The organism is Streptomyces sp. NPDC090442 (assembly GCF_044769405.1).
Taxonomy (GTDB): Bacteria; Actinomycetota; Actinomycetes; order Streptomycetales; family Streptomycetaceae; genus Streptomyces.
The window spans coordinates 1-54,968 of record NZ_JBIVXW010000014.1 but is presented as its reverse complement, the minus strand read 5'-3'; the positions used below and the strand labels follow the sequence as shown (position 1 = coordinate 54,968).

Sequence of the window (54,968 nt, the reverse complement as noted above, 5' to 3'; positions counted from 1 at the left end):
TGGCCCACAAGTTCGGGATGTCCACCGAGCTGCTGCAGATCGCCGACGGCAAGATCACCTCGTACGACGGGGTGCTCAGCACCACCGTCGCCGAGGCGCTGGACGGCAAGGAGCTGTGGGCCACCGCGCAGTGCCGGCCGCATCCGACCGAGCCGCTGGACGAGACCGGTCAGGGCGACGCGTTCGTCGGCCTCGCCTTCTGCGCGATCCGCTGTGTCGCCGATGTGGACATCGAGTTGGGCACGGTGCGGGTGGTGGAGATGACCGTGGCCCAGGACGTGGGACGGGTGCTCAACCCGCGCCAGTTGCGCGCCCGGATCGAGGCCGGGGTGACCCAGGGCCTGGGGGCCGCGCTGATGGAGAACCTCCGCACCACCCGCGGCCAGGTCCGCCATCCCGATCTGACCGGCTACGCGTTGCCGACCTCACTGGACGCCCCGGACATTCGGATCGCCAAGCTGGTCGAGGAGCGCGACGTGGTCGCCCCGTTCGGCGCCAAGGCGGTCAGCGCGGTGCCGGTGGTGACCTCGCCGGCCGCGGTGGCGTCGGCGGTCCGCGCCGCGACCGGCCGGCCGATCGGCCGCCTGCCGATCCGACCGCAGGCGGCGGTGGCGCAGCCGGTGCAACTGCCGCAGTGACGCGGTGGCGTTGCGGCCTGCCCTTGATGCCCGTTGACGCCGTCGCGCCGAGGTCGCGCGGCGGCGGTGCGTCGACGGCGGTTTTCCGCCACCTGCCGAGGGGCCGGTTCGCCGGCCCGCTCGGCAGGTGGCGTTCCACGTACCGAAACGGCGCGCTCCATTTCACGACGTCCACGGGGCGGGTGGAGCCGAGCTGCGAACCACCTCTTCCGCAATGACGGTTCGGCGGCAACTGGCAGTGGTGCAGCGGGAGTTGGGCGCCTCGCCGTTGCGGAGCGGCGTCCGCCCTGCCGCCAACGCGGCCGCGGCGGACCGCAGTTCCGCCGGAAACCTGACGCGATCTGCATAAAGGAATACCGGGTGAACCCCCATGGAAAAGCAGGTGAAGGTAGCGTCTGTCCCTTGAGAACTCAACAGGGGGATGGTGAAGAAGACGGAGTTCACCGCTCCAGATAGCCGGGGCGTCGTCGGTGCCGGGTCGGCACGGCGGCAGGCCCTTCGCGTTCCCGCCCGCGGCGGTCCCGGATGCGTCCAGGGGCCGCCGCGGGCCGTTTGACCGGAGCCGACCGCGCGCCTGCGCGGTCGGCTCTCCTCATGCCACCGCGGCGCCGGGTCTCTTCCCTTTGTTCAAGGAGGAATTGATGCTCACTGACACCGATGGACTGTTCGAAGCCCTGCGGGCCCTGGAGTTACCGCGCGGCGAGTACGTGGTGTGCGGCTCCGCCGCGCTCTACGTGCGGGGGTTACGGCCGCGGATGGGCGATCTCGACGTCCTGGCACGGGGCGCGGCCTGGCGGAGAGCCCTGACCATAGGCACCCCGCAGCCCACCGTGTCCGGCTACGGCCGGCGGGTCCTGCACCCCACGGCCGCGATCGAGATCGTGGACCGTTGGACGCCGGGCTGGTCCACCGACCGCCTGATCGAGGAGGCCGATCGCATCGACGGCATCCCCTTCATGCGCCTGGGCGACGTCTGGCGCTGGAAGAACGAGGCCCGCCGCCCGAAGGACCTGCCCGACATCGCCGCCATCAACCGCCTCCACCGAGCCTGGACCGGCCCGCCGGCCACGTGCGGCTGACGCCCCGGCCCGCTGATGGATGCGGTGCAGGCGAGCCCTGGGGTAACTCGGGTGTGGGGGTGTTTCTTTGGAGGCCGTGGCGGGATTCGAACCCACGTAACTCGCTTTGCAGGCGAGTCCCTGAACCACTCGGGCACACGGCCGGTGTGCGGTGCGTTCCCGACTCTAGGCCGGTGGGTGGGGGGTGGGGCAAGGGGTGCGGATGGGTCGCCATGAGGCTGCAACACGTGGTTCACGAACGGGCGGTGGCCGTCGGCCGGGGCGAGGGGCGACCCGCGGCGTAAGACCGACGACCTAGGTGATCCCCGTCTCCGGACAGGGGCGCAGTGGTGTTATGGCCCTTACGCTGGCCCGATGACCGCTGACCCTTCGAGCCCCGCAGACGCGGCCGCCGCGACCGCGACGGGCAGCACCGCCGCACCCGCCACCGACCACCGGAACCAGGAACCGACGCCGTGCGGTGGGGGTGTTCTCGGTCGGGATCACCGGGCGTTGACGCTCGGGATCGTCTCCGTCGTCTCGTTGATCGCCTTCGAGGCCAGCGCGGTGAACACCGCGATGCCGGTGGCCGCCCGCGCCCTCGACGGGATCGGGCTGTACGCGTTCGCCTTCTCGGCGTTCTTCACGGCCAGCCTGTTCGCGATGGCGCTCGCCGGGGTGTGGAGCGACCGGCGGGGGCCGCTGGCGCCGTTGTTCAGCGGGATCGCCGCGTTCGGCGTGGGGCTGCTGGTCGCGGGCGGGGCGCAGAGCATGGGCATGTTCGTCGCCGGGCGCGGCGTCCAGGGGCTGGGCGGCGGCCTGGCGGTGGTGTCGCTGTACGTGGTGGTCGGCCGGGGCTATCCCGAGCGGCTGCGGCCGTCGGTCATGGCGTCGTTCTCGGCGGCCTGGGTGGTGCCGGTGATCGTCGGGCCGCTGGTCGCCGGGACGATCACCGAACAGGTCGGCTGGCGCTGGGTGTTCCTGTCCATACCGGTGCTGATACTCCTGCCGCTCGCGGTGATGCTGCCGGCGCTGCGGAAGCTGCCGCGGACCGTGCCGGGACCGGACGGCGGCTTCGGGCGGATCCTCGGCAGCCGCCGCTGCCTGCTGGCGCTGGCGGTCGCGGTGGGTGCGTCGCTGTTGCAGTACGCCGGCCAGCACATCGGCTGGTTCGCGCTGCTGCCGGCCGCCGCCGGGCTGGCGCTGCTGGCCCCGGCCATCGTGCGGCTGCTGCCGCCCGGCACGTTCCGGGCCGGCCGCGGGCTGCCGGCCGTGGTGCTGATGCGGGGGCTGGCGGCCGGCGCGCTGGTCGCCGCGGAGAGCTTCATCCCGTTGCTGCTGGTCACCCAGCGCGGACTGTCCGCGACCCTGGCCGGGCTCTCGCTCACCGGCGGCGGACTGACCTGGGCACTCGGCTCCTACGCCCAGAGCCGCCCCGGTCTGGAGCGGCACCGGGAGCGGCTGATGGGGCTGGGCATGGCCCTGTTGGCGACGGCGATCGTGCTGGTGCCGCTGGTGCTGATCGACGGGGTGCCGGTCTGGATCGTGGCCGCGGCGTGGACGATCGGCGGGTTCGGGATGGGGCTGAACATCTCCAGCGGCGGCGTGCTGCTGCTGAAGCTGTCCCGCCCGGAGGAGGCCGGCAGCAACTCCTCGTCGCTCCAGATGTCCGACGCGTTGGGCAACGTGACCTTCGTCGGCGTCAGCGGGGTGCTCTTCGTGGCCTTCGGCGGCGGCTCGACGGCCGCGGCCGGTGCGGCGTCGACCGCCTCCGCGGGCGCCGGCGCGGTGAGTCACCCCGCGGCGTTCCTGGCGGTCTTCGCGGCGATGGCGGTGGTCGCGGCGAGCGGCGCGGCGGTCGCCACCCGGCTGCGGCCGAAGGCGGGTTAGGGCCCCTTCCTCCCTACGCGCTCCCCGGACGCGACGCCCGGATGTGACCTCCCTCCCACCCCCGGGCGGGAGCGGGCGTTCCGCGGTGGGCGGCCAGCGGGGCACCGGTAGGCTGACGCGGTTGCCGATCGCCGACCTCAGCCGACGGAGACCGTGACTACCAGCAGCGCCACCAACAGCCATCACCTGTCCCCGGCCTTCCCGGGGCGGGCCCCTTGGGGTACCGCGAACAAGCTGCGTGCCTGGCAGCAGGCGGCCATGGACCGGTACGTCCAGACCCAGCCCAGGGACTTCCTCGCCGTGGCCACCCCCGGCGCCGGGAAGACCACCTTCGCGCTCACCCTCGCCTCGTGGCTGCTGCACCATCACGTCGTGCAGCAGGTGACCGTGGTCGCGCCGACCGAGCACCTCAAGAAGCAGTGGGCGGAGGCCGCGGCCCGGATCGGGATCAAGCTCGATCCGGAGTACAGCGCCGGCCCGTTGGGCCGCGAGTACCACGGCATCGCGATCACCTACGCCGGCGTCGGCGTCCGCCCGATGTTGCACCGCAACCGCATCGAGCAGCGCAAGACGCTGGTCATCCTGGACGAGATCCACCACGCCGGCGACTCCAAGTCGTGGGGCGAGGCGTGCCTGGAGGCGTTCGAGCCGGCGACCCGGCGGCTGGCGCTGACCGGCACCCCGTTCCGCTCCGACACCAACCCGATCCCGTTCGTGTCGTACGAGGAGGGCAACGACGGCATCCGCCGGTCGTCCGCCGACTACACCTACGGCTACGGCAACGCGCTGTCCGACGGCGTCGTCCGGCCGGTGATATTCCTCTCCTACAGCGGCAACATGCGCTGGCGCACCAAGGCCGGCGACGAGATCGCGGCGCGGCTGGGCGAGCCGATGACCAAGGACGCGGTCTCCCAGGCGTGGCGCACCGCGCTGGACCCGCGCGGCGAGTGGATGCCGAACGTGCTGCGGGCCGCCGACCGCCGGCTGACCGAGGTCCGCAAGGCCATCCCCGACGCCGGCGCGCTGGTCATCGCCTCCGACCAGGAGCAGGCCCGGGCGTACGCCAAGCTGATCCGGGAGATCACCGGCGAGGGCGCGACCCTGGTGCTCTCCGACGACACCGGCGCCTCGCAGCGGATCGACGACTTCGCGCACTCCGACGACCGCTGGATGGTCGCGGTCCGGATGGTGTCCGAGGGCGTCGACGTCCCCCGGCTCGCGGTCGGCGTCTACGCGACCACGATCTCCACCCCGCTGTTCTTCGCGCAGGCGGTCGGCCGCTTCGTGCGGTCCCGCAAGCGTGGCGAGACCGCGTCCGTCTTCCTGCCCACCGTCCCGATGCTGCTCGGCTTCGCCAACGAGATGGAGGTCGAGCGCGACCACGTCCTGGACAAGCCGAAGAAGGACGGCGAGGAGGACCCGTACGCCGAGTCCGAGAAGGAGATGGACGAGGCGAACAAGGAGCAGGACGAGGACACCGGGGAGCAGGAGCAGTTCTCGTTCGAGGCGCTGGAGTCGGAGGCGGTCTTCGACCGCGTGCTCTACGACGGCGCCGAGTTCGGCATGCAGGCGCACGCCGGCAGCGAGGAGGAGCAGGACTACCTGGGCATTCCGGGGCTGTTGGAGCCCGACCAGGTCCAACTGCTGCTGCAGAAGCGGCAGGCCCGGCAGATCGCGCACAGCCGGAAGAAGCCGGACAGCGAGGCGGACCTGCTGGAGATCCCCGCCGAGCGGCGGCCGGTGGTCACGCACAAGGAGCTGCTGGAGCTCCGCAAGCAGCTCAACACGCTGGTCGGCGCGTACGTCCACCAGAGCGGCAAGCCGCACGGGGTGATCCACACCGAGCTGCGCCGGGTGTGCGGTGGCCCGCCGAGCGCGGAGGCGACCGCGGGGCAGCTCAACGAGCGGATCAGCAAGGTCCGCGAGTGGGCCACGCGGATGCGCTGAGGGCGGCGCCCGGGGGCGCATCGTCCGGCCGCGCCGGGGAGTTCTCGTGAGGATTCCGTAGGGAGTCGGTGCGCTGACCCGTCATGGGGCGCGCCGCGGACCGCGCGGTCGGGGCGTGCGCGCGGGGCGCACCGGCGCGCTCACAGTAGTGACGGGAGGAACGACGGTGCGGACGAGTGCGGATATTCCGGGCGGCAGAGCCCGGATTCTGGACGCGGTCTTCCGCTGACCGGAGCAGCTCGCTACTGTCCCGCTCACGCACACGCCCCGTGGCAGCGCCGCCGCGGAGCGCAGCCGGTGCAAAGCGGCCGGCGGCCCATGGGCGCTGTTCCGGGACGAGCAGCGCTCCCTGTACGGACGCCGCCAACTCACTTCAGGAGGGGGCGTCGTGACCGCGGAGACCTCCCAGACGCTCGACCGGGGACTGCGCGTCCTCAAACTTCTCGCCGACACCGACCACGGGCTGACCGTGACCGAGCTCTCGCACAAGCTCGGCGTCAACCGCACGGTGGTCTACCGCCTGTTGGCCACGCTGGAGCAGCACGCCCTGGTGCGCCGGGACGCCGGCGGGCGGGCCCGGGTGGGTCTCGGCGTGCTGCGCCTGGGTCGTCAGGTCCACCCGCTGGTCCGGGAGGCCGCGCTGCCCGCGCTGCGTTCGCTCGCCGAGGACGTCGGCGCCACCGCCCACCTCACCCTGGTCGACGGCACCGAGGCGCTGGCGGTCGCGGTCGTCGAGCCGACCTGGACCGACTACCACGTCGCCTACCGCGCCGGCTTCCGCCACCCGCTGGACCGCGGCGCCGCCGGCCGGGCCATACTCAAGGCCCGCCAGGGCCGCCTGCACGACGCCGGACTCGCCCTGACGCACGGGGAGTTGGAGGCCGGCGCTAGCGGCGCCGCGGCCCCGCTGCTGGGGGTCAGCGGCATAGAGGGCAGCGTCGGCGTGGTGATGCTGACGGACAGCGTCGCGGAGCGGATCGGGCCGCGGGTGGTGGACGCGGCCCGGGAGGTCGCCGAGGCGCTGCGCTGACGGGCACCGGCCCGGCACGCGGGGCGCGGATTCCGTGTGGTGACCCTGTGGCACTGCCGTGTGGCACCGGCGCCGCACGGGGCGGACGGGGCGGGGGTCAATTAGGGTGGCGGGGTGTCTTCCCGCGCCCGTGCCCTGCTGGCCTGCACCGTCCTCGTCCTCGCCCTCCTCGTCACCGCGGCGGTGGCCCCGCTGCCGTACTCGGTCGCGTATCCGGGCGTCACGGCCAACGTCCTCGGCGACGACAAGGGCAAGCCGGTGATCACCGTCTCCGGAGCCCCCACCCGCGACACCAGCGGGCAGCTCCGGATGACCTCGATCACCGCCACCGGGCCGGCCGCCTCCATCCACCTGCCGGACGTGGTCCGGGCCTGGTTCCGCACCGACGAGGCGGTGATGCCGCGCGACTCGGTCTACCCGGTGGGCAACAACACCGAGGAGATCGCCGAGCACAACGCGGAGCAGATGAAGCAGTCGCAGGACAGCGCCACCCAGGCCGCCCTGAACCGGCTCGGGAAGTCCCCCAAGGACGTCAAGGTGACCCTGAGCCTGGCCGACATCGGCGGGCCCAGCGCCGGCCTGATGTTCGCGCTGGGCATCGTCGACAAGCTGAACGGCGACGGCGCCGGGCACGACCTGACCGGCGGCCGGACCGTCGCGGGCACCGGCACCATCGACGCCGACGGCGCGGTCGGCGCGGTCGGCGGGGTGGCCCTGAAGACCCAGGCCGCGCACCGCGACGGTGCGACGGTCTTCCTCGTCCCCCGCCAGGAGTGCACCGACGCGCGCGCCGAGCTCCCCAAGGGGATGCGGCTGATCCCCGTCACCACCCTGGGCGGCGCGGTGGACGCCCTCAAGGCCCTCAACTCCGGTGGCGACGTGCCCAGTTGCGGCACCGGCTGAGGCAAGGGCGGCCAGGGCGGGTGGGGGCGCGGCCCAGAGGGCCGCGGTGGCCTCCCGGTTGGCGTGGCGGAAGCCGTCGTCGTCGAGGCAGAAGACCGTGACCTTCACCTTTCGGCCCCTGCCGAAGGTGCCCCAGCGCGTCTTGAGCCTCGCCTGGGCGGCGCGGTCGGCGGAGTCGCAGACCCGCTTGTCGACCGTGAGCGTGCCGACCCCGCGCGCGGCCGCCTTCGAGGCGGTGATCTCCTCGGCGTCGGCGACCCGTTGGTGGACGTCGGGCCGTCCCTAGGGCGCTCCTTCCTCCACGGAGATCCGTCAGAAGCGCCCTAGCCCCCGCCCTCCTTGATGAACCCCTCCTTCACCAGCCACGCCTTGGCGACCTGGTGCGGGTCCTGGCCCTCGACGTCCACCTTGGCGTTGAGCTTCTGGGCGACGGTGTTGTCCAGCGCGGCCGTCACCGGGGCGAGCACCTCGGCGATCTGCGGATGCCTGCGCAGCGCCGCGGCGTTGATCTCCGGCGCCGCGTTGTAGTTGGGGAAGAAGTGCCGGTCGTCCTTGAGCACGGTCAGCCTCATCGCCTTGACCCGGCCGTCGGTGGTGAACGCCTCGCCGAAGGTGCAGGCCGTCCCCTGCGCCACCTCGGTGTAGACCACGCCGCCGGTCATCCGCCGGATGTTGCCGGGCGGGATGTTCATCCCGTACGCCTTCGCCATCCCGGGCAGGCCGTCGTTGCGGGTGGCGAACTCGTTGTCCACGCACAGGGTGACCGCGCCCGGGTTCCGCTTCAGCAGCGCGGCGACGTCGGAGAGGGTGTGCACCCCGTACTTCTTCTCGTTGGCGGCGTTCAGCGCCAGCGCGTAGGTGTTGTTCAGCCGGGACGGCGGCAGCCAGACGATGCCGTTGCGCAGGTCGGCGTCGCGTACGGCCTCCCACTGCCGCTGCGGGTCCGGGATCGGCTTGACGTGCCCGAGGTGGGTGATCCAGCCGGTGCCGGTGTACTCGTACATCCCGTCCGCGGTGCCGGTGCGGACCGCCTCGCGGGCGCCGATGGTGCCCTGGATGTTGGTCTTGTCGATGACCGTGGCGCCGGCCGCCTTGAAGACCAGCCCCATGATCTGCCCCAGGATGATGTTCTCGGTGAACTCCTTCGAGGTGACGGTGAGTTCGGCGCCCTTCAGGGGCAGCCCCCGGCCCACCGTCCCCGGGCTGACGTCGTCCGACATCGGACTTCCGCTGACCAGCCCGCAGCCCCCCAGCAGCGCCCCGACCCCCAGCAGCGCGACGGCCCCCCAGAGCCTCGAACGGAGCCTGCGCCCCCTCACGTCTCCACCTCCAAACCACGCGGCCGCAACAGCAGTTCGGCCAGCGACGCCAGCCACTCGACCAGCAGCGCCAGCGCCACCGTCAGCACCGACCCCAGGACCAGCACCGGCATCCGCTGGGTGATGATCCCCGCCGAGATCAGGTCGCCCAGCCCGCCGCCCCCGCCGAACGTGGCGAGCGTCGCGGTGCCCACGTTCAGCACCAGCGCGGTGCGCACCCCGGCCAGGATCAGCGGGACCGCCAGCGGCAGTTCGACCTTGGCGAGCACACCCAGCGGCGACATCCCGATGCCGCGGGCCGCCTCGGTCAGCGTCGGGTCGATGCCGCGCAGCCCGGCGATGGTGTTGGCCAGCACCGGCAGCACCGCGTAGATCACCATGCCGACGATCGCCGAACCGGCCCCGATGCCCAGCCAGATGACCAGCAGCACCAGCAGGCCCAGCGCCGGCACCGCCTGCCCGAGGTTGGCCAGCGCCATCGCCGGCGGGGCGGCCCGGCGCAGCCGCGGCCGGGTCAGCGCGATGCCCAGCGGGATCGCGATCACCAGCACCAACGCCGTCGAGACGGCGGTCAGTTGCAGGTGCTGGCGCAGCGCCAACCACACCTTGCCGTGGTCGATGGCCTGGTGGGCGATCGAGTCCAGCCGGGCGCCGCGGAACCACAGCCAGGTGGTCAGCAGCGCCGCGGTCAGGAAGGCCGGCATGAACGTCCACTTCCGCCAGCCGATCCGGCGACCGCCGGGCCCGGCGGCACCGCTCGGCGTCGCCCCGGACGCCAACTCCCGTTCGGCGGCCGCCGCGTCGCCCGGCAGCGGCGCCCCCCGGGGGCCCTCCGGCGGCCCACTGCGGCCCCCGCCGGCCGGGGACGCCCCCGGGCTCACGCCCGGCCCCCGGGGCCGCCCTCGGGCCCGCCCGGGCCGTTCAGGCCCTCCTGGGCGCGCTGGGTCCGGTGGGCGCGCAACGCCCGCAACTGGTGCTGGTGTTCCAGCGCCTCCAGCCGGTCCGCCTCCAGCAGTTCGTGGACGTTGTTCATCAGCGTCTCCACGTCGACGACACCGGTGTACTCGCCGCGCCGCCCGGTGACCGCGACCCGGCCCGCGCTGTCGGTCAGCACCGCCTCCAGTGCGTCGCGCAGCGTCGCGTCCCGGGTGACGGTGTCGGTGACCAGCGTCCCGGCCCGGGCCAGCGACTGCTTGGCCAGGGAGAGGTCCCCGCGGCGCAGCCACTTGTACGGGCGGCGGTGGCGGTCCAGCAGCAGCACCTCGTTGGTGCCGCCGTCCCGCAGCAGATCGAAGATCGACTGGAGCGGGTCGTCGAGCTGCGCGGTGGGGAAGTCGACCACCCCCACGTCCCGCACCCGGGTCAGGTTCAGCCGCTTCAGGGCCGCCCCGGCGCCCACGAAGCCGGAGACGAAGTCGTCCGCCGGGTTGGTGAGGATGGCCTCGGGGGTGTCGAACTGGGCGATGTGCGAGCGCTCGCGGAGCACCGCTATCCGGTCGCCCAGCTTGATCGCCTCGTCGAAGTCGTGGGTGACGAAGACGATCGTCTTGTGCAGCTCGTGCTGGAGCCGGATCAGCTCGTCCTGGAGGTGGTCGCGGGTGATCGGGTCCACGGCGCCGAACGGCTCGTCCATCAGCAGCACCGGCGGGTCGGCGGCGAGCGCCCGGGCCACCCCGACCCGCTGCTGCTGGCCGCCGGAGAGCTGGCGCGGATAGCGGTGCCGGAACTCGCCCGGGTCCAGGCCCACCAGGTCGAGCATCTCCTCGACCCGCTCCCTGGTCCGGGCCGCCGACCAGCCGGTCATCCTCGGCACCAGCGCGATGTTCTGCGCCACGGTCATGTGCGGGAAGAGCCCGGACGCCTGGATGGCATAGCCGACCTTGCGGCGCAGCCGGACCGGGTCGATGTCCGTGACGTCCTCGTCGCCGATGCGTATCCGCCCCGAGGTCGGCTCGATCAGCCGGTTGATCATCTTCAGCGTGGTGGACTTGCCGCAGCCGGACGGCCCGACGAAGACCACCGTCTCGCCGGCCCCGATCTCCATGCTGACGTCCTCGACCGCCGGGGCGGGGCTGCCCGGGTAGACCTTCGTGAGGTTCTCCAACCGGATCGCGGCGCCCGTCGAGGCGGGCGGGCGCGCCCCCTTGGCGCCGCGGTCGCTCCCGTAGGACTCAGGCACGGATCCCCCTGGATATCGTCAGTCGTCCGATCAGGACGTAGCCGGCGTCGAAGAGCAGGGCCAGGACGACGATCCCGAGCGTTCCGGAGAGCACCTGGTTCAGCGCGTTGGCGCTGCCCAGCGAGGCGATCCCGCGGAAGATCTCGTTGCCGAGGCCGGGGCCCGAGGCGAAGGCGGCGATGGCCGCGATGCCCATCAGCATCTGGGTCGCGACGCGGATGCCGGTGAGGATCGGCGGCCAGGCCAGCGGGAGTTCGACCTTGAAGAGCCGGGCGGCCCGCGACATCCCGATCCCCTTGGCCGCGTCCACCAGCGCCGGATCCACCCCGCGCAGCCCCACGATGGCGTTGCGGACCACCGGCAGCAGCCCGTACAGGGTCAGCGCCACGACGGTCGGCGCGACGCCGAGGCCGACGAGCGGGATCAGCAGGCCGATCAGGGCCAGGGACGGGATGGTCAGGATCGTCGCGGTGGTCGTCGTGGCCAGCGCGCCGGCCCATTCGCTGCGGTACGTGGCCACGCCGAGCGCGACGCCCAGCACCGTCGCGATCACCATGCACTGGAACACGGCGCTGGCATGTTGGTACGTGTCGGTCAACAACTGGACGTGCCGGCTGCCGACGTACTCCCAGAAGCTCACTCTCGCCTCCTCGGTCCCTCGCTCGCCCCGGACCCGCCCCCGTCGGCGGAGTGCCGCCCGCTGCTTTCCGGTCACCCGCCCGCGGCTTGTTTCACCAACGGGATGATCCGCAGCGGAACCGGATTTTCCATGACGATGGCCGTGGATGCCCGCACGATGCCATCAAAGCCCACGACCCGGTCGATCACCCGTTGGAGATCGGCGTTCGAACGTGCCACGAGCCTGCAGAGCATGTCCCCGTGTCCGGTCGTTGTATGCAGCTCCAGCACCTCCGGAACGCCCGCCAAATGGGCCCGCACGTCGCTGCCTTGGCCCTGTTTGATCTCCAGGGTCGCGAACGCGGTCACCGGATACCCCAGCGCCGCGGGGTCCACGTCCGGCCCGAAACCCCTGATCACGCCATTCGACTGAAGCCGGTCGAGGCGCGCCTGCACCGTTCCGCGGGCCACCCCGAGCCGGCGCGACGCCTCCAGGACGCCGATCCGCGGCTCGCGGGCGAGCAGTTCCAGCAGCGCCCCGTCCAAATGATCGATCGCCACGGCCGAAACCTCCGATTTCGATGGTCATCCTGTACAGAACGCCCGACAGAACTCGCGCACCGCTATACACAATGCCCAGGAGATGCGCGAACTATTGCGCACCTTGTGGATCGGCGGGACTCTGCCGCCATGGCAGACACCACGATGCACACCCAGCCCACCACCCCGGCCACGGCCCGGCAGGCGGACCCCTTCCCGGTCAAGGGGATGGACGCGGTCGTCTTCGCCGTCGGCAACGCCAAGCAGGCGGCGCACTACTACGCCACCGCCTTCGGCATGAAGCGCGTCGCCTACCAGGGACCGGAGACCGGCAACCGCGAGACGGCCTCCTACGTCCTGGAATCCGGCGGCGCCCGGTTCGTCTTCACCTCCGTGGTCAAGCCGACCACCGACTGGGGTCGCTTCCTGGCCGAGCACGTGGCCGCGCACGGCGACGGCGTGATCGACCTGGCCGTCGAGGTGCCGGACGTCCGCGCGGCATACGCCTACGCCGTCGAGCACGGCGCGACCGGCCTGGAGGAGCCCTACGAGTCCAAGGACGAGCACGGCACGGTCGTCCGGGCCGCCATCGCCACCTACGGACAGACCCGGCACACCCTTGTGGAGCGCTCCGACTACGACGGCCCCTACCTCCCCGGCTTCGTCGCCTCCAAGCCGCTCGTCGCCGCTCCGACGAAACGTTTCTTCCAGGCCATCGACCACTGCGTCGGCAACGTCGAACTCGGCAAGATGGACGAGTGGGTGGCCTTTTACAACAAGGTCATGGGCTTCACCAACATGAAGGAGTTCGTCGGCGACGACATCGCCACCGAGTACTCGGCGCTGATGTCCAAGGTCGTCGCGGACGGCACCAAGAAGGTGAAGTTCCCGCTCAACGAGCCGGCGATCGCCAAGAAGAAGTCCCAGATCGACGAGTACCTGGAGTTCTACGGCGGACCCGGCGTCCAGCACATCGCGCTGGCCACCAACGACATCGTCGCCTCGGTCCGTCAGATGCGGGCCGCCGGAGTGGAGTTCCTCAACGTTCCCGACGCCTACTACGACACCCTCGGCGAGTGGGTCGGCGAGACCCGCGTCCCGCTCGACGAGCTGCGCGAGCTGAAGATCCTCGCCGACCGGGACGAGGACGGCTACCTGCTCCAGATCTTCACCAAGCCGGTCCAGGACCGCCCGACCGTCTTCTTCGAGATGATCGAGCGGCACGGCTCCCTCGGCTTCGGCAAGGGCAACTTCAAGGCCCTCTTCGAGGCCATCGAGCGCGAACAGGACCGCCGCGGCAACCTCTGACGGCCGCCGCTGCTCCGACAGCGGCACCGCCTGAAGTCGTCTCTTCCGTGGGCCGAACACGATCTTCCGTGCACGGCCCACGGATGCGACGCTACGGACATGGACCTCATCGAACGCCTGCGCGCCGGGCTCCCCGAGGACGCGCTGCTCACCGACCCCGACGTCACCGACTCCTACGCCCGGGACAACGCCAACTTCTGCGCCGCCGGGACCCCCGCCGCGGTCGTCCTGCCGCGCACCGTCGAGCAGGTCCAGCACGTGATGCGGACCGCCACCGCACTGCGCGTGCCGGTCGTCCCGCAGGGCGCCCGCACCGGCGTCTCCGGCGCCGCCAACGCCACCGAGGGCTGCATCGTCCTCTCCCTGGTCAAGATGGACCGCATCCTGGAGATCGACCCCGTCGACCGGATCGCGGTCGTCGAGCCGGGCGTGATCAACGCCGTCCTCTCCCGCGCGGTCAACGAGCACGGCCTCTACTACCCGCCGGACCCGTCCAGTTGGGAGTCGTGCACCATCGGCGGCAACATCGGCACCGCCGCCGGCGGCCTGTGTTGCGTGAAGTACGGCGTCACCGCCGAGTACGTGCTCGGCCTGGAGGTCGTCCTGGCCGACGGCCGGCTGATCAAGACCGGGCGGCGCACGGCCAAGGGCGTGGCCGGCTACGACCTCACCCGTCTCTTCGTCGGCTCCGAGGGCAGCCTCGGCGTCGTGGTCCGCGCCACCCTGGCGCTGAAGCCCGAGCCGCCCCAACAGCTCGCCATGGTGGCCGAGTTCGGGTCGGTGACGGAGGCCGGCGACGCGGTCTGCCGGATCATGGCCGAGGGGCACACCCCCTCCCTCCTGGAGCTCATGGACCGCACCAGCATCCGCGCGGTCAACGCGATGGCCCAGATGGGCCTGCCGGAGACCACCGAGGTGCTGCTGCTGGCCGCCTTCGACACCCCCGACCCGGCCGCCGACCTCGCCGCGGTCGGCGCGCTGTGCGAGGCGGCCGGCGCCACCCAGGTGGTCCCCGCCGACGACGCGGCCGAGTCCGAACTCCTCCTCCAGGCACGCCGGTTGACCTTCCCGGCCCTGGAGAAGCTCAAGCCCGCGATGCTCATCGACGACGTCTGCGTGCCCCGCTCGCAGCTCGCCGCGATGCTTGCGGGGGCCGCCGCCATCGCCGAGGAGCACGACCTGACCATCGGCGTCTGCGCGCACGCCGGCGACGGCAACACCCACCCGCTGGTCTGCTTCGACCCCGCCGACCCCGACGAGGAGCGCCGCGCCCGCGAGGCGTTCGACGCCATCATGGCCCTCGGCCTCCGGCTGGGCGGCACCATCACCGGCGAACACGGCGTCGGCGTCCTGAAGAAGGACTGGCTCGCCCGCGAACTCGGCCCGGACGGCGTCGAGTTGCACCGCGGCATCAAGGCGGTCTTCGACCCGTTGGGAATCCTCAACCCGGGAAAGTTGTTCTAGGCCCCGAGGGGGCGCCGGCCCCTGTCGTGCCCATGGCTTCGACCCCCTAGGGGATCCGCCCGGGGGCGGGAACGACTACGGCCGGCGCCGCCGTTCGTCCCCGCCCTCGGGGGCCGCGCCGGGATCGTCGTCCGGTGCGGGCAGCCGGGCCCCGCGGCTCGTGGCCACCCGGTAGGTGGCGGTCAGCGAGTTCTTCAAGTCCACGGTCAGGAGCTGTAGTTCGCCAGGGGTCCAGCGCCGCTCGGTCAGGATCTGTTCCGCCTCCTCGATGAGCGCGGCGGCGGCGCCGAGCTGCTCGGCCTCCATCCGGTCGGCCAGCCGGGAGACGTACCCGGTCCCGTCGCCGGGGAGCAGGTAGCACGGGTTCCCGTCCGGGGTCGTCCACGGCAGCAGCCGCGGCGTGTCGTCGGCACGATCCGTCATGCGGCGACCTCCATTCCGCGGACGCGCGCCCCTTCCGCTCGATGCCGCCCGACGGCCGGAAGCAAGAGCCGCAGCAGCGGCAGAAGAAGGCTCGCGATACGGTGCGTCATGTCGTCAACTCCCTTGAAGTTGGTGGCCACGCCCCCGGACCGGTCGCACGGTCGCGGGGGTCTTGTGCGAGCAGCGGATCGCGCCACCCTCGACCCGTTACGTTGGGTGTGTACAGCGTCGCTCTGCGGAGTCCCGGGGTGCAATGCCCGGCGCGTGCCACTCGCCTACTGTCACGAAGGGGGAAGCGTGAGTCGACGCAATGCCACGGGGGGAACGGCCGCCACCAATGCCGCGGTGTTCGGGGAGGTGTTGAGGCACTACCGGGAGGCGGCGGGGCTGACCCAGCAGGAACTGGCGGGGAAGATCCCCTGCGACCGGTCACACGTGGCTCGCGTCGAGGCGGGCACCCGCGTACCGCACGGCACCTTCGCCAAGAAGTGCGACGAACTCCTCGCCACGGGTGGGGTCTTGCTGAAGATGTGGGGGAAGATCAACTGGTATCCGGAGGTGGCGCATCCCGACTGGTTCAGGCGCCGGGCGGACATGGACGCGGTGGCGGTCGCCCTGCGCGAGTACCAGTCCCAGGTCATGCCGGGTCTGTTGCAGACCGAGGACTACGCATGGGCGCTGTTCTCCGACATCGCGAGTGGCGAGGACGCGGCGGAACGCGTCAGGGCGAGGATGAGCCGACAACAACGCTTCCTTGCCGCTGACGGCCCGCTGTATATCGCGGTGTTGGACGAGAGCTGTCTGCGCAATGTGGTGGGGAGCGCGGCCGTCATGCGTGACCAGTGCGCACACCTACTGACAGTGGGGCAGCGCCCCAATATCCGGATCCAGGTCGCTCCGGCCGCCCGCGCCGGACTCGTCCGACCCAAGACGTCGATGTCGTTGATCACGCTGCCCGACGGGGGTGAGTGGGTCTACTCGGAATCGCTGAACAGTGGCCATTTCAACGACGATCCGGCCGTCTACGCGCGCCACAGCCAGACCTATGATGTGCTCAGGGCGGACGTGTTGTCGGCCCGTGAGTCTGCCGCTGTGATCAGCGAGGCGATGGAGAGGTACGGGCAGCATGGACAAGTACCGGCTGAGCGCGGCGACCTGGGTCAAGAGCAGCTACAGCGACCGCGACGGCGGCAACTGCATCGAGGTAGCCCCCGGTTTCCCCGGCGTGGTCCCCGTGCGTGACAGCAAGGTTCCGCAGGGCTCGGTGCTGGTCTTCCCGGCGGACGGCTGGTCGTCCTTCCTCTTCGCCGTGAAGAGCGGGGAGTTGGCCGCCTGAGCCCGGGGCGTGGCCGGTCCGGGCGGGCCGTCCCGGCCATCGCTGACCGTACCCCCGGGCCGGGCGGCCTACGCTTCCGGCATGGACACCACATTTACCGCTCTGGCCGTGTTCGTGCTGGCCGTTGCCGTGCTCGCGACCTCCTTCGACCGTCGGACCAAGCCGTTGGAGCGGCGGTTGGCGCGGCTGGAGAAGAAGGTGGACCTTCTGATGGCGCACCTGGAGGTGGCGGAGCCGGCGGAGCCGTGGTTGGCCGAGGTGGACGCGTTGCTCGCGGAGGGGAAGACGATCCACGCGATCAAGGTGTACCGGGAGGGGACCGGCGCGGGGCTGGCCGAGGCCAAGGAAGCGGTCGAGCGCCGGATGCGGTGAGCCCGCGGGGGGCCCACGATGGCCGGGAGGGCCCGGGACGTGGCCCGGCCCATCCATGCGCAGGGAGCGAGCGCCGATGTCAGCGAACGAAGCGACCCGAGCGGGTGCGGAGAACGGAGCGACCTCCGGCGGCACGGCCGCGGAGGACCGGTACCAGGACCTCTACGACGTCATCGTGCTGGGCGGCGGGCCGACCGGCGAGAACCTCGCCGACCGGGTGCACGCCGCCGGGCTGAGCGCGGTGCTGGTGGAGCACGAACTCGTGGGCGGGGAGTGCTCGTACTGGGCGTGCATGCCCAGCAAGGCGCTGCTGCGGCCGGTGGTGGCGCGGTCCGAGGCGCGCCGGGTGCCGGGGGTGTCGGACGCGGTCGACGGGCCGCTGGACGCCCCGGCCGTGCTCGCCCACCGTGACGCGTTCGCCTCGTACTGGAAGGACGACGGGCAGGTCCGCTGGCTGGACGGGGCCGGCATCGACCTGGTGCGCGGCCGGGGACGGCTCGCCGGGCCGCGCAAGGTGGTCGTCGACGGCGGGCGGACGCTGCACGCGCGGCACGCGGTCGCGGTGTGCACCGGCAGCCGCCCGGTGCTGCCGGACGTGCCCGGGCTGGTCGAGGCGAAGCCGTGGACGAGTCGCGACGCCACCAGCTCCGGGAGCGTGCCGGGCCGGCTGGTGATCGTCGGCGGTGGCGTGGTGGGCGTCGAAATGGCCACCGCCTGGCGGGCGTTGGGGGCCTCGGTGACGCTCCTGGTGCGCGGGGACGGGCTGTTGCCCCGCATGGAACCGTTCGCGGGCCACCTGGTCGCGGAGTCGCTCGCCGAGGCGGGGGTGCTCCTGCGGACCGGGGTGGAGGTGCGCGAGGTGCGCCGGGAGGCGCCGGGCGGGCCGGTCACCGTGCTGCTGGACGGCGCGGCGGACGGGGAGATCGTCGCCGACGAGTTGTTGATCGCCACGGGGCGGGCGCCGCGTACGGAGGACCTGGGGTTGGAGACCGTCGGCCTGACGCCGGGCGGTTGGCTGGAGGTGGACGACAGCCTGCGGGTGACCGGCGTGCCCGGTGGCTGGCTCTACGGCGCCGGCGACGTCAACCACCGTGCCCTCCTCACCCATCAGGGCAAGTACCAGGCCCGGATCGCCGGCGCCGCGATCGCCGCCCGGGCCCGCGGGGTCCCGCTGTTGGAGACCGACCGTTGGGGCGCGCACACCGCCAGCGCGGACCGGCACGCCGTACCGCAGGTCGTCTTCACCGACCCCGAGGCCGCCGCGGTCGGCCTGACCGCGGCCGAGGCGGAGCGCGCCGGCCACCGGGTCCGGGTCGTCGACCACGACCTGGGCGCGGTGGCCGGGGCGTCGCTGTACGCCGACGGCTACCGCGGCCGGGCCCGGATGGTCGTCGACCTGGACCGGGAGGTGCTGCTGGGCGCCACCTTCGTCGGCCCCGGGGTCGGCGAACTGCTGCACGCGGCGACCGTCGCGGTCGCCGGTGAGGTGCCCGTGGAACGCCTCTGGCACGCGGTGCCCGCCTACCCGACGATCAGCGAGGTGTGGCTGCGGCTGCTGGAGGCGTACCGCGACGAGGGGGCATAACTCCCCGGCGCGGCGGGCGTTCGGTGGGAAGGGACGGGAGGCCACCGCTCACGCCCCCGGTTCGGGTGATTCGTCCGACGGCCAGGTGCCGCCCGGACCGGCGTCGTCCCGGGAGGTCAGGGCGAGCAGCGCGTTCAGCCCTTTGTCGATGCCTAGGTGGGTGCTCTCCGAGCCCGGCGGGACGATCCGCAGGGTGCGCTCCAACCAGGCCGACACCGCGGCGGCCGGCGCCTCCAACAGGGCGTCCCCGTCGGGCGAGGTGAGCGCCATGCAGACCAGGCTGCGGCCGTTCAGCTTCGTCGGCCAGACCCGGACGTCGCCCTCGCCCGACGGTCGGAAGACGCCCTCGACGAGCAACTCCCGGGCGAACGTCCAGTGAACGGGGCAGTCCGACCCGACGTGGAAGGCGATGTGGACGGCATAGGGGTCGTCGGTCCGGTACGTCAGTCGCGCCGGCACCGGGATGGAGCGCTCCGGCGACAGCACCAGGCCCAGCTCCAACTCTCGTTCCACCACTGTGTTCATTGCTTTCCGCCTCTCTCCGGCTTCCTCGCGCGGGTCCGTGTGCGGGCCCGCGCAAGGAGAGAGCGACCGGCGGCCGGACTCTTACACGACTTCGGAGAAATTCTTTTCCGCGTCCATCTCCCGCGTCGGCGGCGGCTGTCGGGGCAGGGGAAGAACACGGTTACGACGCGGGGCCCGATGGATATGGACGCCGCGTTGCGGCAGACTGCCCCCGACATTCACCAGGCCGAGAACAGATACGGGACTTCGGACATGAGCTCCCCCACCGCAGGATCCGCCGGCGGCAGCCCCACGCCAGGCTTCTACCCGGACCCGTCCATCCCCGGCTACATCCGCTACTGGAACGGCGCCGCATGGGTCCCGGGCACCAGCCGTCCGGCCCCTGCCGAGGGCGAGCCGATGCCGGCGCCGCCGCCCGGCGTGGCCCCGGTGACCCGCGCGCCGGCCGCCGTCGAGGAGACCGGCCCGGTCTTCCTGGACGACGCGGCGGCGACCGGGCCCGGTGCCGTGACGCCGGCCGGGTCCGCTCCCGAGGCCGCCGGCACCGGCCAGGAGGGGGCGCCCTCCTGGCACGCCGACGCCTCCCGGCAGACCGGCTTCGGCGAGGACGGCCGGGTCTCCTGGGGCCCGTCCGGGCAGGCCCCCGCGGGCACCCAGGCCGGCGGCCCCGGGCTCCCGCCGCAGCGCGCCGCGGAGCCCGAGGAGGCCGCGGGCGCCGGCGCGGCCGCGCTCCCCGCGGACGTCCCGACCGACGGGACGGTCGCGTTCCGCACCGGCACCCCGGCGGCCGGCCGCGGCTCCGGCGACCAGGGGACCACCGCGTTCCGCGCCGTCCGGCCCGGCCAGGCGCCCGCCGCGGACCAGGGGACCACGGCCTTCCGCGCGGTCCGCCCGGAGGCCGCCGAGGGCCCCCGGCCCGCCGTCAAGAACGAGACGATGGCCTTCCGGCTCCCGTCGGCGGGCAAGCCGCCCCAGGCCGGCGGCGCGCCGCAGTCCCTGCCGTCCACCGGGGCGCCGGCCCCGCAGAGCCCCCAGGCGCCCCGGCCGCCGGCCGCCCAGCAGCCCCCGGCCGCCCAGCAGCCGCCGGCCGCCCCGGCGCCCGCGCCCGGCCTGCCGCCGCAGGGCGGCCCCGCCGGCGACGACGGCGTCATCCCCTGGAAGCCGCCGACCGCCGACGTCTTCTTCGCCGCCGCGCAGGCCGCGCAGGGCCATCCGGCCGCGCTGGGGCGGCGGTTGGCGGCCCGGCTGATCGACACCCTGGTGCTGGCCGTGGTCGCCCTCGCGGTGGCGCTGCCGCTGTGGTCCACGGTCACCGACCACCTCGACGCCAAGGTCGAGGCGGCCAGGCAGTCCGGCCACCAGGTGACGGTCTATCTGGTCGACGGCACCACCGCCCCCGTCTTCCTGACGATCCTGGCCGTCGTCCTGGTCGGCGGCGGCCTCTACGAGGTGCTGCCGACCCTCAAGTGGGGCCGCACGCTCGGCAAGAAGCTGTGCGGCGTGCGGGTGTTGGACATCGAGAGCCACGACACCCCGGAGCCGATGCAGGCCGTCAAGCGCTGGCTGGTCTACGGCGTGCTCGGCGTCGCGGTGGTCGGCGTGGTCAACGCCCTGTGGTGCCTGGTCGACAAGCCCTGGCGGCAGTGCTGGCACGACAAGGTGGCCCGCACCTTCGTCGCCGCCGACCGGGCGTCCGACTGACCGTCACCCCCGCGTTCCCGGGCCGTCACCCGCCCTGACGGCCCGGGTACCCCGATCGGACGCCGGCGGATGCGACGCCCGGCCGCAGGCGGTCGACTCGGGCCATGAGCACCGACCAGCCCCGCCCCGGCCCCGGCGAACCGCCGGAGAACGACCCGTTCCAGAAGCAGCCGCCCGAGCCCGGCGCGGGCGGAGCCCCGCACGACTCCCCGCGCAACGGCTCCCCGTACGGCGCCGGCCCGGGTGAGGGCGCCGGCCCCCCGCCACCGGGCGGCCCCCCACCCCCGGGAGGCCCGCCGCCCCCGCCGCCCCCGGGCGCCGGCCCCCCACCGTCCTACGGGGGTGGCCCCTACGGCGGCCCCTCGGCGGGCGGTCCCTACGGCGCGGGGGAGTACGGGGCCGATCCCCTGGCGGGGATGCCGCCGTTGGCCCACCGCGGCAAGCGCCTGTTGGCCCGGATCATCGACGCGATCCTCATCGGCGTCCCGGTCACCCTGATCATGAACGCGATCGTCGGCTGGGTGGACTACTTCAGCACCAGCAACGTGGAGACCGGCAAGCAGGCGACGGTCTCCGGCGTGACGATGCTGGTCTACCTGATCTACGAGGGGCTGATGCTGACCGCCCGCGGCCAGACGGTCGGCAAGATGGCGATGCGGATCCGGGTCGCGATGCTCGCCGACGGCGCCACCCCGACGCCGGTGGCCGGGTGGACCCGGGCCGCGGTCTACACCCTGCCGGAGATCATCCCCTGCTGCGGCTTCATCTTCTGGCTGATCAACGTCTTGTGGTGCACCTGGGACAAGCCGTACCAGCAGTGCCTGCACGACAAGGCGGCCCGGACCGTGGTGGTGGCCACGGGCTGAGGGTGAGGGTCCGTCGGGGGCTCAGCGGGTGCGCCCGCCGACCCGGGCGCCGGTCCGCTGGCGCGGCAGCCGTTCGCCCGCGGTCGGCACGGCCCGCAGCGGGGCCCGGCCGCGGGCCGGGGCGCCCGCGCCGCCCCGGCGCACCACCCGCGACATTCCCGGCATCGGCACCGTCATCGCGACCAGCAGTCCCAGCCCGAGGCCGGCCAGTGCGATGACCGCGACCCCGATCCCGGTCTGCGTCTGCGAGAGCAGCAGCATCGCGAGGGTGGAGAGGAAGACGGTGGCCGAACCGTAGACGAGCTGGGTGGTGGTCGGACGAGGCATGGCGGATTCCGTCCTCGAAAAGGGGCGACAGAAGGGTGGTTGTGGGCGTCGGGCGAGCGACGGTGTGCCAACGGGCGAGCCTACGGTTCCTTGTGCCCGAGCGGAACGGCAGGTAAGCGTGGCCTAATCCACCGGCCCGGAGCACGGGGGCGCACGGGACGGTGGCGGAGCGGGGCGCCGGAACGCCCGGCGCGGCGTCCGGCCTGTTGGCGGCGGGGGCGCATGCCCGTCGGGCATATCCCTCCGGGGTGACCCGCCGCCCGGAACGTCATCCGGAACCTGTGCGTCCGCTGTCCGTTAGCTGTGAAACGCGAGCCGGATAACGTACTTGGGCGCTCACGTACACGTCAAGATCTGTCTTTTCCCCGATCCATCCGGTCAAATGCCCTCCATAGTTGACCAGTTGATGGGGAGGGCTTTACCACGTGAGACGCCACCGAAGACTCTACGGAACGGCCGTCCTGGCCACCGCGCTCGCCGCGACCGGGGCGGCCGTTCTCGCTCCCGGGACGGCCGCGGCCGACGCCCCGCCGGCCGCCGCGGCCGCCGTCCGCCACGACCCGGCCCCCGAACGGGCCGACGCCCACGACCTCAAGGGCCCCTTCAGCGAACGCCGGACGGCGCAGCGCACCGAGGCGCTCCGGCAGGTCATCTCCGGCGACGCGCAGGCCAGCGAGCGCGGCGGCTCCAAGGTCGTCAAGCTGGGCAAGGGCAAGTACGTCGAGCTCGCCCGGCAGAAGACCGACAAGATCTTCACGATCCTGGTGGACTTCGGCGACAAGGTCGACGACACCACGACGTACGACCCGGACGGCGACGGCCCGTTGCCCCCGGTGAAGAAGTACGGCGGCACCCCCGGCCCGGCGCACAACCAGATCGCCAGGCCGGACCGGAAGAAGGACAACAGCACCGCCTGGCAGGCGGACTTCAACCGGCAGCACTACCAGGACCTCTACTTCTCGCACGACAAGAAGAAGGAGTCGCTGGCGAAGTACTACGAGCGGCAGTCCTCGGGCCGCTACTCCGTGGACGGCCAGGTCTCCGACTGGGTCCGCGTCCCGTGGAACGAGGCCCGCTACGGCTCCAACTACTGCGGCTCCACCAACTGCCCCAACGCCTGGGACCTGATCCGCGACGCGGTCAACCAGTGGGTCACCGACCAGAAGGCCAAGGGCCGCACCGACGCCCAGATCAAGGCCGACCTCGCCCAGTACGACCAGTGGGACCGCAACGACTACAACCACAACGGGAACTTCAACGAACCCGACGGCTACATAGACCACTTCCAGATCGTGCACGCCGGCGAGGACGAGTCGGCCGGCGGCGGCGCCCAGGGCACCGACGCGATCTGGGCGCACCGCTGGTACGCGTACGGCACCGACGCCGGCAGGACCGGGCCCGCGGACAACAAGGCCGGCGGCACCCAGATCGGCGACACCGGGTTCTGGGTCGGCGACTACACCATGCAGCCCGAGAACGGCGGACTCGGCGTCTTCGCCCACGAGTTCGGCCATGACCTCGGCCTGCCGGACGAGTACGACACCACCGGCAAGGGCGAATCCTCGGTGGACTTCTGGTCGTTGATGTCGGCCGGCTCCTGGCTCGGCCGCGGCAAGGACGCCATCGGCGACCTCCCCGGCGACCTCGGCGCCTGGGACAAGCTCCAGCTCGGCTGGCTCAACTACGCCACCGCCAAGGCCGCGACGCCCTCTCGGCACACCCTGGGCGTCGCCGAGTACAACACCAAGAACAAGCAGGCCCTGGTCGTCGAGCTGCCCGCGAAGAAGGTCACCACCGAGATCGTCAAGCCGGCCGAGGGCGCCGCGCAGTGGTGGAGCGGCATGGGCGACAACCTCGCCAACACCCTTACCAGGACGGTCGATCTGACCGGCAGGTCCACCGCCGCGCTCACCCTCAAGGGCTGGTGGGACATCGAGAAGGACTACGACTTCCTCTACACCGAGGTCTCCACCGACGGTGGCGCCACCTGGACCTCGCTGGACGGCACCGCGGGCGGCGCGCCGCTGCCCCGGGACGCCTCCGGCAAGCCGGCGCTGACCGGCACCGTCGCCTCCCACCAGGACCTCTCCTTCCCGCTGGACGCCTACGCCGGCAAGAAGATCGGCCTGCGCTTCCGCTACCAGACCGACGGCGGAGTGGCGCAGAAGGGCTTCACCGCGGACGCCCTCACCCTCACCGCCGACGGTGCCCCGCTGTTCACCGACGGCGCCGAGGCCGGCGACAACGGCTGGACCGCCGACGGCTTCTCCCGGATCGGCGCGTCCTTCACCAAGGACTACCCGCAGTACTACCTCGCCGAGAACCGCCAGTACGTCTCCTACGACCGGACCCTCAAGTCCGGCCCGTACAACTTCGGTTGGAAGAGCACCCGCCCGTCCTGGGTCGAGCACTTCCCGTACCAGAACGGCGTGCTGATCTGGCTCTGGGACACCTCGCAGCGGGACAACAACGTCGGCGTGCACCCCGGGGTCGGCCGTATCCTCCCGGTCGACGCCCACCCGCGGGCCGAGCGCTGGGCCGACGGCTCGCTGATGCGCAACCGCTTCCAGTCCTACGACTCGACCTTCACCCACGCCCGGACCGACGCCCTCACCCTGCACAAGGACGGCGCCACGGTGAAGATCGCCGCCAAGCCCGGGGTGCCGGTCTTCGACGACCGCCACGGCTCCTACGTCGACCCGGCGAACCCGACCGGTGGGGTGCGTGTTCCTGACACCAACACCAAGATCACGGTCGGCAAGGAGGCCAAGGACGGCGCCTCGGTGATCCTCACGGTCGGCCCTGCCCACAAGTAGAAAGTAAAACCCGCAGGTCAGCGTCTTATCGGCCGCCGCCCCCTAGCGGGCGGCGGCCGATAGGCGTTTAGATGCGTCTTACAGTTCCTTGTTGACGCCGAGTCTCACGGGGGAGATATGACGATGACCAGAGGTGGCTTCGCGCGGCTTCCCGGCGGAAGCGTGGTGGTCGCCCTCTCGCTGCCCAGGCCGGGCCAGGGGCCGCTCTGCAGCCCGTACGACGGCGGCCGCCGCATCCGCGTCCTGGTGCACGCGGTGAACCGTTCGCGCGCCCTGACCAGGCTGCGCAACCTCGGCCTGCGCGCCGTCTACCTGCGCGGCAACACCGAGCCGCCGACGCCCGACGAGATCACCGCGGTGCTCCACCACCCCGACGGCCTGGTCTGGCGCGAGGCCCCGGACGACGACACCGAGTCGTGGCACCCCATACGCACCCTCCTCCGTCCCCAGAAGCCCGCCCCGACGGCCACCCGGCCGCACCCCGACCGGCCCCCGATGGGCTGGTCAGCGCCCAAGTCCAGCCCGTCCGGGGTGTGAGGACGGGCCGCCCGTTCCGGCCCGTCCGACGCTTGAGGACGAGCCGGCGGCCGGGGGTGCGTCAGCCGCCGACGACCACCGGCTTGCCGCTCAGCTCCGCCCCCGCCTCCCGGAGCTCCGCCAGCGTCCGCTCCGTCGTCTCCGGGGCCACCCCCGCCGTCAGGTCCAGCAGGACCCGGGTGCGCAGCCCCTCGGCGAGCGCGTCCAGGGCGGTGGCGCGCACGCAGTGGTCCGTGGCCAGCCCGACCACGTCGACGTCGGTCACGCCCCGCGCGCGCAGCCACTCCGCCAGCGGGACGCCGTTCTCGTCGGTGCCCTCGAAGCCGCTGTACGCGGCGGTGTGGGCGCCCTTGGAGAACACCGCGTCCACCGCGCCGGAGGCGATCGCCGGCGCGAAGTTCGGGTGGAAGCCGCTGCCCTCGGTGCCCGCCACGCAGTGCGCGGGCCAGGACGTGCGGTAGTCGGGGTGGTCGGAGAAGTGGTCACCCGGGTCGATGTGGTGGTCGCGGGTGGCCACGACGTGGCGGTAGCCGCTGCCGGCCGCGGCGCCGACCAGGTCGGTGATGGCGGCCGCGACGTCCGCGCCGCCCGCCACCGCGAGGCTGCCGCCCTCGCAGAAGTCGTTCTGGACGTCGACGACGATCAGTGCCCGGTGCATGGTGCGTGCCTTCCGGCTGGGTGGGTGAGGGGCGCGGGATGTGGTGTGACCGAGGGTAGCCACTGTGGGCGCGCGGGGGGAGGGGCGGACGGACGCGGTTCGCGCGCCCGTCCGCCGAGGGCGCCGGACGGGTCCGATCAGACGAACTCGGTGGGCAGCACCGGCTCCCCGCGGGAGAGCTGCGTCGCCGACAGCGGCAGCCCGGCGCGGGCCGCGATGTGCCGGCTGCGCGCCGCGTCCAGCGGCTCCCGGGCCACCACCGTGCCGCCGGTGACCAGCGGCACCTGGAGCAGCCGGTCGGTCAACTCGGCCGGCACCGGCCCGGTACCGACCACCTCGGCCTCCGCCACCCCGTGCTCGTCCGGCCGCCGCGCCGCCCATTTCCGGCCGCCGGTCGAGGACTTGGCGCCCATCGACTTCTTCGCCACCGACCGCAGCGGCGCGCCCGGCTCGTCGCTGTCCGCCCGCGCGACCAGCTTGTAGACCATCGAACAGGTCGGGTGCCCGCTGCCGGTCACCAGTTGGGTGCCGACCCCGTACGCGTCCACCGGCGCGGCGGCCAGCGAGGCGATGGCGTACTCGTCGAGGTCGCTGGTGACCACGATCTTGGTCTTGGTGGCGCCCAGTTCGTCCAGTTGCTGCCGCACCCGGTGCGCGATCAGCAGCAGGTCGCCGGAGTCGATCCGCACCGCGCCGAGGCCGGGCCCGGCCACGTCCACGGCGGTCCGCACCGCCTCGGTGACGTCGAAGGTGTCCACCAGCAGCGTCGTCCCGCTGCCCAACGTGTCGACCTGGGCGGTGAAGGCGTCCCGCTCGCTGTCGTGCAGCAGCGTGAAGGCGTGCGCGCTGGTGCCGACGGTGGGGATGTTGTAGCGGAAGCCGGCCGCCAGGTCGGAGGTGACGTGGAAGCCGCCGACGTACGCGGCGCGGGCCGCGGCCACCGCCGAGAGCTCGTGGGTGCGCCGGGCGCCCATCTCCATCAGCGGCCGGTCGCCGGCGGCCACCGCCATCCGGGACGCGGCCGCGGCCACCGCCGAGTCGTGGTTGAGGATCGACAGGATCACCGTCTCCAGCACCACCGCCTCGGCGAAGGTGCCCTCGACGCGCATGATCGGCGAGCCGGGGAAGTAGACCTCGCCCTCCGGGTAGCCCCAGATGTCGCCGCGGAAGCGGTAGTCGGCCAGCCAGTCCAGGGTCGGTCCGTCGAGGATCCCGCGCTCCCGCAGGAAGCCCAGGATGGTGTCGTCGAAGCGGAAGTTCTCCACGGCGTCCAGGACCCGGCCGGTGCCCGCCACCACGCCGTAGCGCCGCCCCTCCGGCAGCCGCCGGGTGAAGACCTCGAAGACCGACCGCCGGTCCGCGGTGCCGGCCCGCAACGCGGCCTGCAGCATGGTGAGTTCGTACTGGTCGGTGAAGAGTGCCGTCGACGGCACGGCCACCGGCAGCCCCAGGTCTGCTGTGTTCATAGGGGAGATGCTACCCCCCGTACTCGTCACTTTGACGATAGTGGTCCCGGGGGCCGCACCGTGCCCCGGGCGGCACGATGGTGCGGGGCGCCTTGGGGTCGTTTGTGCGTCCCCCGCCCCTGGGTGGCAGCATGGGCCCTGTGAGCGCCCACCCGTCACCCATGAGCACACTGCGGCCACATCACGGCCGCCTCAGCGTCCCGGTCGAGATCGAGCGTCCGGAGACCGACGAGGCCCCGTTCGAGGTGCCCGAGCCCGACGTCCCGTGGGTCACGGTCGTTCACAACGACCCCGTGAACCTCATGAGCTATGTCTCCTACGTCTTCCAGACGTACTTCGGTTACTCCAAGGACAAGGCGCACCGGCTGATGCTCGACGTCCACCACAAAGGCCGCGCGGTGGTCTCCAGCGGCTCCCGCGAGGAAATGGAGCGCGACGTGCAGGCGATGCACGGCTACGGCCTGTGGGCGACCCTCCAGCAGGACCGCGCATGACCGGCCAGTTCGAACCGCTGCCCGGGGGTGGCGCCGCCGCCCCGCTCGACGAGGTCGAGATCTCCATCCTGCGCAGCCTGGCCGTGCAGTTGCTGGAGTTGATCGGTCCGGGCACCGAGCCCGAGGCCGGCGGCGAACAGGACATGCTGGCCGCGCTCTTCGCCGAGGGCCCCAGCGAGCCGCCGTCCGACCCGGTGCTCGCCCGCCTCTTCCCCGACGCCTACGGCGGCCCGGACCGGGTGCCGGACGACGATGTCCGCGCCGCCTCCGCCGAGTTCCGCCGCTACACCGAGAACGACCTGCGGGCCCGCAAGCGCGAGGACGCGCTGGCGCTGGTCCGGGCGCTGGACGCGCTGTCGGCCGAGAACGGCGGCGCGGTGCTGCGGCTCAAGCCCGACGAGTGCCGGCAGTGGCTGGGCGCGCTCAACGACCTCCGGCTGGCCATCGGCACGCGCCTGGAGGTCACCGACGAGGACGACGGCGGGGAGTTGCTGCGGTTGCCGGACAGCGATCCGCGCAAGCCGATGGTGCTCGCCTACTTCTGGCTGGGCGGGCTCCAGGAGACGCTCGTCGAGGCGTTGATGGGCTGAGAGCGGGGCCGCGGGCGGCGCCGGCGCGCAACGGGGCGCACCAGCCGGCCGGTTACTCTCCGTTCGCTCAGCGGAGGCTCAAATCCGGATAACGATCGCATCAATACGACCGCGCGCTGTGTTGAGGATTTCGCGCTTTGTCCTGATTTCTCTGTGGAATGCCTCACCTGATCTCTGGTCGATCTCCGGCAGGTCGTGATAAAAGTTCTCGACCTGCCGTGAGTGACGCCACCCCTGTCGCTGCGGGAGCGCTGAGCCGACCGACCGTCGGCGTGCAGGAACTCCATCCGGGGGGATCGGGACCCGATCCGGACAGAACCGGGTCGGAATGGAGAAAGGCGCACCACTCATGACCTCTGTGCAGGTCGACAAGCATCGCGACGGCAACGAGGCGGCTGGAGGGGCTCCCGAAGAGGGCTACCAGCGGGGTCTTGGCAATCGCCAGATCCAGATGATCGCCATTGGTGGCGCCATCGGTACCGGACTGTTCCTCGGAGCAGGCAAGGCCATTTCCAAGGCCGGACCGAGCATCATCCTGACGTACGCCATCGTCGGTCTGGTCATCTTCCTCATCATGCGGGCCCTGGGCGAACTGCTCATGTACCGGCCTGTCTCCGGCTCGTTCTCCGAGTACGGCCGGGAATTCCTCGGCCCGTTCATCGGCTTCGTCACGGGCTGGACGTACTGGCTCTTCTGGGTCGTCACCGGCATCACGGAAGTGACCGCCGCGGCCACCTATGTCCAGTATTGGAACAAGGGAATACCGCAATGGGTTTCCGCACTGGTCTTCACCGTCGCACTGTTCGGGATCAACCTGATCTCGGTGAAGATCTTCGGCGAACTGGAATTCTGGTTCTCGATGGTCAAGGTCACCGCGATCATCGGCATGATCCTGATCGGCCTCGGCGTCATCACGCTCGGCTTCTCCAAGGCCGGTGACACCGCCTCGTTCACCCTGCTCTGGTCGGACGGCGGGTTCTTCCCCAAGGGCATCGGCGGCACGTTGATGACCCTTCAGATCGTGATGTTCGCCTTCCTCGCCGTCGAACTCGTCGGCGTCACCGCGGGCGAGGCGACCAACCCGAAGAAGGTGCTCCCCAAGGCCATCAACACCGTGCCGTGGCGGATCGGCCTCTTCTACATCGGCGCGCTCATCATCATCCTGTCCGTCGTGAGCTGGACGTACTTCAAGCCGGGCGTGAGCCCGTTCGTCGCCGCGTTCCAGAAGATCGGGCTGCCGGCCGGCGCGGGCATCGTCAACTTCGTCGTGCTCACCGCGGCGCTCTCCTCGGCCAACTCCGGGATGTACTCCACCGGTCGGATGCTGCGCGACCTCGCGCTCAACGGCCAGGGCCCGAAGTTCTTCACCAAGCTCAGCAAGAACGGCTTGCCCACGTGGGGCACCGGCATCTCCGTGGCACTGATGCTGGTCGGCGTCTACATCAACTACCAGTGGCCGGGCGACGCGTTCAACTACGTCGTCTCCTTCGCCACCATCTCCGGCATGTGGGCCTGGATCGTCATCCTCCTGTCGCACCTGCGCTACCGGGCCAAGGCGAACCGCGGCGAGCTGCCGCAGTCCGAATTCAAGGCCCCCGGCGCCCCGTTCACCTCGATCTTCGCGCTCGCCTTCATCGGCATGGTGATCGTGATGATGGGCGTCGACCCGGACACCCGGATCTCGCTCTACGCGGCCCCCGTCTGGGCGGTCATGCTGGCCGTCGGCTACCTCGCGATCAAGCGCCGGGACGCCGCACTGCTGGCCCGGACGCCCGCCGAACCGGCCGAGAAGGGCTGACGGCCGGGAGCACCACAGCCGGCCGAAAGCACCACCTGTCCAGCATGCGGGCCCGCACGTACCACCTGTCGGTACGCGCGGGCCCGGCTGTCTGTCCGCCCGCCACCACCCTCAACCGCGTGCTTCGCACGTCCCTCCTATCCTGGGCCGCATGCTGACCCTCACCAAGGCCCTCCACGACCAGATCGTCGCGCACGCCCGCCAGGACCACCCCGACGAGGCCTGCGGTGTGGTCGCGGGCCCGGCCGGCAGCGGCCGCCCCGAGCGGTTCGTCCCGATGCTCAACGCGGCCCGCTCGCCCACGTTCTACGAGTTCGACTCCGCCGATCTGCTCAAGCTCTACCGCGAGATGGACGACCGGGACGAGGAGCCGGTCATCATCTACCACTCGCACACCGCCACCGAGGCGTACCCCTCGCGCACCGACCTCTCCTACGCCAACGAGCCCGGTGCCCACTACGTCCTGGTCTCCACCGCCGACGCCGACGACGCCGGCCCCTTCCAGTTCCGCTCGTTCCGCATCGTGGACGGCGAGGTCACCGAGGAAGAGGTCCGGATAGTGGAGAGCTACGCCTGACGCGTGGCCGACCTCATGCCGGGGTCGAGCGACGGCCGTGACCTGGGGGTTCGCCCCCGATCACGGCGGGCGCCGGGGACCGGGCCCGATCCGCGTCCCACCTGGCGTGCGGCGAACGTCCGCATCATGGGACGAGGTTCCAGAACCCGGACCGGGAATCGATACGATGACCGCATGGTTGACCATGTCGTGTGCGGAACGAGCGGGCCGAGGACGGGTGTGCGCACGCACGCCCCGCTCGCCACGCGCCGCGCCGCGTCCGGCCTCCTGGGCGCCTTCGGCAGCGGAGTCGCCCGGCTGCACATCGACCTGTGCCGCCTCTCCAGCGCCATCTGTCCGCGCTGCGCCGCGTAACCGCCGCCCGCCGCCCCGGCACCGTGCCGCATCCGCCCGCACGGGCCCGCGCCGCCCGGTACGCCCCGCCGCCGTGTCCCGCCACGGCACCGCACGCAGCACCGCACCCGCCCCCGCATCGTCGAACTCCGACAGGAGCACTCCCATGGCCATCGAGGTCCGCATCCCGACCATCCTGCGCAGCTACACCGACGGCCAGAAGGCCGTCGAGGGCAGCGGTGTCACCCTCGACGCACTCTTCAAGGACCTGGACGGCCGGCACGCCGGCATCCGCGAGCGCCTGGTCGACGACGGCGGCGAGCTGCGCCGCTTCGTGAACGTCTACCTCAACGACGAGGACGTGCGCTTCCTCGACGGCATCGGCACCGAACTCGCCGACGGCGACAGCGTGACGATCCTGCCGGCCGTCGCCGGGGGCTCGGGTGCGATGTCCGGTTCCGTCGGGCGGGTCTGAGGTGCGGTACGACTCCCCGCTGGCGGCGGTCGGGAACACCCCGCTCGTCCGTCTGCCGCGCCTGTCGCCCTCCGAGGACGTCCGCGTCTGGGCGAAGTTGGAGGACCGCAACCCCACGGGCTCCGTCAAGGACCGGCCCGCGCTGCACATGATCGAGCAGGCGGAGAAGGACGGTCGGCTCACCCCCGGCTGCACGATCCTGGAGCCCACCAGCGGCAACACCGGCATCTCGCTCGCCATGGCGGCCAAGCTCAAGGGCTACCGCATCGTCTGCGTGATGCCGGAGAACACCTCCGCCGAGCGGCGGGAGTTGCTCGCGATGTGGGGCGCGGAGATCATCTCCTCGCCCGCGGCGGGCGGTTCCAACACCGCCGTGAAGGTCGCCAAGGAGCTCGCCGCCGAGCACCCGGACTGGGTGATGCTCTATCAGTACGGCAACCCGGACAACGCCGGTGCCCACTACGCCACCACCGGCCCCGAGATCCTCGCCGACCTGCCCTCGGTCACCCACTTCGTGGCCGGCCTGGGCACCACCGGCACGCTGATGGGCGTCGGCCGCTATCTGCGCGAGCACGTCCCCGGCGTGCAGATCGTCGCCGCCGAACCGCGCTACGACGACGTCGTCTACGGCCTGCGCAACCTCGACGAGGGCTTCATCCCCGAGCTCTACGACGCGTCCGTCCTCACCACCCGCTTCTCCGTCGGCTCCGAGGACGCGGTCCGCCGCACCCGTGAACTCCTCGCGACGGAAGGCATCTTCGCCGGCATCTCCACCGGCGCGGCACTGCACGCCGCCCTCGGCGTGGCCCGCAAGGCGGTCCGGGCGGGCGAGAGCGCCGACATCGTCTTCGTCGTCGCCGACGGCGGCTGGAAGTACCTCTCCACCGGCGTCTACACCGCCGAGTCCACCGAGGCGGCCATCGCGACGCTGCACGGGCAGCTCTGGGCGTAGGCCCCACGCACCCGGAGGGGGTGGCTCGCGGCGACCGCCGGAGCCACCCCCTCGTGCATCCGCCGCGCGCGGCCGCGGGGGGTCTTCGGGGCGGAACTTCCGCCCACCGGAAGCGCGGTGCGGCCCGCGGCCCCACCCCCACCCGGACTGGTGATTCCGCCCACAGCTCGCCCCACCTACGGCGCCGCGCGCCCCTGTGAGCCGTACGCTCATGGGCACCGCACCGACCGCCAAGGACCCGGCAGCAGCCCCGCACCGCACCGCGTCGGGACCGTTTTCGGCACCGCCGGCCGCCACCCTCACCGGCCTCGCCGGGTGGGGGTGCCCCCAGCCCATGGAGGTTCACGCCCGTATGAAGCTCACCGTCGTCGGATGCTCGGGGTCGTTCCCCTCCATGGAATCGGCCTGTTCGAGCTACCTCTTGGAGGCCGACGGCTTCAGGCTGCTCCTCGACATGGGCAACGGCGCCCTCGGCGAGTTGCAGCGCCACTGCGGTCTCTACGACCTGGACGCCGTGCTGCTGTCGCACCTGCACGCCGACCACTGCATCGACATGTGCGGCTACTTCGTCGTCCGCTACTACCGCCCGGACGGCGGCCGTTGCGCGCCGATGCCGGTCTACGGACCGGCCGACACCGAGCGCCGACTGACCGCCGCGCACGACGACCTCCCGCACGAGAAGGCGATGAGCGAGGTCTTCGACTTCCGGACGCTGACCCCGGGCACCACGACCATCGGCCCGTTCACCGTGCGCACGGAGCGGGTCAGCCATCCCGTCGAGGCGTACGGCTTCCGGATCGAGCACGGCGGCCGCACCCTGACGTACTCCGGCGACACCGGCCCCTGCGCGGCGCTCGCCACGCTGGCCGAGGGCGCCGACCTGTTCCTGTGCGAGGCGTCCTTCACCCACGGCAAGGAGGACATCCCGGACCTCCACCTCAACGGCCGGGAGGCCGGCGAGCACGCCCGGCGGGCCGGCGCGTCCCGGCTGGTGCTGACCCACATCCCGCCGTGGACCGACCCCGACATCAGCGTCCGCGACGCCCAGAAGGTCTACGACGGGCCGGTCGAGGTGGCCAAGGCCGGCGCGGTCTACGAGATCTGAGCCCGCCCCGCCGCGGCGGGACGGCAACGGGGGACGGCAACGACAAGGGCCCCGGAACCGCGCGGTGCGGTTCCGGGGCCCTGTGCGCGTGGCCGCGGGGGCTACGCCTTGGTCAGGTCCTCGACCTCTCCCTCGGGTTCACGGCCCGGGGTGGGGAGGTTGAACTTGGCGATGGCGAAGCGGAACAGCAGGTAGTAGATGGCCGCGAACGCCAGGCCGATCGGGATGATCAGCCACGGCTCGGTGGCCAGCTTCCAGTTCAGCAGGTAGTCGATGGCACCGGCGGAGAAGGTGAAGCCGTCGTGGACGCCGAGCGCCCAGGTGACGGCCATCGACACGGCGGTCAGCACGGCGTGGATCACGTACAGCACCGGGGCGATGAACATGAACGAGAACTCGATCGGCTCGGTGATGCCGCAGACGAACGAGGTCAGGCCGAGCGAGATCATCATGCCCAGGACGGCCTTGCGGCGCTCGGGGCGGGCGGCGTGCGCGATGGCCAGCGCGGCGGCCGGCAGGCCGAACATCATGATCGGGAAGAAGCCGGACATGAACTGGCCGGCGGTCGGGTCGCCGGCGAAGAAGCGGCCGATGTCGCCGTGCGCGACCTTACCGGCGGCGTCGGTGTAGTCACCGAGCTGGAACCACGAGACGGTGTTGACGAACTGGTGCATGCCGATCGGCAGCAGGCCGCGGTTGATCAGGCCGAAGAGGCCGGCGCCGATCGCACCCAGGCCGGTCATCCACTCGCCGAAGGCGGAGATGGCGTCGCCGACCGGCTCCCATATCAGCAGGAAGAGGACGCCGACCGCGGTGCCGACGAAGGCCATGATGATCGGGACCAGTCGGCGGCCGTTGAAGAAGCCCAGCCAGTCCACCAGCTTCTTGCGGTGGTAGCGCTGCCACAGGGTCGCGGCGAGCAGGCCCATGACGATGCCGCCCAGGACCCCGGGGTTGTTGACGACGGGCTCGACCCACTTGCCGTTCTCGATGTGTCCCTCGGTGACCGGGAACGCCTTGAGGACGTTGCTGTAGACCAGGAAGCCCACCAGGGCGGCGAGCGCCGTGGAGCCGTCGGCCTTCTTCGCGAAGCCGATGGCCACGCCGATGCAGAACAGCAGCGGCAGGTTGTCGAAGACCGCGCCGCCGGCGGCGGCGAACACCTTGCTGACGGCGGTCCAGTGCAGGCCCTTGTCGCCGAAGACGTCCGGCTGGCCGAGGCGGTTGAGGATGCCGGCTGCGGGCAGGACGGCGATCGGCAGCTGGAGGCTGCGGCCGATCTTCTGCAGGCCCTGCAACAGGCCGGATCCCCGCTTCTTTGCGGGGGCCGCCTTCGTGGCGGTGGCCGAACTCATCGGATTCCTCCTGGAGGACGCGGGCCCTGGGAGAGAAGGGGGAGACGGCCCGCCGTTGGTCTACACCTTGGTCTAAACCACCTGGTGGTTTAGACCATTCTTAGCACGTAGCGGGGGAGTAAAGGAATCCATTCTTCCAAGTGGTATGGACCACATGACCATCGGCCCCCGGGGGCGCGAACCCGGGGGCCGGCGAAGGCGGGGAAAAAGGGCGGGCGGCGCGGGTAATCCCGGCCGCCCGCACGCTATTTGGGGCTCCCCGTCACTATTTGACGTTCTCCCGTTCCATGGCGTCACCGACCTCGGCCGGCTCCCGTCCCGGCGTCGCCAGATCGAAATGCGTGATGACGAAACGGAAGAGGAGGTAGTAGACGACGGCGAAACACAGGCCGATCGGAATGATCAGCCACGGTTTCGTCGCCAGGCCCCAGTTGATGACGTAGTCGATCAGGCCCGCGGAGAAACTGAAGCTGTCGTGCACCCCCAGCGCCCAGGTGACCGCCAGTGACGTCCCCGTCAGCACCGCGTGAATCCCGTACAGCACCGGGGCGATGAACATGAACGAATACTCCACCGGCTCGGTCACCCCGGTCACGAACGAGGTCAGCCCGACCGAGAGCATCATTCCGGCGACTTCCTTGCGGCGGTGCGGGCGGGCGCAGTGCGCGATCGCCAACGCCGCGGCCGGCAGCGCGAACATCATGATCGGGAAGAATCCGGTGGTGAACTGACCGGCCGTCGGATCGCCGGCCATGAAGCGGTTGATGTCGCCGTGCACCACCGTGCCGTCGGGCGTGGTGAAACTCCCGAACTGGAACCAGACGAAGGTGTTCAGGAACTGGTGCACCCCGATCACCAACAGCGCGCGGTTGGCCGCCCCGAAAATCCCCGAGCCCCACGCGCCCAGCTCCGTCAGCCAGTGACTGAAGGAGGTCAGCGCGTCGCCCACCGGCGGCCACACCCACAGGCAGAGCGCCGCGAACGCCAGCCCCACGAAGGCCATCACGATCGGCACCAGCCGCCGCCCGTTGAAGAAGCCCAGCCAGTCCACCAGCTTCACCCGGTGCAGCCGCTGCCAACACCACGCGGAGAGAAAGCCCATGACGATGCCGCCGAAAACCCCCGGATTCTGGAACGTCGCCGGCGTCGCCTTCCCCGCGGCATCGACGCACACCCCGCTCCACAACCCCGCCTGCGTATAGCTCTGCCCCGCCGGGCAGTGCACCGGGAATTGGTGCAGCACCGCGTAATAGACGAGGAATCCGGCGATCGCCGCCAGCGCCGTCGAGCCGTCCGACTTCTTCGCCATCCCGATGGCCACGCCGATGCTGAAGAGCAGCGGCAGCCCCAACCCGGAATCCAGCAGCGCCCCGCCCGCGCCCGCGAAGACCTTGGCGACGTGTTCCCAGCCGAGCCCCTTGGCCCCGAACACGTCCGGCTGGCCGAGCCGGTTGAGGATGCCCGCCGCCGGCAGCACCGCGATCGGCAACTGGAGGCTGCGGCCCATCTTCTGCAGGCCCTGGAACAGCGCCTGTGCCCGCTTCCGGACCGGTTGCGCCGGCCCCTTCCCCGCCGCCTCCGAAGCCATCCGCACCCTCCGCCCGCCTGAGGCGCCGGCCCGGGGACGCCCCGCCCGCCGCGTGCCGCATACTGTGGTGTAGACCAGTTGTCGGAGTGCGTTCCGGACGCCTCCTTTGGTGATCGCCATCCTTCGCCAGGTAACGGACGAACGCCCATAGAAGTGGGCTGAACGTGCGTTACCGTGTGAAAACCGAGCGGCAGAACCGCCGACGGCCGAGACAAGCAGGAGTGGACATGGCCAGCAAGGCTGAGAAGATCGTCGCCGGGCTCGGCGGGCTCGACAACATCGAAGAGGTCGAGGGCTGCATCACCCGCCTCCGCACCGAGGTCAACGACGCCTCCCTCGTCGACGAGGCCGCCCTCAAGGCCGCCGGCGCCCACGGCGTCGTGAAGATGGGCACCGCGATCCAGGTCGTCATCGGCACCGACGCGGACCCGATCGCCGCCGAGATCGAAGACATGATGTGAGCCACCGTTCGTGAACCGCGCCGGGGCCCGACCCCGACGCGCGGTCGAACGCAAAGGGCCTCGTCCCGGCCGCCCCCGGCGCCGGAACGAGGCCCTCGGCGCAGCCGATAGGGTCTGAACCATGTCTCGTATCGACGGCCGTACCCCTGAACAGCTCCGCCCCGTCACCATCGAACGCGGCTGGAGCAAGCACGCCGAGGGGTCCGTACTGGTCTCCTTCGGCGACACCAAAGTCTTCTGCACCGCCTCCGTCACCGAAGGCGTGCCGCGCTGGCGCAAGGGCACCGGCGAGGGCTGGGTCACCGCCGAGTACGCCATGCTGCCCCGCTCCACCAACACCCGTGGCGACCGGGAGTCCGTCCGCGGCAAGATCGGCGGCCGCACCCACGAGATCTCCCGCCTCATCGGTCGCTCGCTGCGCGCCGTCATCGACTTCAAGGCCCTCGGCGAGAACACCGTCGTCCTGGACTGCGACGTCCTCCAGGCCGACGGCGGCACCCGCACCGCCGCCATCACCGGCGCCTACGTCGCCCTCGCCGACGCGATCGGCTGGGCCCAGGGCAAGAAGCTGATCAAGCACGGCCGCCGCCCGCTGACCGGCACCGTCAGCGCGGTCAGCGTCGGCATCGTCGACGGCGTCCCGCTGTTGGACCTCTGCTACGAGGAGGACGTGCGCGCCGAGACCGACATGAACGTCGTCTGCACCGGCGACGGCCGCTTCGTCGAGGTCCAAGGCACCGCCGAGGCCGCGCCGTTCGACCGCGACGAGCTCAACTCCCTGCTGGACCTGGCCGTTTCGGGCTGCACCGCGCTCGACGCCGCCCAGCAGGAGGCGCTGGCCCGCACCCTCTGACCCGGGCCGCCGCCGGGTGCGGGATGCGGGGCCCGCCCCGGCGCCCCGCACCCGCCCGCTGGCTGATCTTCGCCCCCGCCCCCGCCGGCCGGTCAACCCCCTTGTCCCGTACGGCGTTTCCTCCCTTGCCGAGCCCGCGGCGCGCCGCCGCCGCACCCGGCTCGCGTGCGCACCCCCCGTACGCCCCAAGGGAAGGAACGTCCATGGCCCGTCCCCACCGCCGCCTCAGCCCGCGCCGCCCCGCCGCCCAGGCGCTCACCGTGGCGGCCGTCCTGGCCCTCGCGACGCCGGCGCTGGCCGCGTGCAGCGCCGTCCAGAAGGCGGTGGATTGCGCCAAAACCGCCACCGCCGTCGTCAACGGCGTCGACAAGCTCAACAAGGCGGCCGACCGGGCCCTGGACGACCCCGAGGAGGCCAACCGGGCCCTGGACGCCCTCGACGCCGACCTGAAGAAGCTCAGCGCCTCCGCCCACGACCCCGAACTCCGCGAGGCGGTCGACAAGATGAACGGCGGCATCAAGGAGGCCCGCACGGCCGTCGAGAACAACAAGGCCCCCGACCTCGCCCCCATCGGCGAGGCGGCGAGCCGGATCACCACCGTCTGCACCCCGGGCGACAAGGGATAATCGCGTCCCATGGAGTCACAAACCGGCGACCGCCCCGCCCCCCGCCGCCTCGTCCTCGCCACCCGCAACAACGGCAAGATCGCCGAGCTCCGCGCCATCCTCGACGCGGCCGACCTCGACGTCGAACTCGTCGGCGCGGACGCCTATCCGGACGTCCCCGACGTCAAGGAGACCGGCGTCACCTTCGCCGAGAACGCGCTTCTCAAGGCGCACGCCCTGGCCCGGGCCACCGGCCTGCCGGCCGTCGCCGACGACTCCGGCCTCTGCGTCGACGTCCTCGGCGGCGCCCCCGGCATCTTCTCCGCCCGCTGGGCCGGCCGGCACGGCGACGACCAGGCCAACCTCGACCTGCTGCTCGCCCAGCTCGCCGACATCGCCGAGGAGCACCGCGCCGCCCACTTCGCCTGCGCCGCGGCCCTCGCCCTCCCCGACGGCACCGAACGCGTCGTCGAGGGCGCCCTGGAGGGCGTCCTGCGCCACACGCCCGCCGGCACCGGCGGCTTCGGCTACGACCCGATCCTCCAGCCGCTCGGCGAGACCCGGACCTGCGCCGAGCTGACCGCCGCCGAGAAGAACGCGATCAGCCACCGCGGCAAGGCGTTCCGCGCCCTGGCGCCGGTGGTGCGGGAGCTGTTGGGCTGACCCTAAGAACGCGAAGACGGCCTCCCTTCCACGGAAGGGAGGCCGTCTTCGTTGCGGTGGGCCCGGTGGGACTCGAACCCACGACACACCGGACCTAAACCGGCGCCCTCTGGCCAGCTGGGGTACGGGCCCGCGGCGCCAACTCTACTGGGTCCCCTCCGCGGGCGGTCAGGGGCCGGTCGAGTCAGCGGCCGGACGGCCGAACGGGACGGCGGGGGCGCCGAGTTGCCGGCGGGCGGGCACCCCTCAGAAGCGGGGTTCGTGGGTGCGGGAGGCGATGATGGCGCGGGCCTCCTCCTCGGTGGCCACGGAGGGCGGGGAGCCGTCCAGCGGCTGCTGGGCGGTCTCCTTCATGACGGCGACCGCGACGACGCCGACGACGGCGGCGCCCATCGTGTAGTAGGCGGGCACCATCACGTTCTTGTCGAAGGCGTCCATCAGGGCGGTGATGACCAGCGGGGTGGTGCCGCCGAAGAGGGAGACCGCGAGGTTGTAGCCGATGGACAGGGAGCCGTAGCGGACGCTGGTGGGGAAGAGCGCCGGCAGCGCGGCGGACATGGTGCCCAGCAGGCAGACCAGGGAGAGTCCCAGGAGGGCCATCCCGCACGAGACGGCGACCAGCGAGCCCATCTTGACCAGGAGGAACGCGGGTATCGCCAGGATCAGGAAGCCCAGCATGCCGGTCATCAGGAGGGGCTTGCGGCCGTAGCGGTCGTTGAGCCTGCCGACGGTCGGCAGCAGGCAGATCAGGGCGACCATGGTCACCAGCAGGATCAGCAGGCCGTGGGTCTCGTTGTACCCGAGGGTGTCCGTCAGGTAGGTCGGCATGTACGACAGCAGCATGTAGTCGGTGATGTTGTAGGCGCCGACCAGCGCGATGCACAGCAGGATCGCGGGCCAGTTCTGGGTGAAGATCTCGCCCAGCTTCTTCCCGCGGTGGTTGGCCGAGAGGTGGGAGGGCTCCTCCTCGCTACGCCCGTGGGCCTCGGTGGCACCGTGGGCCTGCGCGGCCTCGAACTTCTGGAAGGCCGGGGTCTCGTCCAGCCGGAGCCGGAGGTAGAGGCCCACCAGGCCGAGCGGGCCGGCGATCAGGAACGGCAGGCGCCAGCCCCAGTGGACCATCGCCTCCGGGCCCAGCACGGTGTTGAGCACCAGGACGATGCCGGCGGCGCCGGTGTAGCCGATCAGGGTGCCCATCTCCAGGAAGCTGCCGAAGTAGCCGCGCTTCTTGTCGGGGGCGTACTCGGCGATGAAGGTGGAGGCCCCGCCGTACTCGCCGCCGGTGGAGAAGCCCTGGATCAGTCGGAAGAAGATCAGCAGGGCGGGGGAGAGCAGGCCGATGGTGTCGTAGGACGGGATCAGGCCGATGCAGACGGTGCCCAGCGACATCATGATCATCGTGAGCGCGAGGACCTTCTTGCGGCCGATCCGGTCGCCGAGCGGGCCGAAGTAGGCGCCGCCCAGGGGCCGTACGAGGAAGGCCACGGCGAAGGTGGCGAAGGAGGACAGCAGGCTGGTGGTGGAACTGCCGCTGGGGAAGAAGACCTTGCCGATGGTCAGGGCCAGGTAGCTGTAGATACCGAAGTCGAACCATTCCATGGCGTTGCCGAGCGCGGCGGCCTTGACCGCGCGGCGGACGGTCGGTTCGTCGGTGACGGTGATGTCGGTGCGGCGGAGCGGGGGATTGCGGCGCCGGTCGATGGCGCGAAAGAGCACCCAGTGGCGCCGGCGCGCCTCCAGGTCGCGATCCGGCGCCAAGTGGCTGTCCTCGGTACTGCGGTGCGGCACGCGGCGGTCCTCCCGTTGGTCGGCGCGGTTCTTCGGCTGCGCGGGCGTGGGAACTACGACGGGTGCGCCTGCACGCTGGAGGCCCGGTCAAAACACTGTGGGCGGCGAACGCGAGGTATGTCACGTGGAGCCGGTCCGGTCGGCGCACGTCAGAGGGGTGATGAGGCGTCACGGCCGGGTGGTCTGTTACAGGACTGGTACACAGCCGAGTGGTCACCGCGGCATTCGGGCAATCAGCCTGTGTCCGGAGAAGAGGAGAGTGGCGGTGGCGAAACCGCACCTTTTAGTCGCAGGCCCGTCGAAGGGTGCCCTTTCGTCGCAGGAGGTGGCACCCGCCGCGTGGTGCCGTGCGCGCGGTGGCCGGGCTCCGGGGCCCGGCGCGGGACCGCGGCGGTGGTCGTGTTTGCTGGCGGGGTAACGGGGCGAGGGCGCCCTGGGAGGAGTGTGCGATGACCGACCGCGAAGCGGCCCGCTTCAGGCGCGGGCGGACCGCCCTGGTGGCCTTTGTCGTGGTGACCGCGCTGGCGGCCGGCGGGGTGTGGTTCAGCCAGGCGTCGGACCGCGCCTCGGCGGTGGACGCCGCGCCGCGGACCTCGGCCGTCCAGGACGTGAAGTCGGCCGCCGGGCCCACCGAGGGGCTGCCGGGCGTGCGGGACTGCGGCATCGGGGAGCCGGAGATCCGACCCCGGGTGATCACGCTGACCTGTGCCGACGCCGGGATGGTGGCGACCGGGATCACCTGGGACCGCTACGACGGCAAGGAGGCCGAGGGCCGGGGCGTGGTCCAGGTGGAGAAGACCGCGGCGGGCGTCGGGACGGACGCCGGGTACCGGGCGACGTTCCGGCTCTACGGCGCGAAGGAGGTCGACGGAGCGCGGGCCTTCACGGGCCTGGAGGTGACCTATGACGGGTCCACCCCGCTCGGCGACACGACGGAGATGTACAACCTCGCGTGATGGGCATTCGAGGCCGGATCGCCCTGGCCATTTCGGGTATGACGGCGCTCGCGGTGGTGGTGCTCGGGTTCGCCGTGCACCACATCGCGGACGCCGAGCGGGAGCGGTCGGCGCGGGCGTACCAGGACGTCCGGCTGAGCTCGGCGCTGACGATCTACGAGCGGGACGGGACGCTGGCGCTGGGCGCGCAGTTGGACGACGCGACGCTGCCGTCGCCGCTGCGGGAGGCGGTGTTCCGGGGCCGCTCGGGCACCTATCTGAGCGGCGGCGACGACCCGCGGGTGTGGGCGGCGACCGGCGTCGGCGGCGGCGACGCGGCCCGGCCGACCCGGTCGCTGTCGGTGTCGGCGGCGTACCCGGACGACGATCCGGCGCAGGTGGCGCTGGACCGGGCGTTGCTGATCGCGGGATTCGGCACGGTCGTGCTGATGGCGGTGGTGTCGTGGTTCGTCGCGCAGCGGCTCTCGCGGCGGCTGCGGCTGAGCGCGGCGGCGGCCCGGCGGATCGCGGCGGGCGAGCCGCCGGACGCGGACGCGCTGGCCAGCAACGGCCGGGACGAGGTGGCCGAACTGGGCCGCAGCGTCCACCACATGGCGACGTCGCTGGCGGCGCGGGTGGAGGCCGAGCGGGAGTTCACCGCCGACGTGGCGCACGAGCTGCGCACGCCGGTGGCCGGTCTGGTGGCGGCGGCGGAACTGCTGCCGCAGCCGCGCGCGGTGGAGCTGGTGCGGGACCGGGCGCAGGCGATGCGGCGGCTGGTGGAGGACCTGCTGGAGGTCTCCCGGCTGGACGCCGGGGTGGAGCGGGCGGACCTGGACGCCTGCGAGCTGCCGTCGCTGGTGCGCGGGATCGTCAAGCGGGCCGCGCGGCAGCGCGGGGTGGACGACCTGGCGGTGTCGGTGAGCGTCGAGGGCGAGCCGATGATCGTGGAGACCGACCGGCGGCGGGTGGAGCGGGTGCTGGTGAACCTGCTGGCGAACGCGGCCAAGCACGGCGAGCCGCCGATCGAGGTGGTGGTGATCGGCGCGCGGATCGTGGTGCGCGACCACGGGCCGGGGTACCCGGCGGAGCTGCGCGCGGAGGGGCCGCGGCGGTTCCGCACCGCGGCGCCGGAGCGCGGCACCGGCCACGGGCTGGGGCTGACGATCGCCGCCGGCCAGGCGGAGGTGCTGGGCGCGCGGCTGGACTTCGGCACCGCCGCGGGCGGCGGCGCCGAGGCCGTACTGGAACTGCCGGACCGGGCCGCGACGACGGCCCCGGAGAGCCCGGAGGCGGCGACGGCGCCGTAGCGCCGGTCGCCGCCCGGCGGCCCGGTCGGGGCGTTACAGCCCCAGATCCTTGATGATCTTGGCGACGTGGCCGGTGGCCTTGACGTTGTAGAGCGCCCGCTCGACCTTGCCGTCCTCGTCGACGATGACGGTGGAGCGGATCACGCCGGTGACCGTCTTGCCGTACAGCTTCTTCTCGCCGAAGGCCCCGTAGGCGGTCAGCACCTCCTTGTCCGGGTCGCCGAGCAGGGTGACCTTGAGCTCCTCCTTCTCCCGGAACTTCGCCAGCTTCTCCGGCTTGTCCGGGGAGATGCCGATGACGTCGTAGCCGTGGCCGGCGAGGAAGTCGAGGTTGTCGGTGAAGTCGCACGCCTGCTTGGTGCAGCCGGGGGTCAGCGCCGCCGGGTAGAAGTAGACGATGACCTTGCGTCCCTTGTGGTCGGCGAGCGAGATCTGCTTGCCGTCGGCGTCGGGGAGCGTGAAGGCGGGCGCGGTGTCGCCGGGCTGGAGTCGCTCACTCATGGCGGGTCTTCCGTCTCCTTGCGGTGGGGCTTGCGGATGGTCGTGGTGCGTCCCCGACACTAGGCCAGCGCGGCGCCGCGGACCTCGCCGGTCGGTGGCGGGGCGCGGCCGCGGGGCGAAACGGGGGTGCTGTGGGGCGCACCCCGGTGGGAGCTGACAGACTGTCCTACACGAATCGGCACCTGATCGAGGTGGCCGGTTCCGTACGGGGCCCCGAGTCCGGCCTCCGTACACATCGGCACGAGATGACGGAGGCGGCGCGGTGTCGGAAGCCAGGACCCCTGCGCAGATCGAGGCGGACATCGTCCGCAGGCGGCAGGATCTCGCCGGGACGCTCGACGAGATCGGCGTCCGGCTACACCCGAAGACGATCATGGATGACGCGAAGGCGAAGGCGTCGGCGGCCGTGGACCGCACCGCGGGCCGCGCCTACGTCGCCGTCAACCGCCTGGTCTCGGACGTGCGGGGCCAGTTGGTGTCCGAGGACGGTGCGCCCCGGCTGGAGCGGATCATCCCGGTGGCCATGATCGGCGTGGCCGTGGTGGGCCTGCTCGCCGCGGGCTGCAAGAAGCGCCGCAAGTAGCGCTGTCGGGGGCCGTCGCGGGTCCCTTCCGCCCTGCCGGAAGCGGCCCGCGGTGCAGGGGCGCCGCCGCCGGACAGGTACGGTCGTGCCGTGAGCCCGAATAACGCCAAGGACACCCACGACAAGCTGCCGATCCGGATGCTGCACGACCGCGTGCTGGTCCGGACGGACATCCCCGAGGGCGAGCGCCGCTCGTCCGGGGGCATCGTCATTCCCGCGACCGCGGCGGTCGGACGTCGCCTGGCCTGGGCCGAGGTGGTCGCGGTGGGGCAGAACGTACGGACCGTCGAGGTGGGCGACCGGGTGTTGTACGACCCGGAGGACCGGGCCGAGGTCGAGGTGCGCGGGGTGGCGTACGTGCTGATGCGCGAGCGCGACCTGCACGCCGTGGCCGCGGAGCGCCTGGAGGGCACGGACGACGCGACCGGCCTGTACCTGTAAGCACACACCGGCTCCCCCGCGGGTGGTGATCGCCGTCACCACCTGAGGGGGAGCCTTTTGCTAGCCTCGGGGACAACCCGACGAGACGCGCCGTACCGGGTCAGGACAAGACGACGCACCCCTGTTGAAGTCCATTCACGGAGGTGCCGTCATGGCATGGGTCCTGCTCCTCGTCGCCGGCCTGTTGGAGGTCGGCTGGTCGATCGGCATGAAGTTCACCGACGGGTTCACCCGGCTCTGGCCCAGTCTCGCCACCGGCGCGGGCATCGTCGCCAGCATGGTCCTGCTCTCCTACGCCGCCCGCACCCTGCCGATCGGCACCGCCTACGGCGTCTGGGTCGGCATCGGCGCGGCCGGCGCCGCGGTGGTCGGGATGCTGGTGCTCGGCGAGCCGATGACGGCCGGGCGGATCTTCTTCATCTGCCTGCTGCTGGTGGCCGTCGTCGGGCTGAAGGCGACCTCGGGCCACTGAAGGGCGCCGCCCGCGGTCGTCAGCCGCCGCCCCAACGCCGCAACAGTTCCTCGTCGTTGGGCGGGCCGTAGGTCGGGAACTGCTCGGTGGGCTCGGCCGTCGGCGGCTGCTCGGTGGGGGCCGGCGGGAGCGTCGGCTCGCCGTTCGGCCCGGTGGGGGCGCCGGTCCCGGTCGGCGCCCCGGTGCCGGTCGGGCCGCCGCTGCCGGACGGGCCGGTGCTCGACGAGGCCGAACCGCTCGGCGACTGGGAGCCGCTGGCGGACGGCGAGGCCGAGGTGCTCTCCTCGGCGCCGTCCTGGAGCTGGAGGTCGAAGTCGCGCACCGGCCGGCCGCGCAGCGCCGCGGCGGTGTAGTCGGCCCAGATCTGGGCGGGGAAGTCGCCGCCGTTGAGGCGGGCCGTGCCGGCCGCGCCGTACAGCGGTTCCTGGGCGGCGGTCTCCGGGTGCTGGCCCAGGACCGCGACGACGGTGGCCAGTTCGGGGGTGTAGCCGGCGAACCAGGCGGCCTTGTCGTTCTCCGCGGTGCCCGTCTTGCCGGCGGCCGGGCGGCCGGCCCCCTGGGCGGCGATGCCGGTGCCGCCGTCGACGACGCTGCGCAGGATCTGGGTGGTGGTGTCGGCCGCGGCCCGCCCGATGGCGGCGCTCTCCTCGCGCTCCGGCAGGTCGAGGGCGTCGCCGGCCTTGGAGACCTTGTCGACCAGCGTGTACGGCAGTTGCCGGCCGTGGTGCGCCAGCGTCGCGTAGACCTGCGCCATGTCCAGCACGCTGGGGGTGGCGGTGCCCAGCGAGATGGCGCCCTGGGAGGCGCCGAGGCTGGGCGTCTTGGCCGGGATGCCGAGCGACACCGCGGTCTTGCGGACGGTGTCCGGGCCGACGTCGATGCCCATCTGGGCGTAGACCGCGTTGACGGACTTGTCGGTGGCCTCGGAGACGGTGATCGGCCCGTAGGAGCGGTCGTCCTCGTTGCCGGGGGCGAAGCCGGTGGCGCGGCCGTGGCTGAGGGTCATCCGCTTGCTGGTGCCGTCGTAGACGGTGTTGGGGGTGATCGGGGCGCCGTCCTGGGTGACCGAGCCGTTGTCGACGGCGGAGGCGAAGACGATCGGCTTGAAGGTGGAGCCGACCTGGTAGTCGCGCCGGGTGGCGCCGTTGACGTACTGCTTGGCGTAGTCGATGCCGCCGTAGAGGGCGACCACGCGGCCGGTCGTGGGGTCGACGGAGGCGCCGCCGGCCCGGACGTAGCCGTCGACCCGGCGGCCGTCGCTCAGCTTGTCCATCAACTGGGTCTGGACGGCCTTGACGAGGGCGTTCTGGCGCCGGTGGTCGATGGTGGTGGTGATGCGGTAGCCGCCGGCGCGCAGGGTGTTCTCGTCGAGCACGTTGTGGTCGGTGAGGTAGTCCCGGACCGCCTCGACGAGATAGCCGCGCTGGCCGGACAGGCCGGCGGAGGTGCGGGCCCGCTTCAGCGCGGGGAAGGACATCCGGGTGCGCTCGGCGCGGCTGAGCCACTTCTGCTTGACCATGCCGTCCAGCACGTAGTTCCAACGGGACACCACCCGCGGCCGGTTCTCCGGGTGGGCGGTGATGTCGTAGGCGCTGGGGGCGTTGAGGAGCGCGGCGAGGTAGGCGCCCTCGGCGGTGTTGAGCGCGTCGACGTTCTTGCCGTAGTACGCCTGGGCGGCGGCCTGGATGCCGTAGGCGTTGCGGCCGTAGTAGCTGGTGTTGAGGTAGCCCTGGAGGATGTCGTCCTTGCTCGCCTCGCGGTCCAGCTTGATGGCGATGAAGAACTCCTTGGCCTTGCGGGTGACGGTCTGCTCCTGGCCCAGGTAGTAGTTCTTGACGTACTGCTGGGTGATGGTGGAGCCGGACTGCTTGCCCCTGCCGAGGACGGTGTTCCAGGCGGCCCGCACCATCGCGGCCGGGTCGACCGCGGACTCCGTGTAGAAGTCCCGGTCCTCGGCGGCCAGTACGGCCCGCTGGACGCTCCTGGGGACGTGGCCGAGCGGCACGTTCTCCCGGTTCACGTCGCCGTCGCGGGCCAACTCCGTGCCGTCGGAGTAGAGGTAGACGTTGCTCTGGGCCTTCGCGGCGCTGTTGGCGGGCGGGATGCCGACGAGGAGGTAGCCGGCGATCAGCCCGCCCACGACCACCAACAGGAAGAGCAGGGCCGACCCCGCCAGCCCCCGCCAGGTGGGCAGCAGCCGGCGCCAGCCGGTGCGCCGGGGGCGGGCGGTGGCGTCCTCGTCGGTGCCGTCGGGCTCGCCTTCGGTGCCGTCGTGCCGCGCGTCGTCGCTCATGTGTGTGTGACTCCTCGGCCGCCGCCGGAGGTCGTGCCGTGGCGGGGCGGTGTCGTGTCAGGGCCGGTGTCGTGCCGGAGGGGGGTGCGGGTGGTGTGTGGTGATATGCGGTGGTTCACGCGCTATGTCAGGAAACGCAACTGGCGCCCGTTAGGAAACTTTCGCACCATCTATTCCGGCCACCGGAGGTGGCGCGCACCCGCGTCCGCCCGGTGACCGGCTGAATGGCGCCCCTACCTCACCCGAACGGGCGATAAAACGATGGTGCCCGCCCCGGGTCCGCCCTAGGCTCTCGGGTTCCGCCGTCCGCACGACCACCGGACGGAACCGACCAAGAGCTGGGGGAGCGCGGCGTGTTGTACGCAGCCGTGGCGGCCGGCAGCTTCCGACGGTACGCAACCTACCGCGCGGCCACCGCCGCCGGCCTCGTCACCAACACCGCCTTCGGCTTCATCATCGCCTACACCTACCTCGCCCTCTGGGACCAGCGGCCGCACCTGGGCGGCTACGGGCCCGCGCAGGCACTGACCTTCGCCTGGACCGGACAGGCGCTGCTGACCGTCGTCATGATCGCCAGCGGCGGCGTGGACGAGCTCCAGGACCGCATCCGCAGCGGCGACATCGCGGTGGACCTCTACCGCCCCGCCGACCTCCAACTGTGGTGGCTCGCCGCCGATCTGGGCCGGGCCGGGTTCCAACTGGTCGCCCGCGGACTGGTTCCGGTGGCGGTGGGCGCCCTGGCGTTCCCGCTGGCGCTCCCCGACGACCCGCTGACCTGGGGCTGGTTCCTGCTGTCCGCGACGCTCGGCGCGGTGGTCAGCTTCGGCCTGCGCTACCTCGTCGCACTGTCCGCGTTCTGGCTCCTGGACAGCTCTGGACTGGCCATGGTCAGCGGGCTGTCGTGCATGTTCTTCTCCGGGATGGTGCTGCCGCTGCGGGTCTTCCCCGGCCACCTCGCCGACCTCGCCCAACTCCTGCCCTGGGCGGCCCTGCTCCAGGTGCCGGCCGACGTCCTGATCGGCGCGCGGACCGGCGGGGCGCTGCTGCGCGGGCTGGCGTTCCAGGCGGCCTGGGCGCTCGCGCTGCTGACCCTGGGGCGGCTGGTGCAGTCCGCCGCCACCCGCAAGGTGGTGGTGCACGGTGGCTGACGCACCGGACGGCCGGCTGCGCACCCTGCGGCACGGCCTCGCCGCGTACGGGCTGATCGCCTGGATGTGGGTGCGCTCCACGCTCGCCTACCGGACGTCGTTCGCCCTGATGACGTTCGGCAACTTCGCCGCCAGCGGGCTGGACTTCGTCGCCATCTGGCTGATGTTCTCCCGCGTCCACGCGCTCGGCGGCTTCGCCCTCCCCGAGGTCGCCTTCCTCTACGGCACCTGCAGCCTCGCGCTGGGCCTGGCGGACCTGCTGGTCGGCAGCCTCGGCCGGCTCGGCGCCCGGATCCGCGACGGCACCCTCGACGTCCTGTTGCTGCGCCCCGCCCCGGTCTACGCCCAGATGGCCGCCGACCGGTTCGCGCTGCGCCGCCTCGGCCGCACCTCCCAGGGGCTGTTGGTGCTGCTGTGGTCGATCGGCCAGCTCGACGTGGTCTGGACCGTCGGCCGGATCCTGATGGTGCCGCTGATGGCGGTGTGCGGCACGGCGATCTTCGGCGCGGTCTACACCGCCGGGGCCGCCTTCCAGTTCTGGGCACAGGACGCCGCCGAGCTCCAGAACTCCCTCACCTACGGCGGCAACGCCCTCCTGCAGTACCCACCGACGGTGTTCGCCCGGGACCTGGTCCGCGGGGTCACTTTCGTCATCCCGCTGGCCTTCGTCAACTGGCTGCCCGCGCTGTGGGTGCTGGGCCGCCCCTACCCCCTCCACCTGCCGGGCTGGACCGCCTTCCTCGGGCCCGCCGTGGCCGCGCTGATGGTCGCCGGCGCCGCGCTGGCCTGGCGGCACGGCGTCCGCGCCTACCGCAGCACCGGCAGCTGAGCCACCCCGACGCACCGCGAACGAAAGGGAGTTGCGCGCCATGGCCCCGGGCACGGACCCGCTGATCGAGCTGACCGACGTCGAGAAGGTCTTCACCGTCCGCCGCCGGGCCGGCCGACTGCGCCGGACCCGGCACGAGGTGCGGGCCGTCGACGGCCTCACCTTCCGCGTCCCGCGCGGCGAGACGGTCGGCTACATCGGCCCCAACGGCGCCGGGAAGTCCACCACCATCAAGATGCTCACCGGCATCCTGGTCCCCAGCGGCGGCCGGCTCCGCGTCGCCGGCATCGACCCTTCCAGGGAGCGCGCCCGCCTCGCCCGCCGCATCGGCGTGGTCTTCGGCCAACGCACCACCCTGTGGTGGGACCTGCCCCTGAAGGACTCCTACGAACTGGTCCGCCGGATGTACCGGGTCCCGCCCGCCGCCTACCGCACCCACCTCGCCCGCTGCATCGAACTCCTCGACCTGGCACCCCTGTTGGACATACCGGTCCGCCAACTCTCCCTGGGACAACGGATGCGCGGCGACATCGCCGCCGCGCTGCTGCACGACCCCGAGGTGCTCTACCTCGACGAACCCACCATCGGCCTGGACGTCGTCAGCAAGGCCAAGGTCCGCTCCTTCCTGCGCGAGGTCAACGCCGAACGGGGCACCACCGTCCTGCTCACCACCCACGACCTCACCGACATCGAACAGCTCTGCCGCCGGGTGATGGTCATCGACCACGGCCGGCTCGTCTTCGACGGCGACCTCGACGGACTGCGCGCCGCCGCGGACGGCGAACGCACCCTGGTGGTGCACCTGGAACGGGAACTCCCGCCCATCGACGGCATCCCCGGCGCCCGCACCGTCCGCGTCGAGGGCGCCCGCCAGTGGCTGGCCTTCCCGGCCGCGCGCAGCGCCGCCCCCTTGGTCACCGAGGTCGCCGCCCGCTACCCGCTGGTGGACCTCTCGGTCCGCGAGCCCGACATCGAGACCCTGATCGCCGAGCTCTACGCCGGCGGCGGCGCGGCCCGCCACACGCCGGACGACGATGCTCCCGCCCGGCTCTAGCGGAGCTGCGGGGCGAGGCGGCGACGCGGCGAGGTGCCGTGTCAGGCGCCGGGGACCCGGCCCTGACCCACCGGGCAGGCCCTAGTCTGTCCGTATGACTGACGAACGGCTTCCCCAGTTGCGCGCCTCCGACGCCGACCGCGAGCGGGTCGCCGAGATCCTGCGGGACGCCGTCGCCGAGGGGCGGCTGGACATGGCGGAGTTCGACGAGCGGTTGGACGCCACCTACAAGGCCCGCACCTACGGGGAGTTGGAGCACCTCACCGCCGACCTGCCGGTCGCCGCGCAGGCCCCCGCCCCGCTGTCGCTGCGCAAGGAGCCCGCGCCGGCCGGCACCGGCACCGCCTGGGCCGAGCGGATCCGTCCCGAGGCGGGCGGTGCCACCACCGGCATCGCGCTCCTGGGCGGCTTCGAGCGCAAGGGCCGGTGGACCATCGGCCGTCGGTTCGTCGCGATCTGCTGCATGGGCGGCGGCGAACTCGACCTGCGCGAGGCCCAGTTCGCGGCCCCGGAGGTCGAGATCAGCGTCTGGACGCTGATGGGCGGCGTCAACGTCATCGTGCCGCCCGGCATCGAGGTCGAGACCCGCGGGCTGGGCATCATGGGCGGCTTCGACACCCGCGAGGACGGCGTGCCCGGCGAGCCCGGCGCACCGCGGGTCGTCATCACCGGCCTGGCCCTGATGGGCGGCGTCGGCATCGAGCGCAAGCTGCCCAGGGAGGAGCGGCGCCGCCTGAAGGCCGAACGCAAGGAGGAGCGGCGCCGCCTGAAGGACGAGCGCCCAAACGGCCGGGAACTGGACTGACCGGACCCGCCGCCGTCAGAGCGCCGCGGGCGCGACCTGGCGGAGGTGGTCGACGTCCAGCGCGTCGGCCATCGCGCGGTAGCCGGCGTCGCTGGGGTGCAGATGGTCGCCGGAGTCGTACGCCGGCAGCAGCCGCAGCGGGCGCTCCGGATCGCGCAGTGCCCGGTCGAAGTCGACGACCTCGTCGAAGACGGTGCCGGAACGAATCTCCTGGTTGACCTGTTCGCGTACCGCGTTGAGCCGCCGGGAGTAGCCGCGGTGCCCGCCGAACGGCGTGAGGGTGCTGCCGGTGACCCGCAGCCCGTGGTCGTGCGCCCGCCGCACCACGTCCCGCAGGCCCGCCACCACCTTCTGCGGGTCCAACTGGCGCGGGGCCTTGAACAGATCGTTCACCCCGATCTCCACCACCACCGCCTTCACCCCCGTACGGGACAGCGCATCGCGGTCCAAACGGGACAGCAGGCTCGGCCCGTTGGTGGGGGAGAGCGGGCTGGAGTCGGTCAGCAGGCGGTTGCCGCTGATGCCGGCGTTCAGCACGCCGTAGCGGGGCGCGCCCGGCTCGTCGCGCAGCCGGGCGGCGAGGAAGTCCGTCCAGCGGTGGTTGGCGCCCGGGGTGGAGGTGATCCCGTCGGTGATCGAGTCACCGATCGCCACCACCGCGCCGCGCGCCCGGGTGCTCCACACGTCCACGCCGGTCAGATAGCGCCAGTACGGGCTCTGCTCGGTGTAGGCGGTGCCGGTGGCGTCCTCGGTGCGGTCGCCGCGCGCCAGATAGGACGTCTGGCGGGCGTACGGGTGGTAGGTCGCCGGCCCGGAGGGGGCCGGCGAGTACGTGGTGACCAACAGGTCGGCGTTGCCGGGGACCGCAAGCCGGACCGGGTCGCTGGTGATCTCGCCGCCCACCGGGATCGTCACCGCCGGCCTGCCGCCGAAGGTCAGCCGGCGCATCGAGCCGGCCGTGGCGATCGGGGCGCCGCTACCGGCCGACAGCGCCAGCGAGGCGTGGCTGAGCGGCAGCGGGCGGGTGCCGTAGAGGTTCGACAGCCGGATGCGGGCGCTGGAACCGCCGACACTGGTGTGCACGACGTTGCGGATCGACATGTCCGCGTAGCCGTCCTGGGTGCCGGGCTCGGCCGACGCCACCGCCGCCGACCAGGTGCCGACCCAGCGCCCGGAGACCGCCGGCGCGGCCGACGTCTGCGGCTCGTGCGGAGTGCCGCCCAGGGGGCCGCGGGTGCCGCCGAAGCCGACGAATATTCCCGCCGAGATCAGCACCACCACCGCCGCCAGGCCGGCGAGCAGGGCGTATCCCACACGTCTGGTCATGCCGGAGGCGTCTCCCGGGGGCTTAGGCGGAGCTGCGCGCTCCGGGCGGATGCGGACGGCGGGACGCTCGGACCGGTCCGCTCCGTCCGGACGCGAGATGCCCGGCGAGCGGCGGCGCCGGCGCGGTCCGGCCGGGCGTCCATGATCCCACGGACCCCCCGGGGGGCGCCCGCCGCCCCGGACGCCGGGAACTCGTTGCCCGCTCCCCGAGTAGGGCACTGTGGGACACATACGGGCGTACGGCCGGTGCGGACGGATCCCGGCAACCAACGGGACGGCCCGCGCGGACGGACCGGACGGCCTACGGAAGGCGGGGGAGACGGTGGGAGTGGTGGAGCGGATGGAACACACCCAGGCGGAGGCGGCGCGGACGGCGGAGCCGGTGCCCGCCGGCGGCGCCCCGGGCACCCGGACGGTGCCCGGCGGCCTCGGCGGGAGCGCCGTCGACGCGGAGAAACGGCGCGGCGTCCGCCGGATGAAGGCGCTGGCGACCGGGCTGCTGCTGGCCGTCGCCCTGGTGTACGCGCTGGCCAAGTGGGCCGGCGCGGCCGGCGCGGGCGGCTGGACCGGCTATGTCGCGGCGGCCGCCGAGGCCGGCATGGTCGGCGCGTTGGCCGACTGGTTCGCGGTCACCGCCCTGTTCAAGCGACCCCTGGGCCTGCCCATCCCGCACACCGCGATCATCCCGAACAAGAAGGACCAACTCGGCCAGAGCCTGGGCGACTTCGTCGGGGAGAACTTCCTCTCCGGCGAGGTGGTCCGCCGCCGGCTGCGCTCGGTCGGCGTCGGCGCCCGCCTCGGCCGCTGGCTCGCCGAACCCGGCAACGCCGACCGGGTCACCGCCGAACTGTCCACCGCGCTGCGCGGCACGCTGACCGTGCTGCGCGACTCCGACGTCCAGGCGGTCGTCGGCGAGGCCATCACCCGCCGCGCCGACGCCGCCGAGATCGCGCCCGGCATCGGCTCCCTGCTGGAGAAGGTCGTCGCCGAGGGCGGCCACTCCCGGGTCGTGGACCTGGTCTGCACCCGCGCCCACGACTGGCTGGTCGACCACGCCGACTCCGTCCTCGCCGCGGTCTCCGGCGGCGCCCCCGGATGGACCCCCCGGTTCGTCGACCGCAAGGTCGGCGACCGGGTCTACAAGGAACTCCTCCGCTTCGTCGCCGAGATGCGGGACATGCCCGACCACCCGGCGCGCGGCGCGGTGGACCGCTTCCTGACGGACTTCGCCGCCGACCTGCGGTCCGACCCGGCCACCCGCGAGAAGGTCGAACGCCTCAAGTCCGAGGTGCTGGGCCGCGGCGAGGTGCAGGACCTGATCGCCTCCGCGTGGGGCGCGGTCCGCGCGATGATCGTGGCCGCCGCCGAGGACGAGCGCAGCGAACTGCGGCTGCGGGTCCGCTCGGCACTGCTCTCCCTCGGCGGCCGTCTGGCCGCCGACGAGCGGATGCGCAACAAGGTCGACGGTTGGCTGGAGGGCGCCGCGGTCTACGTCGTCACCACCTACCAGAGCGAGATCACCGCCCTGATCACCGACACCGTCGCCGGCTGGGACGCCACCCACACCTCCCGCAAGATCGAGGCCCACATCGGCCGCGACCTCCAATTCATCCGCATCAACGGCACGGTGGTGGGGGCGCTGGCGGGCCTGTGCATCTACGCCATCTCCCACGTGTTCGGCTGACGCCGAGCTTTGCCCACGTGTTCGGCTTTCCCGCCGCGAGGGTTGCTGTCTTTGCGCCTGCGGCGCGGGGCGTATCCGCTGCGCGGGGCTTTTGGGGTGCGGTGACGGGCCTCCGGGGCAGGGTGTTCGGACTGCTTCGCTTTACGTCCGAACACCCTGCCCCTCCGGCCCGTCCCCTCCCGTTGAGGGGTGGGAAAGATGGTGGGTGCCACGTCCGTCCGGTGGGTCAACTCGGGCCGCCGGGTTGAGTGGTGACCGTAAGAGGACGTATGAGCTTGAGTGGTGGCCGTAAGAGGGCGTACGAGGATGCGTGAGCCTGCATGGTGACGATCAGAGGACCACTAGGGTCAGCCCCCACCCAGGGAAAACCCACCCCTCAACGGGAGGGGGCGGGTCTCCGGGGGTGGTAGGCCAGACGTAAAGCGAAGCAGTCTGGCCTACCAC

Annotated in this window: 55 protein-coding genes, 2 tRNA genes and 1 riboswitch (1 of these 58 running past the window's edge); of the genes, 39 read left to right on the top strand and 18 right to left on the bottom strand. The window is 72.1% G+C overall.

Going from position 1 to position 54,968, the window contains the following annotated elements; genetic code table 11:
- A protein-coding gene (locus ACIQU6_RS12760; RefSeq protein ID WP_403481640.1) for a xanthine dehydrogenase family protein molybdopterin-binding subunit crosses the window boundary here: on the top strand, positions 1 to 638 show its 3' portion. The gene continues 1,705 nt to the left of window position 1, outside the view; 638 of the gene's 2,343 nt are visible here — the last part of the coding sequence; its start codon lies beyond the left edge, outside the window; the stop codon is at positions 636 to 638.
- 641 nt (positions 639 to 1,279) lie between these two features.
- Positions 1,280 to 1,717, top strand: a complete 438-nt coding sequence (locus tag ACIQU6_RS12755) for a hypothetical protein (RefSeq protein ID WP_403481639.1) — start codon at positions 1,280 to 1,282, stop codon at positions 1,715 to 1,717.
- A gap of 68 nt (positions 1,718 to 1,785) precedes the next feature.
- Here ACIQU6_RS12755 and ACIQU6_RS12750 read toward each other — a convergent pair.
- Positions 1,786 to 1,860 (bottom strand) — tRNA-Cys (locus ACIQU6_RS12750).
- Between the two features lie 211 nt (positions 1,861 to 2,071).
- On the opposite strand from ACIQU6_RS12750, the gene ACIQU6_RS12745 reads away from it, so the two are divergent.
- The 5 genes from ACIQU6_RS12745 (at position 2,072) to ACIQU6_RS12725 (ending at position 7,752) form a co-directional block, all read left to right on the top strand.
- On the top strand, positions 2,072 to 3,586 hold the full coding sequence (locus ACIQU6_RS12745) for an MFS transporter (RefSeq protein ID WP_403481638.1): 1,515 nt from the start codon (positions 2,072 to 2,074) through the stop codon (positions 3,584 to 3,586).
- A gap of 153 nt (positions 3,587 to 3,739) precedes the next feature.
- The gene (locus tag ACIQU6_RS12740; protein WP_403481637.1) at positions 3,740 to 5,533 is read left to right on the top strand and encodes a DEAD/DEAH box helicase; all 1,794 of its coding nucleotides are present in this window, start codon (positions 3,740 to 3,742) and stop codon (positions 5,531 to 5,533) included.
- A gap of 388 nt (positions 5,534 to 5,921) precedes the next feature.
- Complete coding sequence (locus tag ACIQU6_RS12735; RefSeq protein ID WP_274915482.1) at positions 5,922 to 6,563, top strand: IclR family transcriptional regulator; 642 nt, start codon at positions 5,922 to 5,924, stop codon at positions 6,561 to 6,563.
- 114 nt (positions 6,564 to 6,677) lie between these two features.
- A complete protein-coding gene (locus ACIQU6_RS12730; RefSeq protein ID WP_403481636.1) occupies positions 6,678 to 7,466 on the top strand; it encodes a S16 family serine protease in 789 nt (262 codons plus the stop codon).
- Between the two features lie 97 nt (positions 7,467 to 7,563).
- The gene (locus ACIQU6_RS12725; protein WP_403481635.1) at positions 7,564 to 7,752 is read left to right on the top strand and encodes a hypothetical protein; all 189 of its coding nucleotides are present in this window, start codon (positions 7,564 to 7,566) and stop codon (positions 7,750 to 7,752) included.
- A 37-nt stretch (positions 7,753 to 7,789) separates the two neighbouring features.
- Here ACIQU6_RS12725 and ACIQU6_RS12720 read toward each other — a convergent pair whose 3' ends face one another.
- From ACIQU6_RS12720 to ACIQU6_RS12700, 5 genes are all read right to left on the bottom strand, one after another.
- A complete protein-coding gene (locus tag ACIQU6_RS12720) occupies positions 7,790 to 8,785 on the bottom strand; it encodes a glycine betaine ABC transporter substrate-binding protein (RefSeq protein ID WP_403481634.1) in 996 nt (331 codons plus the stop codon).
- Positions 8,782 to 9,666, bottom strand: a complete 885-nt coding sequence (locus ACIQU6_RS12715; RefSeq protein WP_403481633.1) for an ABC transporter permease — start codon at positions 9,664 to 9,666, stop codon at positions 8,782 to 8,784. The genes ACIQU6_RS12720 and ACIQU6_RS12715 overlap by 4 nt, the downstream gene beginning before the upstream one ends.
- Positions 9,663 to 10,964 carry a betaine/proline/choline family ABC transporter ATP-binding protein gene (locus ACIQU6_RS12710; protein ID WP_403481632.1) on the bottom strand — a complete coding sequence of 434 codons (1,302 nt, stop codon included), beginning with the start codon at positions 10,962 to 10,964 and terminating at the stop codon, positions 9,663 to 9,665. Before ACIQU6_RS12710 ends, ACIQU6_RS12715 begins: the two co-directional genes overlap by 4 nt.
- Positions 10,957 to 11,604, bottom strand: coding sequence for an ABC transporter permease (locus ACIQU6_RS12705; RefSeq protein ID WP_403481631.1), 648 nt, complete (start codon positions 11,602 to 11,604; stop codon positions 10,957 to 10,959). Before ACIQU6_RS12705 ends, ACIQU6_RS12710 begins: the two co-directional genes overlap by 8 nt.
- A 71-nt stretch (positions 11,605 to 11,675) precedes the next feature.
- Positions 11,676 to 12,143, bottom strand: coding sequence for an Lrp/AsnC family transcriptional regulator (locus tag ACIQU6_RS12700; RefSeq protein ID WP_274915487.1), 468 nt, complete (start codon positions 12,141 to 12,143; stop codon positions 11,676 to 11,678).
- 129 nt (positions 12,144 to 12,272) lie between these two features.
- Between ACIQU6_RS12700 and hppD the strand changes: the two genes are divergently transcribed.
- Positions 12,273 to 13,430 carry a 4-hydroxyphenylpyruvate dioxygenase gene (hppD, locus tag ACIQU6_RS12695; protein WP_403481630.1) on the top strand — a complete coding sequence of 386 codons (1,158 nt, stop codon included), beginning with the start codon at positions 12,273 to 12,275 and terminating at the stop codon, positions 13,428 to 13,430.
- A gap of 99 nt (positions 13,431 to 13,529) precedes the next feature.
- On the top strand, positions 13,530 to 14,894 hold the full coding sequence (locus ACIQU6_RS12690; protein WP_403481629.1) for an FAD-binding oxidoreductase: 1,365 nt from the start codon (positions 13,530 to 13,532) through the stop codon (positions 14,892 to 14,894).
- Between the two features lie 75 nt (positions 14,895 to 14,969).
- Here ACIQU6_RS12690 and ACIQU6_RS12685 read toward each other — a convergent pair whose 3' ends face one another.
- Positions 14,970 to 15,317 (bottom strand): hypothetical protein, encoded by a 348-nt coding sequence (locus ACIQU6_RS12685; RefSeq protein WP_403481628.1) that lies wholly within the window; start codon positions 15,315 to 15,317, stop codon positions 14,970 to 14,972.
- Between the two features lie 297 nt (positions 15,318 to 15,614).
- Between ACIQU6_RS12685 and ACIQU6_RS12680 the strand changes: the two genes are divergently transcribed.
- From ACIQU6_RS12680 to ACIQU6_RS12665, 4 genes are all read left to right on the top strand, one after another.
- Positions 15,615 to 16,559, top strand: coding sequence for a Scr1 family TA system antitoxin-like transcriptional regulator (locus ACIQU6_RS12680; protein WP_403481627.1), 945 nt, complete (start codon positions 15,615 to 15,617; stop codon positions 16,557 to 16,559).
- Positions 16,516 to 16,653 (top strand): DUF397 domain-containing protein, encoded by a 138-nt coding sequence (locus ACIQU6_RS12675; RefSeq protein ID WP_403481695.1) that lies wholly within the window; start codon positions 16,516 to 16,518, stop codon positions 16,651 to 16,653. Before ACIQU6_RS12680 ends, ACIQU6_RS12675 begins: the two co-directional genes overlap by 44 nt.
- An 81-nt stretch (positions 16,654 to 16,734) precedes the next feature.
- Positions 16,735 to 17,025 (top strand): hypothetical protein, encoded by a 291-nt coding sequence (locus ACIQU6_RS12670; RefSeq protein ID WP_403481626.1) that lies wholly within the window; start codon positions 16,735 to 16,737, stop codon positions 17,023 to 17,025.
- A gap of 76 nt (positions 17,026 to 17,101) precedes the next feature.
- Complete coding sequence (locus ACIQU6_RS12665) at positions 17,102 to 18,610, top strand: dihydrolipoyl dehydrogenase family protein (RefSeq protein ID WP_403481625.1); 1,509 nt, start codon at positions 17,102 to 17,104, stop codon at positions 18,608 to 18,610.
- Between the two features lie 48 nt (positions 18,611 to 18,658).
- On the opposite strand, the gene ACIQU6_RS12660 is transcribed toward ACIQU6_RS12665, so the two are convergent.
- On the bottom strand, positions 18,659 to 19,135 hold the full coding sequence (locus ACIQU6_RS12660) for an SsgA family sporulation/cell division regulator (RefSeq protein ID WP_403481624.1): 477 nt from the start codon (positions 19,133 to 19,135) through the stop codon (positions 18,659 to 18,661).
- Positions 19,136 to 19,387: 252 nt separating this feature from the next.
- On the opposite strand from ACIQU6_RS12660, the gene ACIQU6_RS12655 reads away from it, so the two are divergent.
- Both ACIQU6_RS12655 and ACIQU6_RS12650 read left to right on the top strand, forming a co-directional pair.
- Positions 19,388 to 20,836, top strand: a complete 1,449-nt coding sequence (locus ACIQU6_RS12655) for an RDD family protein (RefSeq protein ID WP_403481623.1) — start codon at positions 19,388 to 19,390, stop codon at positions 20,834 to 20,836.
- A gap of 104 nt (positions 20,837 to 20,940) precedes the next feature.
- Positions 20,941 to 21,702: an RDD family protein gene (locus tag ACIQU6_RS12650; RefSeq protein WP_403481622.1), complete on the top strand. Its 762-nt coding sequence runs from the start codon at positions 20,941 to 20,943 to the stop codon at positions 21,700 to 21,702.
- Positions 21,703 to 21,723: 21 nt separating this feature from the next.
- Here ACIQU6_RS12650 and ACIQU6_RS12645 read toward each other — a convergent pair whose 3' ends face one another.
- Entirely contained in the window at positions 21,724 to 22,029 is a 306-nt protein-coding gene (locus ACIQU6_RS12645; RefSeq protein ID WP_403481621.1) for a hypothetical protein, read from the bottom strand.
- Positions 22,030 to 22,454: 425 nt separating this feature from the next.
- Between ACIQU6_RS12645 and ACIQU6_RS12640 the strand changes: the two genes are divergently transcribed.
- Together ACIQU6_RS12640 and ACIQU6_RS12635 are read left to right on the top strand one after the other, a co-directional pair.
- Complete coding sequence (locus ACIQU6_RS12640) at positions 22,455 to 24,845, top strand: immune inhibitor A domain-containing protein (protein ID WP_403481620.1); 2,391 nt, start codon at positions 22,455 to 22,457, stop codon at positions 24,843 to 24,845.
- Between the two features lie 117 nt (positions 24,846 to 24,962).
- A complete protein-coding gene (locus tag ACIQU6_RS12635; protein WP_403481619.1) occupies positions 24,963 to 25,382 on the top strand; it encodes a hypothetical protein in 420 nt (139 codons plus the stop codon).
- Positions 25,383 to 25,443: 61 nt separating this feature from the next.
- Here ACIQU6_RS12635 and ACIQU6_RS12630 read toward each other — a convergent pair whose 3' ends face one another.
- Positions 25,444 to 26,040, bottom strand: coding sequence for an isochorismatase family protein (locus tag ACIQU6_RS12630; protein ID WP_403481618.1), 597 nt, complete (start codon positions 26,038 to 26,040; stop codon positions 25,444 to 25,446).
- 137 nt (positions 26,041 to 26,177) lie between these two features.
- The gene (locus ACIQU6_RS12625) at positions 26,178 to 27,506 is read right to left on the bottom strand and encodes a nicotinate phosphoribosyltransferase (protein ID WP_403481617.1); all 1,329 of its coding nucleotides are present in this window, start codon (positions 27,504 to 27,506) and stop codon (positions 26,178 to 26,180) included.
- Positions 27,507 to 27,667: 161 nt separating this feature from the next.
- Between ACIQU6_RS12625 and clpS the strand changes: the two genes are divergently transcribed.
- The 8 genes from clpS to ACIQU6_RS12585 all read left to right on the top strand — a co-directional run bounded on the left by clpS (position 27,668) and on the right by ACIQU6_RS12585 (position 33,830).
- The gene (clpS, locus tag ACIQU6_RS12620; RefSeq protein WP_403481616.1) at positions 27,668 to 28,000 is read left to right on the top strand and encodes an ATP-dependent Clp protease adapter ClpS; all 333 of its coding nucleotides are present in this window, start codon (positions 27,668 to 27,670) and stop codon (positions 27,998 to 28,000) included.
- Positions 27,997 to 28,590 carry a DUF2017 domain-containing protein gene (locus ACIQU6_RS12615; RefSeq protein WP_403481615.1) on the top strand — a complete coding sequence of 198 codons (594 nt, stop codon included), beginning with the start codon at positions 27,997 to 27,999 and terminating at the stop codon, positions 28,588 to 28,590. The genes clpS and ACIQU6_RS12615 overlap by 4 nt, the downstream gene beginning before the upstream one ends.
- A gap of 349 nt (positions 28,591 to 28,939) precedes the next feature.
- Positions 28,940 to 30,388: an amino acid permease gene (locus ACIQU6_RS12610; RefSeq protein ID WP_403481614.1), complete on the top strand. Its 1,449-nt coding sequence runs from the start codon at positions 28,940 to 28,942 to the stop codon at positions 30,386 to 30,388.
- Positions 30,389 to 30,539: 151 nt separating this feature from the next.
- The gene (locus ACIQU6_RS12605; protein ID WP_403481613.1) at positions 30,540 to 30,965 is read left to right on the top strand and encodes a Mov34/MPN/PAD-1 family protein; all 426 of its coding nucleotides are present in this window, start codon (positions 30,540 to 30,542) and stop codon (positions 30,963 to 30,965) included.
- A 219-nt stretch (positions 30,966 to 31,184) separates the two neighbouring features.
- Positions 31,185 to 31,319, top strand: coding sequence for a putative leader peptide (locus ACIQU6_RS12600; RefSeq protein ID WP_342456966.1), 135 nt, complete (start codon positions 31,185 to 31,187; stop codon positions 31,317 to 31,319).
- 145 nt (positions 31,320 to 31,464) lie between these two features.
- Complete coding sequence (locus ACIQU6_RS12595; RefSeq protein ID WP_403481612.1) at positions 31,465 to 31,773, top strand: MoaD/ThiS family protein; 309 nt, start codon at positions 31,465 to 31,467, stop codon at positions 31,771 to 31,773.
- A gap of 1 nt (position 31,774) precedes the next feature.
- The gene (locus ACIQU6_RS12590) at positions 31,775 to 32,725 is read left to right on the top strand and encodes a PLP-dependent cysteine synthase family protein (RefSeq protein ID WP_403481611.1); all 951 of its coding nucleotides are present in this window, start codon (positions 31,775 to 31,777) and stop codon (positions 32,723 to 32,725) included.
- 352 nt (positions 32,726 to 33,077) lie between these two features.
- Complete coding sequence (locus tag ACIQU6_RS12585; protein ID WP_403481694.1) at positions 33,078 to 33,830, top strand: MBL fold metallo-hydrolase; 753 nt, start codon at positions 33,078 to 33,080, stop codon at positions 33,828 to 33,830.
- A gap of 101 nt (positions 33,831 to 33,931) precedes the next feature.
- Here ACIQU6_RS12585 and ACIQU6_RS12580 read toward each other — a convergent pair whose 3' ends face one another.
- Both ACIQU6_RS12580 and ACIQU6_RS12575 read right to left on the bottom strand, forming a co-directional pair.
- Positions 33,932 to 35,185, bottom strand: a complete 1,254-nt coding sequence (locus tag ACIQU6_RS12580; RefSeq protein ID WP_403481610.1) for a PTS transporter subunit EIIC — start codon at positions 35,183 to 35,185, stop codon at positions 33,932 to 33,934.
- 265 nt (positions 35,186 to 35,450) lie between these two features.
- Positions 35,451 to 36,773, bottom strand: coding sequence for a PTS transporter subunit EIIC (locus ACIQU6_RS12575; protein ID WP_403481609.1), 1,323 nt, complete (start codon positions 36,771 to 36,773; stop codon positions 35,451 to 35,453).
- A 221-nt stretch (positions 36,774 to 36,994) separates the two neighbouring features.
- Here ACIQU6_RS12575 and ACIQU6_RS12570 point away from each other — a divergent pair, with 221 nt between their 5' ends.
- From ACIQU6_RS12570 to rdgB, 4 genes are all read left to right on the top strand, one after another.
- Positions 36,995 to 37,234: a glucose PTS transporter subunit EIIB gene (locus ACIQU6_RS12570; protein WP_078970859.1), complete on the top strand. Its 240-nt coding sequence runs from the start codon at positions 36,995 to 36,997 to the stop codon at positions 37,232 to 37,234.
- A 121-nt stretch (positions 37,235 to 37,355) separates the two neighbouring features.
- Complete coding sequence (gene rph, locus ACIQU6_RS12565) at positions 37,356 to 38,087, top strand: ribonuclease PH (protein ID WP_403481608.1); 732 nt, start codon at positions 37,356 to 37,358, stop codon at positions 38,085 to 38,087.
- 203 nt (positions 38,088 to 38,290) lie between these two features.
- Positions 38,291 to 38,713, top strand: a complete 423-nt coding sequence (locus ACIQU6_RS12560) for a hypothetical protein (protein ID WP_403481607.1) — start codon at positions 38,291 to 38,293, stop codon at positions 38,711 to 38,713.
- Positions 38,714 to 38,722: 9 nt separating this feature from the next.
- Positions 38,723 to 39,355, top strand: coding sequence for an RdgB/HAM1 family non-canonical purine NTP pyrophosphatase (gene rdgB, locus ACIQU6_RS12555; protein WP_403481606.1), 633 nt, complete (start codon positions 38,723 to 38,725; stop codon positions 39,353 to 39,355).
- Positions 39,356 to 39,412: 57 nt separating this feature from the next.
- Here the strand turns inward: rdgB and ACIQU6_RS12550 are convergent.
- Both ACIQU6_RS12550 and ACIQU6_RS12545 read right to left on the bottom strand, forming a co-directional pair.
- Positions 39,413 to 39,487: transfer RNA gene (locus tag ACIQU6_RS12550), tRNA-Leu, on the bottom strand.
- 114 nt (positions 39,488 to 39,601) lie between these two features.
- Complete coding sequence (locus ACIQU6_RS12545; protein ID WP_403481605.1) at positions 39,602 to 41,143, bottom strand: MFS transporter; 1,542 nt, start codon at positions 41,141 to 41,143, stop codon at positions 39,602 to 39,604.
- A gap of 449 nt (positions 41,144 to 41,592) precedes the next feature.
- Here ACIQU6_RS12545 and ACIQU6_RS12540 point away from each other — a divergent pair, with 449 nt between their 5' ends.
- Positions 41,593 to 42,099 (top strand): hypothetical protein, encoded by a 507-nt coding sequence (locus ACIQU6_RS12540; protein WP_403481604.1) that lies wholly within the window; start codon positions 41,593 to 41,595, stop codon positions 42,097 to 42,099.
- On the top strand, positions 42,099 to 43,388 hold the full coding sequence (locus ACIQU6_RS12535) for a sensor histidine kinase (RefSeq protein WP_403481603.1): 1,290 nt from the start codon (positions 42,099 to 42,101) through the stop codon (positions 43,386 to 43,388). Before ACIQU6_RS12540 ends, ACIQU6_RS12535 begins: the two co-directional genes overlap by 1 nt.
- Before the next feature lie 33 nt (positions 43,389 to 43,421).
- Here the strand turns inward: ACIQU6_RS12535 and bcp are convergent, their stop codons facing one another.
- The gene (gene bcp / locus ACIQU6_RS12530; protein ID WP_274915524.1) at positions 43,422 to 43,889 is read right to left on the bottom strand and encodes a thioredoxin-dependent thiol peroxidase; all 468 of its coding nucleotides are present in this window, start codon (positions 43,887 to 43,889) and stop codon (positions 43,422 to 43,424) included.
- Positions 43,890 to 44,151: 262 nt separating this feature from the next.
- Here bcp and ACIQU6_RS12525 point away from each other — a divergent pair, with 262 nt between their 5' ends.
- From ACIQU6_RS12525 to ACIQU6_RS12515, 3 genes are all read left to right on the top strand, one after another.
- A complete protein-coding gene (locus ACIQU6_RS12525) occupies positions 44,152 to 44,472 on the top strand; it encodes a DUF3618 domain-containing protein (RefSeq protein WP_403481602.1) in 321 nt (106 codons plus the stop codon).
- Positions 44,473 to 44,610: 138 nt separating this feature from the next.
- Positions 44,611 to 44,913 carry a co-chaperone GroES gene (locus ACIQU6_RS12520; RefSeq protein WP_274919216.1) on the top strand — a complete coding sequence of 101 codons (303 nt, stop codon included), beginning with the start codon at positions 44,611 to 44,613 and terminating at the stop codon, positions 44,911 to 44,913.
- A 58-nt stretch (positions 44,914 to 44,971) separates the two neighbouring features.
- Positions 44,972 to 45,033, top strand: a riboswitch (guanidine-III (ykkC-III) riboswitch).
- Between the two features lie 31 nt (positions 45,034 to 45,064).
- The gene (locus ACIQU6_RS12515; protein ID WP_403481601.1) at positions 45,065 to 45,385 is read left to right on the top strand and encodes a DMT family transporter; all 321 of its coding nucleotides are present in this window, start codon (positions 45,065 to 45,067) and stop codon (positions 45,383 to 45,385) included.
- Positions 45,386 to 45,404: 19 nt separating this feature from the next.
- Here the strand turns inward: ACIQU6_RS12515 and ACIQU6_RS12510 are convergent, their stop codons facing one another.
- Entirely contained in the window at positions 45,405 to 47,678 is a 2,274-nt protein-coding gene (locus ACIQU6_RS12510) for a transglycosylase domain-containing protein (protein ID WP_403481600.1), read from the bottom strand.
- A 353-nt stretch (positions 47,679 to 48,031) separates the two neighbouring features.
- Here ACIQU6_RS12510 and ACIQU6_RS12505 point away from each other — a divergent pair, with 353 nt between their 5' ends.
- From ACIQU6_RS12505 to ACIQU6_RS12490, 4 genes are all read left to right on the top strand, one after another.
- Positions 48,032 to 48,826, top strand: coding sequence for an ABC transporter permease (locus tag ACIQU6_RS12505; protein ID WP_403481599.1), 795 nt, complete (start codon positions 48,032 to 48,034; stop codon positions 48,824 to 48,826).
- A gap of 64 nt (positions 48,827 to 48,890) precedes the next feature.
- On the top strand, positions 48,891 to 49,655 hold the full coding sequence (locus ACIQU6_RS12500) for an ABC transporter permease (RefSeq protein ID WP_403481693.1): 765 nt from the start codon (positions 48,891 to 48,893) through the stop codon (positions 49,653 to 49,655).
- A gap of 40 nt (positions 49,656 to 49,695) precedes the next feature.
- Entirely contained in the window at positions 49,696 to 50,709 is a 1,014-nt protein-coding gene (locus ACIQU6_RS12495; RefSeq protein WP_403481598.1) for an ATP-binding cassette domain-containing protein, read from the top strand.
- Positions 50,710 to 50,803: 94 nt separating this feature from the next.
- Positions 50,804 to 51,514: a DUF1707 domain-containing protein gene (locus ACIQU6_RS12490; RefSeq protein ID WP_403481597.1), complete on the top strand. Its 711-nt coding sequence runs from the start codon at positions 50,804 to 50,806 to the stop codon at positions 51,512 to 51,514.
- A gap of 15 nt (positions 51,515 to 51,529) precedes the next feature.
- Here ACIQU6_RS12490 and ACIQU6_RS12485 read toward each other — a convergent pair whose 3' ends face one another.
- Positions 51,530 to 52,840: an SGNH/GDSL hydrolase family protein gene (locus tag ACIQU6_RS12485; protein ID WP_403481596.1), complete on the bottom strand. Its 1,311-nt coding sequence runs from the start codon at positions 52,838 to 52,840 to the stop codon at positions 51,530 to 51,532.
- Positions 52,841 to 53,180: 340 nt separating this feature from the next.
- On the opposite strand from ACIQU6_RS12485, the gene ACIQU6_RS12480 reads away from it, so the two are divergent.
- A complete protein-coding gene (locus tag ACIQU6_RS12480; protein ID WP_403481595.1) occupies positions 53,181 to 54,524 on the top strand; it encodes a DUF445 domain-containing protein in 1,344 nt (447 codons plus the stop codon).
- Positions 54,525 to 54,968: the final 444 nt, after the last annotated feature.

What these genes read in the sequence shown, in the direction of transcription:
- ACIQU6_RS12755 (WP_403481639.1), top strand. Translation starts at nt 1,280, where the DNA reads ATGCTCACTGACACCGATGGACTGTTCGAAGCCCTGCGGGCCCTGGAG.
- ACIQU6_RS12745 (WP_403481638.1), top strand. Translation starts at nt 2,072, where the DNA reads ATGACCGCTGACCCTTCGAGCCCCGCAGACGCGGCCGCCGCGACCGCG.
- hppD (WP_403481630.1), top strand. Translation starts at nt 12,273, where the DNA reads ATGGCAGACACCACGATGCACACCCAGCCCACCACCCCGGCCACGGCC.
- ACIQU6_RS12690 (WP_403481629.1), top strand. Translation starts at nt 13,530, where the DNA reads ATGGACCTCATCGAACGCCTGCGCGCCGGGCTCCCCGAGGACGCGCTG.
- ACIQU6_RS12685 (WP_403481628.1), bottom strand. Translation starts at nt 15,317, where the DNA reads ATGACGGATCGTGCCGACGACACGCCGCGGCTGCTGCCGTGGACGACC.
- ACIQU6_RS12670 (WP_403481626.1), top strand. Translation starts at nt 16,735, where the DNA reads ATGGACACCACATTTACCGCTCTGGCCGTGTTCGTGCTGGCCGTTGCC.
- ACIQU6_RS12665 (WP_403481625.1), top strand. Translation starts at nt 17,102, where the DNA reads ATGTCAGCGAACGAAGCGACCCGAGCGGGTGCGGAGAACGGAGCGACC.
- ACIQU6_RS12660 (WP_403481624.1), bottom strand. Translation starts at nt 19,135, where the DNA reads ATGAACACAGTGGTGGAACGAGAGTTGGAGCTGGGCCTGGTGCTGTCG.
- ACIQU6_RS12655 (WP_403481623.1), top strand. Translation starts at nt 19,388, where the DNA reads ATGAGCTCCCCCACCGCAGGATCCGCCGGCGGCAGCCCCACGCCAGGC.
- ACIQU6_RS12650 (WP_403481622.1), top strand. Translation starts at nt 20,941, where the DNA reads ATGAGCACCGACCAGCCCCGCCCCGGCCCCGGCGAACCGCCGGAGAAC.
- ACIQU6_RS12645 (WP_403481621.1), bottom strand. Translation starts at nt 22,029, where the DNA reads ATGCCTCGTCCGACCACCACCCAGCTCGTCTACGGTTCGGCCACCGTC.
- ACIQU6_RS12635 (WP_403481619.1), top strand. Translation starts at nt 24,963, where the DNA reads ATGACGATGACCAGAGGTGGCTTCGCGCGGCTTCCCGGCGGAAGCGTG.
- ACIQU6_RS12630 (WP_403481618.1), bottom strand. Translation starts at nt 26,040, where the DNA reads ATGCACCGGGCACTGATCGTCGTCGACGTCCAGAACGACTTCTGCGAG.
- ACIQU6_RS12625 (WP_403481617.1), bottom strand. Translation starts at nt 27,506, where the DNA reads ATGAACACAGCAGACCTGGGGCTGCCGGTGGCCGTGCCGTCGACGGCA.
- clpS (WP_403481616.1), top strand. Translation starts at nt 27,668, where the DNA reads ATGAGCACACTGCGGCCACATCACGGCCGCCTCAGCGTCCCGGTCGAG.
- ACIQU6_RS12615 (WP_403481615.1), top strand. Translation starts at nt 27,997, where the DNA reads ATGACCGGCCAGTTCGAACCGCTGCCCGGGGGTGGCGCCGCCGCCCCG.
- ACIQU6_RS12610 (WP_403481614.1), top strand. Translation starts at nt 28,940, where the DNA reads ATGACCTCTGTGCAGGTCGACAAGCATCGCGACGGCAACGAGGCGGCT.
- ACIQU6_RS12605 (WP_403481613.1), top strand. Translation starts at nt 30,540, where the DNA reads ATGCTGACCCTCACCAAGGCCCTCCACGACCAGATCGTCGCGCACGCC.
- ACIQU6_RS12595 (WP_403481612.1), top strand. Translation starts at nt 31,465, where the DNA reads ATGGCCATCGAGGTCCGCATCCCGACCATCCTGCGCAGCTACACCGAC.
- ACIQU6_RS12585 (WP_403481694.1), top strand. Translation starts at nt 33,078, where the DNA reads ATGAAGCTCACCGTCGTCGGATGCTCGGGGTCGTTCCCCTCCATGGAA.
- ACIQU6_RS12580 (WP_403481610.1), bottom strand. Translation starts at nt 35,185, where the DNA reads ATGAGTTCGGCCACCGCCACGAAGGCGGCCCCCGCAAAGAAGCGGGGA.
- ACIQU6_RS12575 (WP_403481609.1), bottom strand. Translation starts at nt 36,773, where the DNA reads ATGGCTTCGGAGGCGGCGGGGAAGGGGCCGGCGCAACCGGTCCGGAAG.
- rph (WP_403481608.1), top strand. Translation starts at nt 37,356, where the DNA reads ATGTCTCGTATCGACGGCCGTACCCCTGAACAGCTCCGCCCCGTCACC.
- ACIQU6_RS12560 (WP_403481607.1), top strand. Translation starts at nt 38,291, where the DNA reads ATGGCCCGTCCCCACCGCCGCCTCAGCCCGCGCCGCCCCGCCGCCCAG.
- rdgB (WP_403481606.1), top strand. Translation starts at nt 38,723, where the DNA reads ATGGAGTCACAAACCGGCGACCGCCCCGCCCCCCGCCGCCTCGTCCTC.
- ACIQU6_RS12540 (WP_403481604.1), top strand. Translation starts at nt 41,593, where the DNA reads ATGACCGACCGCGAAGCGGCCCGCTTCAGGCGCGGGCGGACCGCCCTG.
- ACIQU6_RS12535 (WP_403481603.1), top strand. Translation starts at nt 42,099, where the DNA reads ATGGGCATTCGAGGCCGGATCGCCCTGGCCATTTCGGGTATGACGGCG.
- bcp (WP_274915524.1), bottom strand. Translation starts at nt 43,889, where the DNA reads ATGAGTGAGCGACTCCAGCCCGGCGACACCGCGCCCGCCTTCACGCTC.
- ACIQU6_RS12520 (WP_274919216.1), top strand. Translation starts at nt 44,611, where the DNA reads ATGCTGCACGACCGCGTGCTGGTCCGGACGGACATCCCCGAGGGCGAG.
- ACIQU6_RS12515 (WP_403481601.1), top strand. Translation starts at nt 45,065, where the DNA reads ATGGCATGGGTCCTGCTCCTCGTCGCCGGCCTGTTGGAGGTCGGCTGG.
- ACIQU6_RS12510 (WP_403481600.1), bottom strand. Translation starts at nt 47,678, where the DNA reads ATGAGCGACGACGCGCGGCACGACGGCACCGAAGGCGAGCCCGACGGC.
- ACIQU6_RS12500 (WP_403481693.1), top strand. Translation starts at nt 48,891, where the DNA reads ATGTGGGTGCGCTCCACGCTCGCCTACCGGACGTCGTTCGCCCTGATG.
- ACIQU6_RS12495 (WP_403481598.1), top strand. Translation starts at nt 49,696, where the DNA reads ATGGCCCCGGGCACGGACCCGCTGATCGAGCTGACCGACGTCGAGAAG.
- ACIQU6_RS12490 (WP_403481597.1), top strand. Translation starts at nt 50,804, where the DNA reads ATGACTGACGAACGGCTTCCCCAGTTGCGCGCCTCCGACGCCGACCGC.
- ACIQU6_RS12485 (WP_403481596.1), bottom strand. Translation starts at nt 52,840, where the DNA reads ATGACCAGACGTGTGGGATACGCCCTGCTCGCCGGCCTGGCGGCGGTG.
- ACIQU6_RS12480 (WP_403481595.1), top strand. Translation starts at nt 53,181, where the DNA reads ATGGAACACACCCAGGCGGAGGCGGCGCGGACGGCGGAGCCGGTGCCC.